The 57,671-nt window shown below is 44.6% G+C and carries 49 protein-coding genes, 1 tRNA gene and 1 pseudogene (1 of these 51 running past the window's edge); 23 read left to right on the forward strand and 28 right to left on the reverse strand.

Annotated features, from left to right (window positions below; genetic code table 11):
• A partial coding sequence (locus AB4209_RS06045) for an IS5 family transposase (protein ID WP_372055158.1) occupies window positions 1-648 on the forward strand: 648 nt, incomplete at its 5' end.
• A 289-nt stretch (window positions 649-937) separates the two neighbouring features.
• Window positions 938-1,028: transfer RNA gene (locus AB4209_RS06050), tRNA-Ser, on the forward strand.
• 75 nt (window positions 1,029-1,103) lie between these two features.
• Here the strand turns inward: AB4209_RS06050 and AB4209_RS06055 are convergent.
• Complete coding sequence (locus tag AB4209_RS06055) at window positions 1,104-3,230, reverse strand: methyl-accepting chemotaxis protein (RefSeq protein ID WP_017071092.1); 2,127 nt, start codon at window positions 3,228-3,230, stop codon at window positions 1,104-1,106.
• Between the two features lie 193 nt (window positions 3,231-3,423).
• Window positions 3,424-4,344 (reverse strand): histone deacetylase, encoded by a 921-nt coding sequence (locus AB4209_RS06060; protein ID WP_372055160.1) that lies wholly within the window; start codon window positions 4,342-4,344, stop codon window positions 3,424-3,426.
• Window positions 4,345-4,455: 111 nt separating this feature from the next.
• On the opposite strand from AB4209_RS06060, the gene AB4209_RS06065 reads away from it, so the two are divergent.
• From AB4209_RS06065 to AB4209_RS06075, 3 genes are read left to right on the forward strand one after another with little or no spacing between them, the layout of a single operon-like run.
• Window positions 4,456-4,581 (forward strand): hypothetical protein, encoded by a 126-nt coding sequence (locus AB4209_RS06065; protein WP_017063447.1) that lies wholly within the window; start codon window positions 4,456-4,458, stop codon window positions 4,579-4,581.
• Window positions 4,582-4,606: 25 nt separating this feature from the next.
• Entirely contained in the window at window positions 4,607-5,293 is a 687-nt protein-coding gene (locus AB4209_RS06070; RefSeq protein WP_372055162.1) for an SDR family oxidoreductase, read from the forward strand.
• The gene (locus AB4209_RS06075; RefSeq protein ID WP_372055164.1) at window positions 5,271-6,302 is read left to right on the forward strand and encodes a DUF3080 domain-containing protein; all 1,032 of its coding nucleotides are present in this window, start codon (window positions 5,271-5,273) and stop codon (window positions 6,300-6,302) included. The genes AB4209_RS06070 and AB4209_RS06075 overlap by 23 nt, the downstream gene beginning before the upstream one ends.
• 18 nt (window positions 6,303-6,320) lie before the next feature.
• Here the strand turns inward: AB4209_RS06075 and AB4209_RS06080 are convergent, their stop codons facing one another.
• The 3 genes from AB4209_RS06080 to AB4209_RS06090 form a co-directional block, all read right to left on the reverse strand.
• Window positions 6,321-8,315, reverse strand: coding sequence for a DNA topoisomerase III (locus AB4209_RS06080; RefSeq protein ID WP_372055166.1), 1,995 nt, complete (start codon window positions 8,313-8,315; stop codon window positions 6,321-6,323).
• 115 nt (window positions 8,316-8,430) lie between these two features.
• Window positions 8,431-8,979 (reverse strand): NAD(P)H nitroreductase, encoded by a 549-nt coding sequence (locus AB4209_RS06085; protein WP_372055168.1) that lies wholly within the window; start codon window positions 8,977-8,979, stop codon window positions 8,431-8,433.
• Window positions 8,980-9,186: 207 nt separating this feature from the next.
• Window positions 9,187-11,196, reverse strand: a complete 2,010-nt coding sequence (locus AB4209_RS06090) for an NADPH-dependent 2,4-dienoyl-CoA reductase (protein WP_017070327.1) — start codon at window positions 11,194-11,196, stop codon at window positions 9,187-9,189.
• 279 nt (window positions 11,197-11,475) lie between these two features.
• On the opposite strand from AB4209_RS06090, the gene sppA reads away from it, so the two are divergent.
• Together sppA and ansA are read left to right on the forward strand one after the other, a co-directional pair.
• Window positions 11,476-13,326, forward strand: a complete 1,851-nt coding sequence (gene sppA, locus AB4209_RS06095) for a signal peptide peptidase SppA (protein ID WP_102320043.1) — start codon at window positions 11,476-11,478, stop codon at window positions 13,324-13,326.
• 118 nt (window positions 13,327-13,444) lie between these two features.
• The gene (gene ansA, locus AB4209_RS06100) at window positions 13,445-14,461 is read left to right on the forward strand and encodes an asparaginase (protein ID WP_048611533.1); all 1,017 of its coding nucleotides are present in this window, start codon (window positions 13,445-13,447) and stop codon (window positions 14,459-14,461) included.
• A gap of 143 nt (window positions 14,462-14,604) precedes the next feature.
• On the opposite strand, the gene AB4209_RS06105 is transcribed toward ansA, so the two are convergent.
• Window positions 14,605-14,886, reverse strand: coding sequence for a YeaC family protein (locus AB4209_RS06105; protein WP_010437067.1), 282 nt, complete (start codon window positions 14,884-14,886; stop codon window positions 14,605-14,607).
• Between the two features lie 113 nt (window positions 14,887-14,999).
• Here AB4209_RS06105 and AB4209_RS06110 point away from each other — a divergent pair, with 113 nt between their 5' ends.
• The gene (locus AB4209_RS06110; RefSeq protein ID WP_017059380.1) at window positions 15,000-15,806 is read left to right on the forward strand and encodes a DUF2989 domain-containing protein; all 807 of its coding nucleotides are present in this window, start codon (window positions 15,000-15,002) and stop codon (window positions 15,804-15,806) included.
• A 175-nt stretch (window positions 15,807-15,981) separates the two neighbouring features.
• Here the strand turns inward: AB4209_RS06110 and msrB are convergent, their stop codons facing one another.
• Window positions 15,982-16,419, reverse strand: a complete 438-nt coding sequence (gene msrB / locus AB4209_RS06115; protein ID WP_080582205.1) for a peptide-methionine (R)-S-oxide reductase MsrB — start codon at window positions 16,417-16,419, stop codon at window positions 15,982-15,984.
• 319 nt (window positions 16,420-16,738) lie between these two features.
• Between msrB and gap the strand changes: the two genes are divergently transcribed.
• The 6 genes from gap to AB4209_RS06145 all read left to right on the forward strand — a co-directional run bounded on the left by gap (window position 16,739) and on the right by AB4209_RS06145 (window position 23,505).
• A complete protein-coding gene (gap, locus tag AB4209_RS06120; RefSeq protein WP_017059382.1) occupies window positions 16,739-17,734 on the forward strand; it encodes a type I glyceraldehyde-3-phosphate dehydrogenase in 996 nt (331 codons plus the stop codon).
• Window positions 17,735-17,976: 242 nt separating this feature from the next.
• Window positions 17,977-18,861, forward strand: a complete 885-nt coding sequence (locus AB4209_RS06125; RefSeq protein WP_372050834.1) for a D-hexose-6-phosphate mutarotase — start codon at window positions 17,977-17,979, stop codon at window positions 18,859-18,861.
• A 111-nt stretch (window positions 18,862-18,972) separates the two neighbouring features.
• Complete coding sequence (gene rlmA / locus AB4209_RS06130) at window positions 18,973-19,788, forward strand: 23S rRNA (guanine(745)-N(1))-methyltransferase (protein ID WP_372055171.1); 816 nt, start codon at window positions 18,973-18,975, stop codon at window positions 19,786-19,788.
• A 75-nt stretch (window positions 19,789-19,863) separates the two neighbouring features.
• The gene (locus AB4209_RS06135) at window positions 19,864-20,817 is read left to right on the forward strand and encodes a ChaN family lipoprotein (protein ID WP_372055173.1); all 954 of its coding nucleotides are present in this window, start codon (window positions 19,864-19,866) and stop codon (window positions 20,815-20,817) included.
• Between the two features lie 275 nt (window positions 20,818-21,092).
• Window positions 21,093-21,446: a hypothetical protein gene (locus AB4209_RS06140; protein WP_372055175.1), complete on the forward strand. Its 354-nt coding sequence runs from the start codon at window positions 21,093-21,095 to the stop codon at window positions 21,444-21,446.
• A 172-nt stretch (window positions 21,447-21,618) separates the two neighbouring features.
• Window positions 21,619-23,505 (forward strand): BCCT family transporter, encoded by a 1,887-nt coding sequence (locus tag AB4209_RS06145; protein WP_248366474.1) that lies wholly within the window; start codon window positions 21,619-21,621, stop codon window positions 23,503-23,505.
• A gap of 105 nt (window positions 23,506-23,610) precedes the next feature.
• On the opposite strand, the gene AB4209_RS06150 is transcribed toward AB4209_RS06145, so the two are convergent.
• Window positions 23,611-24,048 carry a YcgN family cysteine cluster protein gene (locus AB4209_RS06150; RefSeq protein WP_017059388.1) on the reverse strand — a complete coding sequence of 146 codons (438 nt, stop codon included), beginning with the start codon at window positions 24,046-24,048 and terminating at the stop codon, window positions 23,611-23,613.
• Between the two features lie 159 nt (window positions 24,049-24,207).
• On the opposite strand from AB4209_RS06150, the gene AB4209_RS06155 reads away from it, so the two are divergent.
• Window positions 24,208-24,456: a YkgJ family cysteine cluster protein gene (locus AB4209_RS06155; protein ID WP_017059389.1), complete on the forward strand. Its 249-nt coding sequence runs from the start codon at window positions 24,208-24,210 to the stop codon at window positions 24,454-24,456.
• A 20-nt stretch (window positions 24,457-24,476) separates the two neighbouring features.
• On the opposite strand, the pseudogene AB4209_RS06160 reads toward AB4209_RS06155, so the two are convergent.
• Window positions 24,477-24,818 (reverse strand): annotated as a pseudogene (locus tag AB4209_RS06160) (DDE-type integrase/transposase/recombinase); the annotation flags it as partial.
• Window positions 24,819-24,958: 140 nt separating this feature from the next.
• Here AB4209_RS06160 and AB4209_RS06165 point away from each other — a divergent pair.
• From AB4209_RS06165 to AB4209_RS06190, 6 genes are all read left to right on the forward strand, one after another.
• Window positions 24,959-25,924, forward strand: a complete 966-nt coding sequence (locus AB4209_RS06165) for a LacI family DNA-binding transcriptional regulator (protein WP_017070321.1) — start codon at window positions 24,959-24,961, stop codon at window positions 25,922-25,924.
• 68 nt (window positions 25,925-25,992) lie between these two features.
• Entirely contained in the window at window positions 25,993-27,726 is a 1,734-nt protein-coding gene (locus tag AB4209_RS06170; protein WP_372055177.1) for an alpha-glucosidase, read from the forward strand.
• A 59-nt stretch (window positions 27,727-27,785) separates the two neighbouring features.
• Window positions 27,786-29,414 (forward strand): PTS transporter subunit IIBC, encoded by a 1,629-nt coding sequence (locus AB4209_RS06175; protein ID WP_017070319.1) that lies wholly within the window; start codon window positions 27,786-27,788, stop codon window positions 29,412-29,414.
• A gap of 79 nt (window positions 29,415-29,493) precedes the next feature.
• Window positions 29,494-30,300 carry an endonuclease/exonuclease/phosphatase family protein gene (locus AB4209_RS06180; RefSeq protein ID WP_170962780.1) on the forward strand — a complete coding sequence of 269 codons (807 nt, stop codon included), beginning with the start codon at window positions 29,494-29,496 and terminating at the stop codon, window positions 30,298-30,300.
• Between the two features lie 242 nt (window positions 30,301-30,542).
• Window positions 30,543-31,232 carry an aquaporin Z gene (gene aqpZ, locus AB4209_RS06185; protein WP_372055179.1) on the forward strand — a complete coding sequence of 230 codons (690 nt, stop codon included), beginning with the start codon at window positions 30,543-30,545 and terminating at the stop codon, window positions 31,230-31,232.
• Between the two features lie 373 nt (window positions 31,233-31,605).
• Window positions 31,606-32,274 (forward strand): outer membrane beta-barrel protein, encoded by a 669-nt coding sequence (locus AB4209_RS06190; protein WP_372055181.1) that lies wholly within the window; start codon window positions 31,606-31,608, stop codon window positions 32,272-32,274.
• Between the two features lie 54 nt (window positions 32,275-32,328).
• Here AB4209_RS06190 and recR read toward each other — a convergent pair whose 3' ends face one another.
• The 7 genes from recR to AB4209_RS06225 form a co-directional block, all read right to left on the reverse strand.
• On the reverse strand, window positions 32,329-32,928 hold the full coding sequence (recR, locus tag AB4209_RS06195) for a recombination mediator RecR (protein ID WP_019823189.1): 600 nt from the start codon (window positions 32,926-32,928) through the stop codon (window positions 32,329-32,331).
• 78 nt (window positions 32,929-33,006) lie between these two features.
• Window positions 33,007-33,336 (reverse strand): YbaB/EbfC family nucleoid-associated protein, encoded by a 330-nt coding sequence (locus tag AB4209_RS06200; RefSeq protein WP_017062338.1) that lies wholly within the window; start codon window positions 33,334-33,336, stop codon window positions 33,007-33,009.
• Window positions 33,337-33,487: 151 nt separating this feature from the next.
• Entirely contained in the window at window positions 33,488-35,704 is a 2,217-nt protein-coding gene (gene dnaX / locus AB4209_RS06205; protein ID WP_372055183.1) for a DNA polymerase III subunit gamma/tau, read from the reverse strand.
• A gap of 18 nt (window positions 35,705-35,722) precedes the next feature.
• Complete coding sequence (gene apt, locus AB4209_RS06210; protein ID WP_017062340.1) at window positions 35,723-36,268, reverse strand: adenine phosphoribosyltransferase; 546 nt, start codon at window positions 36,266-36,268, stop codon at window positions 35,723-35,725.
• A gap of 161 nt (window positions 36,269-36,429) precedes the next feature.
• Entirely contained in the window at window positions 36,430-36,801 is a 372-nt protein-coding gene (locus AB4209_RS06215; protein WP_372055208.1) for a YbaN family protein, read from the reverse strand.
• Between the two features lie 74 nt (window positions 36,802-36,875).
• Window positions 36,876-37,013, reverse strand: coding sequence for a hypothetical protein (locus AB4209_RS06220; protein WP_017067606.1), 138 nt, complete (start codon window positions 37,011-37,013; stop codon window positions 36,876-36,878).
• Between the two features lie 148 nt (window positions 37,014-37,161).
• Window positions 37,162-38,265, reverse strand: a complete 1,104-nt coding sequence (locus AB4209_RS06225) for a response regulator (RefSeq protein ID WP_017062343.1) — start codon at window positions 38,263-38,265, stop codon at window positions 37,162-37,164.
• 228 nt (window positions 38,266-38,493) lie between these two features.
• On the opposite strand from AB4209_RS06225, the gene AB4209_RS06230 reads away from it, so the two are divergent.
• The gene (locus AB4209_RS06230) at window positions 38,494-39,369 is read left to right on the forward strand and encodes a LysR family transcriptional regulator (RefSeq protein WP_017062344.1); all 876 of its coding nucleotides are present in this window, start codon (window positions 38,494-38,496) and stop codon (window positions 39,367-39,369) included.
• Between the two features lie 100 nt (window positions 39,370-39,469).
• On the opposite strand, the gene purF is transcribed toward AB4209_RS06230, so the two are convergent.
• The 10 genes from purF to fabB form a co-directional block, all read right to left on the reverse strand.
• The gene (purF, locus tag AB4209_RS06235; RefSeq protein ID WP_017062345.1) at window positions 39,470-40,984 is read right to left on the reverse strand and encodes an amidophosphoribosyltransferase; all 1,515 of its coding nucleotides are present in this window, start codon (window positions 40,982-40,984) and stop codon (window positions 39,470-39,472) included.
• Between the two features lie 34 nt (window positions 40,985-41,018).
• Window positions 41,019-41,510, reverse strand: a complete 492-nt coding sequence (locus AB4209_RS06240) for a CvpA family protein (protein ID WP_009848678.1) — start codon at window positions 41,508-41,510, stop codon at window positions 41,019-41,021.
• Window positions 41,511-41,571: 61 nt separating this feature from the next.
• The gene (locus AB4209_RS06245) at window positions 41,572-42,147 is read right to left on the reverse strand and encodes an SPOR domain-containing protein (protein WP_017063432.1); all 576 of its coding nucleotides are present in this window, start codon (window positions 42,145-42,147) and stop codon (window positions 41,572-41,574) included.
• On the reverse strand, window positions 42,148-43,410 hold the full coding sequence (gene folC / locus AB4209_RS06250) for a bifunctional tetrahydrofolate synthase/dihydrofolate synthase (protein ID WP_372055185.1): 1,263 nt from the start codon (window positions 43,408-43,410) through the stop codon (window positions 42,148-42,150). It lies immediately after the preceding gene.
• Window positions 43,411-43,452: 42 nt separating this feature from the next.
• Entirely contained in the window at window positions 43,453-44,379 is a 927-nt protein-coding gene (accD, locus tag AB4209_RS06255) for an acetyl-CoA carboxylase, carboxyltransferase subunit beta (RefSeq protein WP_017062348.1), read from the reverse strand.
• Between the two features lie 176 nt (window positions 44,380-44,555).
• Window positions 44,556-45,350: a tRNA pseudouridine(38-40) synthase TruA gene (gene truA / locus AB4209_RS06260; RefSeq protein ID WP_004734161.1), complete on the reverse strand. Its 795-nt coding sequence runs from the start codon at window positions 45,348-45,350 to the stop codon at window positions 44,556-44,558.
• 194 nt (window positions 45,351-45,544) lie between these two features.
• Window positions 45,545-50,386: a FimV/HubP family polar landmark protein gene (locus AB4209_RS06265; RefSeq protein ID WP_372055187.1), complete on the reverse strand. Its 4,842-nt coding sequence runs from the start codon at window positions 50,384-50,386 to the stop codon at window positions 45,545-45,547.
• A gap of 207 nt (window positions 50,387-50,593) precedes the next feature.
• Entirely contained in the window at window positions 50,594-51,607 is a 1,014-nt protein-coding gene (locus AB4209_RS06270; protein ID WP_017062350.1) for an aspartate-semialdehyde dehydrogenase, read from the reverse strand.
• Window positions 51,608-51,619: 12 nt separating this feature from the next.
• Window positions 51,620-52,753, reverse strand: coding sequence for a 4-phosphoerythronate dehydrogenase (locus AB4209_RS06275; protein ID WP_017062351.1), 1,134 nt, complete (start codon window positions 52,751-52,753; stop codon window positions 51,620-51,622).
• A 485-nt stretch (window positions 52,754-53,238) separates the two neighbouring features.
• Window positions 53,239-54,450, reverse strand: a complete 1,212-nt coding sequence (gene fabB / locus AB4209_RS06280) for a beta-ketoacyl-ACP synthase I (RefSeq protein ID WP_017062353.1) — start codon at window positions 54,448-54,450, stop codon at window positions 53,239-53,241.
• Window positions 54,451-54,578: 128 nt separating this feature from the next.
• Here fabB and mnmC point away from each other — a divergent pair, with 128 nt between their 5' ends.
• The gene (gene mnmC, locus AB4209_RS06285; protein ID WP_206360671.1) at window positions 54,579-56,657 is read left to right on the forward strand and encodes a bifunctional tRNA (5-methylaminomethyl-2-thiouridine)(34)-methyltransferase MnmD/FAD-dependent 5-carboxymethylaminomethyl-2-thiouridine(34) oxidoreductase MnmC; all 2,079 of its coding nucleotides are present in this window, start codon (window positions 54,579-54,581) and stop codon (window positions 56,655-56,657) included.
• Between the two features lie 150 nt (window positions 56,658-56,807).
• Here mnmC and AB4209_RS06290 read toward each other — a convergent pair whose 3' ends face one another.
• Both AB4209_RS06290 and AB4209_RS06295 read right to left on the reverse strand, forming a co-directional pair.
• Window positions 56,808-57,329: an NADPH-dependent FMN reductase gene (locus AB4209_RS06290; RefSeq protein ID WP_372055189.1), complete on the reverse strand. Its 522-nt coding sequence runs from the start codon at window positions 57,327-57,329 to the stop codon at window positions 56,808-56,810.
• A gap of 176 nt (window positions 57,330-57,505) precedes the next feature.
• A protein-coding gene (locus AB4209_RS06295) for a YfcL family protein (RefSeq protein ID WP_017063425.1) crosses the window boundary here: on the reverse strand, window positions 57,506-57,671 show its 3' portion. The gene runs 98 nt beyond the window's last position; only the last 166 of its 264 coding nucleotides appear in the window; its start codon lies beyond the right edge, outside the window; it ends in the stop codon at window positions 57,506-57,508.

Below are 57,671 nucleotides of genomic sequence, written 5' to 3' on the forward strand. Positions count from 1 at the left end.
TACACCTGCATCAGTCGTAGGGCCAAGCAAGTTGAGGTCTCATTTAAGACTAAAACGAGAGGAGCGATACAACACCTAGCCATTGATGCAACTGGCCTTAAGGTTTATGGCGAAGGTGAATGGAAAGTCAAAAAACACGGTACGGATGGCAAGCGTAGAGTCTGGCGAAAGCTTCATATTGCCGTCGATACCAACACTCATGAGATCATTGCCGCCGAGCTAAGTTTATCGACGGTTACAGATGGCGAAGTACTCCCGAACTTACTGAAACAAACACGCCGAAGTATCCTTGAGGTGTCTGGTGATGGCGCTTACGACACGAGAGCGTGTCACGCTGCTATTAAGATGAAGGGAGCCATTGCGCTTATTCCCCCAAGAGAAGGGGCAGCCTTCTGGGAGCGTGGTCACCCTCGAAATCTCGCCGTGGGTTGCCAGAAATTATACGGCTCAAATAGGTATTGGAAAGAGCGGTATGGATACCACAAACGTTCATTGTCAGAAACAGCGATGTATCGAGTTAAACAGTTGCTAGGAGGACGATTGAGCTTAAGAAATTACAATGCACAGGTGGGTGAAACTTACGCGATGATAAAAGCGTTGAACAAGCTTACTGGGTTAGGTATGCCTGAAACTTGTCGTATTGATTAAGAAATACGCGAAACGGGGTTGTTCTATCTTTAAATTTAATTACGCAACAAAGCCAACTTTACCTGCAAGCCAATTAGATACTTTCTTTTTTAATAGCACAGAAACACTTCACGTATAACAAAAGTTGGGAATACTTGGCTTATTGAATATTAGATTTTGTCGGCTTCTTAATAAACCGAACAATAAATAATCATTCAGAACAAAAACACCAAAAAGCGTTCATAAAAAAAGCAGTCAGTTAATAAGGGTATTTACAAGCGAAAGCCACCCTTATATTATACGCGCCATTGGAGGGATGGCTGAGTGGTCGAAAGCACCGGTCTTGAAAACCGGCAACCGTTAATAGCGGTTCTAGGGTTCAAATCCCTATCCCTCCACCACTTTAAAGAAAGCCGCTGAGAAATCAGCGGCTTTTTTGTATCTGGCGTTTGCGTAAAGAACTTACGTATTTTCCACTACGCCACCTTTCGGCTCACTTCAAAACGCCCAATCAATTGGTCTAAACGGCTCAATGCATTGCCCATCAAGGACACTCGACGTGCGAGTTGCTTAGTAGACAGTTGTAAGTCAGATATTGAACGTTGGGCTTTATCTGCCGTTTGTCCATTTTTCTGACTGTTTTCATCTAAGTTAGACATCGTGGTAAAGAGGTCACTCACCGCTGATTGAATTTGCTCACTGCGAGCATTTGAGTCGACTGTTAAGTTTCCTTTACTCACATTCTCGACACCTCGCTCCATGGACTCAACAGCACTGCGAGACTTACTATGCAGCTCTTTCATTAGGTCACTAATATGGTTAGCAGCTTGTGAAGTTCGGTCAGCCAGAGTTCTTACTTCAGAAGCGACGACAGAGAACCCTCTCCCGTGTTCACCTGCTCTTGCCGACTCAATGGCCGCATTCAAGGCCAAAAGGTTAGTCTGCGCGGTAATGTCAGTAATGATATCTATAATGTCAGACACCTTAGTCATTTCATTATTCACCTCATTCACGCTATGCGCCGAGCTTTCTACGATATTGCGAACAATCTCCATGCCTTCGACGGACTGATTGTACTCCTTCTCTGCGCTCAGGACGGCTTGTTTCATCACCGTGTCCATTTGCGTTGCTGAGACACTCGCATGAGTAATTTCGCTCTGTTGATACTGACTCAACTGAAGCATATTGCTTAACGCTTGTGATGCATCATCACTGGTTTGCTTCATCACGACACTGCGACGAAACATCGATTCCGAAACCTCTCTAACTTCGTGACTCGCATGGATCAACTCACTCACCGTGTTATCTAAATTGTCGATAAAACTGTTAGTCCAGCGCCCTAAGTTGCCAAGTTCATTATGACTGAATGTGGTGGGATCAAGTCTCCGACTTAAGTTGCCATCACCTTCAGCTAAGGTCTGCATTACCCCGGTCATTTCATGAATCTTCTTCGCTAGTGGTTTGGCGCTAACTAAACGGAATAAGCCCAATGAAAGCAACGCGCAAGCGAACATAATGCCACTCTGCATAAAAGGTGTGAGTGTATAAAGGTTGGCAAACAGTAATGGAACAAATAGAGGCAGTAGCATGCAGCTAATAAAGTGCTTAGATAAGGTATAACTTAGACTTCGGTCTCTGTAGACCTCTTCTAAATCGGACTCACACATCATGCCAAAGGTATCTGGTGAACCATCCAATTGAAAAGTGATACCTTTGCCAATAACGGGTATGTGGCGATAGTCAGAATACCCCGGATAACCAATAAACAAGTTATTGCCATTTTTAATGGTTTCTCTTACGCCTGGGTGAAGCTGATTAGTGGCTGGGTCTGTAAAACGAATCTCAAATTCGGTGTGGTGCTGGATCTTAACCGTTCCCCAATCAGTATGAATCCCTTGCTTTAAGTTCTCGCCGTGTGAAAAGGTATTATCTTCAAAGCGAGAACGAGAGAGCGCAACACCCGGCTGAGTATGAGGATCATGAATGGAGTCGACCATAAAGATATAGTTATCACCCGACTCGCTATAAATATGCCCCGCTTCTCTTTGAATAATGTCACCAATAACATCATTTGGAACACGACCACATAGGAATTGCGGCGCCCCTTCATCCCGAGAAAAGGGGACATAAAACATCAGCGTTACTTGGTCATGAAACGATGAACTCGAAGCCCCTACGTTCAACGTGCGTGGATCCATATACGGCCCATGAAGATAACGCTTTGAAGCCCCTTCAACTAAAGCCTTCTTGTCTCCAAGAGTAACCCCTATATGTTCATGATAACTCGATGCTTGTGCGATCCCCTTGGCATCGACGATCGCCAACTCAGAAAAATCCGTACTGCGTTTAAGAAGGCTAGCTAACGTCCCCTGAGCTTGTTCTTCCGTTCGACTTGCTAAATAAACCGCAGAGTCTTCTAAAAAATCCCATTGATTCTTGACCCAATTATGCAGAAGTTGAACTCGCGTGTGAGCAATACTTTCAAAAGCTTGTTCAAGCTCTTCCGTCCTACTTCTATTGAGGAAACAAGCTCTGCGCATAGCCAGTTTTCCTGTTGCGCCAAACCAATTAAGCCAACTACGTTCCTTGTCCGTCAGGTTCATTTTTATCCCTTGTGTTTTTATAGACACATGGGTAAAGCAATTTACAGACCACAATTAATCACACAAATACGTAACTAATTAATAAAAAAGAACTTTAAATGATCCATAATGGTGCAGCTGTGTCTTTTATGGTGCAATATGCGCTTATTTCACACCATCATTTCAATGAGCTATCAGGCGCCAATTTGAGAGGCTAACTGTAAACATGATAAGCCGCTTTTAACAGTTGCATGTGAATCGGCACCAGATCTTGGTGTTGAGTGCGGTATCCGCCACCGACTACGCTGGCCATCGGAATAGACTCTGATCTCGCTAATTCAATCATGAAACAGTCGCGTTCAAATATCCCTTGTGTCGAGACATTCAAATAACCCAGTTCATCGTCTTGATGGATATCGATCCCCGCATCATAAATAATCAGATCAGGTTGATGGTGAGCAATCGCTAACTTAGTGACTTGTTCAAAACAACGTAAGAACTCTGCATCTTCTGTTTCACGACTTAACGGCACATCTAAATCGGATAATGGCTTTCGTGCAGGAAAGTTTTTGTCGCAGTGGAACGACAGAGTAATGATGCCGTCGTTCTCTTGGCAAAGAGTTGCTGTGCCATCACCATGATGAACGTCGCTATCAACGATCAGCACTTTATCGATATGTTCAAAGGTCAGCGCGTGTTTTGCCGCTAAGACCAAATCGTTCAACAAACAAAAACCACTGCCAAAATCATGATGCGCGTGATGATAACCACCACTCAAATGAATCGCTAAACCACTCTCTATTGCCATTTCAGCGGCCAAGCAGGTTCCACCACTTGAGTAGAGTGTTCTTTCGATAAGTTGCTCACTCCAAGGGAAACCGATGCGTCTCATCTTTGCTGCAGGCAAATTACCAGATACAAGCAAATCGACATATTCACTATCGTGTACCTGCTTTACTTGTTCTATCGAAACAGGCATTGGCTGGAACATTTCGAATGCATTACCCCATTGTGGATCGCTATCCATTAGCGCCTCAACAGCACTATGCAACAACTGATATTTGTTGATTGGATAACGATGACCTTCTGGTAAAGGTAACTGCGAATAGATTGGGTGGTAAATTAAAGGAATCATAATCAGGCTAATTGCGTATCTTTCTCAAAATCATAACAGTCTCAGACTTGGCGACAACCCTAATTAAGGATAATGATTATCGTTACTATCAATTGAAGAAAAGAGATAACAATGAAAAACGTAATACTCATCTTTGGGGTGATCTGCGGCTCAGCGGCAGCAGTAATGATTTTTGTAGGAATGCTAATGGCCAGTTGGTGGAGCGTTGATTTTCTCGTGTTAAGCCATCAAACTTAACTAATTGAACTGAAAAGGAATCACCATGAGCGTTATTTTTATTACTGGAGCGAACCGCGGCATTGGCTTAAGCCTGACTCGACAATACTTGGAAAGTAATCACAAGGTGTACGCGACTTATCGTGATGACAATTCAGCAAAAGAACTGCTCTCACTCGCAGACCACAACACCAACCTTACCTGTATTCAATTAGAGATAACCGATTACCAAGCAGTAAGCCAACTCCCTTCGCAAATAGAGTCGATTGATATCTTGATCAACAACGCTGGCTACTATGGCCCTAAAGGCTACGGGCTGGGTAATACCGATGTTGAAGAGTGGCGTCGTGTATTCGAAGTCAACACGATTGCTCCACTGAAGCTTGTCGAAACATTATTGCCTCTACTAGCAGGCAGCAATATCAAAAAGGTCGCTTGTTTATCCTCTAGAGTCGGCAGTATGACTGAGAACACCTCAGGCGGCGGTTATATCTATCGCTCCTCTAAAGCCGCTCTAAACTCCGTGGTGAAGAGCCTAAGCAACGACTTAACCGATGATGGCTTTACGGTGTTAGCACTGCATCCAGGTTGGGTGCAGACTGAAATGGGTGGCCCTAATGCTCTGATCGACACCGACACTTCAGCTTCCGGCCTGATTGAAGTCATCGAGTCAGCGAATACCGAAGTGAGTGGTCACTTCTTCAATTTCGATGGCAGCGAAATTGACTGGTAATCCACAGATGAATGCAGGGCATCTCTCAAACCTAGTTAAGCACTCAACGCTGTTTTGTCTAACAGTGATGCTAGCTGGCTGTTTCAGTGATGGCCCCGGCGACTTGTTCGACGACTATCAAACAAAGATAGCCAGAGTACAAGATGCTGACGAGATAATAGAGGAATGGGAATTTGAAAGCCTACCGAGAAAACGAGAACTGCTGCTTGACGTGCCCTCACTCTCTATCGGCCTCATCGACAGCTACCAGCTTCGTCAGTGTGGATTGTTCAATCTGATTGCAGAAAGAAATTCGGTTCTGGGCAAGGTCGCGGATGAGTTTCGTAATTACGATTATCAAGTCGCGCTACTTGAAGGCGTGGGCAAATGTTTATCCAGTAATGAATTAGACCCAGAGATCGTAGAATTACTAAGAGAAATTGAGCAACAGAAACTCGCACAGTTTCCACTGCATCAATGGAATCTCATCTATGCCAGCGATGCTATGCAGTCGCAAATGCGTGGTAGCCAGTGGTTGCGTGCTGATATCGGAGAACAAGTTCGACAAACAGGTGACGCACTAGAGCATATCAATCTAGCGTTAAACACACCGCTCGCTTCCGGTAAAACCACCGCAGTTCAAGAAAGATTAGAGAAGAGTTCGACGCTTGGGGATTTGTACTACTCGCTCGCTCGGGCGTCAGTTGAGCTTGATACCATCACCAAACAGCTGACAACTTTTGATGACAAGATCATCTGTGGTAAACAACGAGACACCACTAAGTTTCGCTATCTCAACAATGTGTTCGAACAACAGTATATTGACAAGGTTCAGCCTTACATGGCGCAACTGGATGGCTACTATCAGCACATAGCCCCGCAACTAGGAATGTTTGACGCGCAACCTGAACTGCACAGTTATTACTTTCCCATCCAAGATGCACATCAAGCCTTTCGATCATCCACTCGTCGCCATGTTGACTATTGGCAGCAACTGTTTAAACGTTGTGGCCGTAAAGTCGGTCGCTAATCCTAACCTCAATAAGTCTTAGCTTTTAGTGCTCTTTTTAGCGGAAGTACCTTTCTTAGCATACGTACCTGTCTTGGCGTAAGACTTCTTCGCCCCACCGCCTTTACGGCGTTTGAAGGCAGGTCTCTCGACTTTAGGAAGGTGGCGGAGTGATTCAGGAACTTCTCCCGTTTTTACTTTACCCATTAAACCATCAATCTTGCTTTCTAACGCTTGCATGAAAGGCTGATACGCTTGATTTCGTTCTGCCATGCCTTGCAGCTGGTGCTCCCAATGTGCCGTCATGTCTGGGAAGGTAGAATCCTCAGGTAAGGCATGAATCAAGCCTCTGCCCGCAGGGCTACTGTGAATACTCTTACCTTGGCGCGTTAGCAGCTGCCTTTTGAATAGAGTATCTAGAATACCCGCACGGGTTGCTTCTGTGCCAAGGCCATCGGTTTCTTTCAAAATGCCTTTGAGATCTTTGTTCGCAACAAAACGCGCGATACCTGTCATCGCTTGAAGCAATGTCGCTTCCGTGAAGTGTTTTGGTGGCTCAGTTTTCTTATCACCAATCACGCCTTCACGGCACGTCAACACCGTACCTTTATCCAATGGAGGAACCGTATCCGTGCCATCCCCTTTTTCTTCGGTATCCGTTTTACCCATCAACACCTTCCAACCCGGGTTGATAAGCTGACGCCCTTTTGCGATGAACACGCCACCAGCGATATCAAAGACCAGCTTAGCATCAGCAAAAACCGCAGGTGGGTAAAACTGCATTAGATACTGACGAGCGATTTGCTGATAGATTTTCATCTCGTTGGCAGACAGGCCGTTCACCGATGACTTCTTCGGAGTAGGAATAATCGCGTGGTGAGCATCGACCTTACTGTCGTTCCATGCTTTTGATTTAAGAGAAAGGTCCGCACCTTGAGCGCCACTTTGCAGCTCTTTGGCATTGTTAGCGATAGCGTCTACGATCGACTCTCGCTGTGAGTAGTGCTCTTTAGGCAAATAGCGGCTATCAGAACGTGGGTAAGTGATGAGTTTGTGTTTCTCGTACAATGACTGACACGTGTCTAACACCTGCTGAGCACTCATACCAAAACGCTTAGACGCATCAATCTGCAAAGCTGACAGCGAGTAAGGCAGTGGCGCAGCTTGTTTACTTTGCTTTTGCTCTGATTCCGTCACCGTCGCGGGTTGATTCGCAATTCGGTTAGCCACATTCTCAACCAGCTTTCGATTGAGCACGCGCCCTTCTTCATCTTGCCATGGTTTACATGCTTCGCTTGGCTTCCAACGTGCGCGAATATCAAAGCTCTGGCCGTTATTTTGATAAGGGATCAAAGCGTGCAGCGTGAAGTAATCTTTGGGAATGAAATTTTCGATCTCTTCATCGCGCCTTACGACCAAACCAAGTACAGGCGTTTGTACCCGTCCGACCGACAACACACCTTGGTAGCCGGCCTTTTGACCGAGTAAGGTATAAGCACGAGTCATGTTCATGCCATACAGCCAATCGGCTCTAGAGCGCGCTAATGCGGAAATAGAAAGCGGAATAAAGTCACGGTTGCTGCGCATTTGAGAAAGTGCACGTTTTACGGCAGGTAAGTTCAAGTCGCTGATCAGTAGCCTGTCCATCGACTCTTTCTTAGCCTTAGAGACTTTGCAGTAATCAATCACTTCATCAACCAGCAACTGCCCTTCTCTATCCGGGTCTCCGGCGTGAACAATTTGAGTGGCGTCCTTCAATAGCTTTCGGATCACCGTGAGCTGTTTGCTTGAAGTCTTACGCGGTCTTAGCTGCCATTGCTCCGGCACGATAGGAAGATCGGCTAAATTCCACTTCTTATAACGGTCGTCATAAGCATCCGGCTCAACCTGCTCCAATAAGTGTCCAATACACCAAGTCACCACATCCCCATTGCCACATTTGATAAACCCTTGGTCTTTCTTTTGTGGATTAGGTAGTGCAGCGGCGATCGCGCGGCCGAGGCTTGGTTTTTCAGCAATAATAAGGCGAGACATGTTTTTCCAGATGCTACAAACAATTAGAGCCACATTATCTAATGTGGCTCTAATAAATCAAGAAAAACTGGTTGTTTATACAGTTAGCATTCCACTATTCAAGCTTCTGCTTTCTTTATAAGAACTCAACAAACTTAGAGAAGTCGCGCTCTGGCACTTTCATTGGTGTACAGCCAGGAGTGCCTAGGTATAGGAAACCAACAATTTCATCGTCGCCTTCTAGGCCAAATGCTTGGTGTACTTCTGGGTGGAACATCCATTTACCTGAGCGCCAAAAGCCTTGGAAACCTTGTGCGACTGCAGCCATTTGCATCGCCTGTACAGCACACCCCGCAGACAGATGTTGTTCGATAGCAGGCACTTTCTCGTGCTCGGTGACTTTTGCAATCACGGTGATCACCATTGGAGCTCGGAACGGCGCTTTTTTTACTTTCTCGATAACCGCTTCTTCGCTGTCATCCGCTTCAGCGGCGCGCACCAAGATGTCTGAAAGCTTTTGTAGGCCTGAACCTTGCGCGATAACAAAGCGCCATGGTGTTAGTGCACCGTGGTCTGGAGCACGCAGCCCTGCTTTGATGATGTTTTCTAACGCCACACCTTCAGGTGCCGGATCAGAGAGTTTTGCGATTGAGCGTCTGTTGAGCAATAGATCCAAAGCATCCATTTGAAGTCCTTACTATTTCTTTATTATTTGTATACTTGAACTTTAGCACAGAATACAAACGATAATAAATCTCAACGGCTGTCCATTTAGGCTAGATTAGAAACAATAAAGGCTCCTAAATCTATGACTTAGGAGCCTTGTTCAAAATCTAACTCAGCAAATTAAGTAACAATATCTACTGATAAGATTACAGTTTGATAGCTGATTCTATAACTTAATCGCTAGCTCAACACCTTGACGAATTGCGCGTACTGCATCCAATTCACCCGCGTAATCGGCGCCGCCTATCACATGCAGTTTGCCACCAAACTCTTGCCACATGTCTTCGAATGGACGAACTGACACCTGACCTGCACATACGATAACCGAGTCAGCATCCAGCACCTGCTCTTTCTTACCAACGCTGATATGCAGACCTTGGTCATCAATCTTGTTGTAGCTCACGCCACCCAGTAGATTAACACCGCGTTTTTCTAGTGTGCGTTTGTGAATCCAGCCTGTAGTTTTGCCCGGACCTTTACCAACACGACCCGCTTTACGCTGCATCACCCACACCGTTTTATCGCTGAATGAATCAGGGTAAGGGTAAAGTCCGCCTGGGTGTTCCATATTCTTATCGATGCCCCACTCATGCAGCCAATCGTCTAGGCTGTGTGAAGTCGGTTCTGTCAGCATGGTTGCCACATCGACACCGATACCACCAGCACCAACAATCGCGACCTTTTCGCCTACTGGTGTCTTTTCGCGAATCAAGGTTTGGTAATCGACCACGTTTTCTTGGTCAATGCCCTCAATATCGAGCTTTCTTGGCTCTACGCCAGCAGCCATCACCACTTCATCGTACTTCAACAACATCTCAAACGTTGCTTCCGTATCCAGTTTCAGATTCACGCCGGATGCATCGATTTGGTTAGCAAAATAACGAATCGTTTCTCTGAACTCTTCTTTGCCCGGTATCTGCATTGCTAATCTAAACTGGCCGCCGATACGGTCATTTTTCTCAATCAAGTCAACCTTGTGTCCACGCTGGGCTAGTGTCGTCGCACAAGCTAAACCGGCTGGGCCTGCGCCAACAACCGCAATGGTCTTAGTCGCTTGCGCTGGCTGAACAACAATTTCAGTCTCGTAACAAGCGCGTGGGTTCACCAAACAGCTCGCACGTTTACCTTTAAACACGTTATCAAGGCAAGCTTGGTTACAACCGATACAGGTATTGATGAACTGAGCTTGGTCTTGAGCTGCTTTATTAACAAAATCCGGGTCTGCCAAGAATGGACGCGCCATAGACACCATATCAGCCTGCCCAGAGCTAAGAATACGTTCGGCCTCTTCTGGCGTATTAATTCGGTTACATGTCACCACTGGGATCGACACGTATGGTTTCACTTTTTCCGTCACCCAAGAGAATGCACCACGTGGTACTTGTGTCGCGATAGTCGGAACACGCGCTTCATGCCAACCGATGCCGGTATTGATAATAGTCACGCCTGCTTCTTCCAGCTTTTGAGCCAATAGAACAACATCTTCAAAGGTGCTGCCTTGCTCAACCAAATCCAGCATCGACAGTCGGAAAATAATAATGAAGTCGTCACCCACTGCTTCGCGAATCGATTTAACAATCTCCAGCGGGAAACGCATGCGCTTCTCATAAGAACCGCCCCATTCGTCGTAACGCATATTGGTACGTTTACAGATGAATTGGTTAATCAAGTAACCTTCAGATCCCATAATCTCAATGCCGTCGTAACCCGCGACTTGGGCGAGTTCGGCACTGTTGGCAAAGGCACCAATGGTCTTTTTAATCTGACGAGGGCTCATCTCACTTGGAGCGAACTTAGCGATAGGCGCTTTAATGCCAGACGCACTTTGCGCAAATGGGTGCATCGCATAACGACCTGCATGCAACAATTGAAGCGCAATTTTACCGCCGTGCTTGTGGACGGCTTCGGTAACAACTTGGTGCGCTTTAGCGTGCTTTACTTTACTGAATTCAGCACTGAATGGGGTTAATCTGCCACGTAAATTAGGAGAGAAACCACCAGTAACAATAAGGCCAACGCCTCCTTTTGCTCGCTCTTCATAAAACGCGGCGAGTTTGTGGAGACCTTCTTTATTTTCTTCTAAACCTGTATGCATTGATCCCATCAATACACGGTTACGTAACTGGGTAAATCCAAGATCGAGTGGTTCAAGTAAATGTGGGTACATGGCAGACATCACTTCTATTATTTTATCCTTGTGGTCTGACCACAGTATAGTTCAATTACCAAAAGTTCAAACAACCGTTTACATTTTTGTAACACCGATCATAATGCTGCACGTATTAATCGTTCAGAAGCCCTTAATTTGACTACACTTAATGAGAATATATATCGATTAACAATTCTTGGTGTAGTTTGAGCTTGGGAATTATCGTAGGATACTAAGCAGTTCATATTATTGAGATTAATGGTACTACGGCTTGTTAAAGCGACGTGATCTCACTGCGGAGACAGAATGAAAAAAATATTCAAATTTATAGGCATGTTCTTTAAAGGGATTTGGAAGCTCATTACGTTTGTACGTCTTGCGCTGGTTAACCTAGTCTTTTTACTCAGTATCGCCATCATCTACTTTGTGTACTTCCATTCAGATACGGCTCAACCGACGGTTCCTCAGGATTCGGCTTTAGTGCTTAATTTGTCTGGCCCTATTGTGGAACAAAGCCGCTATATCAATCCGATGGATTCGGTCACAGGTTCACTACTTGGCAAAGACCTTCCAAAAGAGAACATCCTGTTTGATATCGTTGAAACGATTCGCTACGCAAAAGACGATGACAAGGTTACTGGTATCGTTTTAGCTCTCAAAGAGCTGCCAGAAACCAACCTGACCAAGCTACGCTACATTGCTAAAGCATTGAATGAGTTCAAAGCAACAGGCAAACCGATTTATGCGGTGGGTGACTTTTACAACCAAAGCCAATACTACCTAGCCAGCTACGCAACTAAGGTCTTCCTATCACCAGATGGTGGGGTTCTTCTTAAAGGCTATAGCGCTTACTCGCTTTACTACAAAACGTTGTTAGAGAAACTAGACGTAAACACGCACGTGTTCCGTGTGGGCACTTATAAGTCAGCTATTGAGCCTTTCATTCGTGATGACATGTCAGACGCAGCGAAAGAGTCCGCTTCTCGTTGGTTAAGCCAACTATGGGGTGCGTACGTTGATGACGTCAGCAACAACCGTCAAATAGACGCTAAGACACTGAACCCAAGCATGGACACCTTCTTGAAAGAACTTGAGTCTGTGGACGGTGACATTGCAAAACTGGCCGAGAAACTTGGCTTAGTGGATGAGCTAGCGACACGCCAGCAAGTTCGACTAGAGCTTGCCGATGTTTTCGGCAGTGACGGCCAAGACAGCTACAACGCGTTTGGTTACTACGAATACCGTACAACCATGCTTCCAAACATGACTAGTGAATCACACGACGTTGCCGTGATTGTAGCGAGCGGCGCAATTATGGATGGCAAGCAACCACGTGGCACCGTTGGCGGCGATACCACAGCAGCCCTACTGCGCCAAGCACGTAACGACGATAAAGTGAAAGCGGTTGTACTTCGTGTCGATAGCCCAGGTGGCAGTGCCTTTGCTTCTGAAGTTATCCGTAATGAAATAGAAGCGATCAAGCAAGCGGGTAAACCGGTTGTTGTGTCGATGTCGAGCCTTGCTGCTTCGGGTGGTTACTGGATCTCGATGGGTGCGGATAAGATCCTAGCTCAGCCAACCACACTAACGGGTTCAATTGGTATCTTCAGTGTTATCACCACCTTCGAAAAAGGGTTGAACGATATTGGTGTTTACACGGATGGCGTTGGCACCTCACCTTTCTCAGGTCTTGGTATCACAACTGGGCTTAGCGATGGCGCGAAAGACGCGTTCCAAATGGGCATTGAAAACGGATACCGCCGATTCATCAGCCTAGTTGGAGAAAATCGCGGCCTAGAAGTCGATGCTGTCGACAAGATTGCTCAAGGTCGAGTTTGGACAGGTCAAGATGCGATTCAGAAAGGCTTAGTCGATGAGATTGGTGATTTCGATGATGCGGTTGCAGCTGCGGCTTCACTTGCAGAGCTTGAAAGCTACAACATCTACTGGGTAGAAGAGCCACTTTCGGCCACTGAACAATTTATTCAAGAATTTATGAACCAAGTTCAGATGTCGATAGGCCTAGATATTCAATCGATGATACCAAGCAGTTTACAGCCTGTTACTCAGCAGTTAGCTCAAGATAGCCAGCTGTTAGGCAACTTTAACGACCCACAAGGCCGATACGCTTTCTGCTTAAATTGCCAAGTTCAATAAGTTGAGCCAATAACTCAATAACTAAGGGGTGCCTCTGTGTGAGGTGCCTCTTTTTATTGCATGATAATTCGCTATAATCGCCCCCCTGTTCCCTACATCACACTAAGTATTAATCGCCATGGAAAGAAAACACATCTATATCGCGTACACCGGCGGCACAATTGGCATGCAGAAGTCTATTGACCACGGCTATGTTCCTGTCGCAGGTTTCATGGATAAGCAGCTAGCTGGCATGCCTGAATTCCATCGCCCAGAGATGCCTGAGTACACCATTCACGAATACTCTCCATTAATGGACTCTTCAGATATGACGCCACTTGATTGGCAGACTATCGCTGATGACATTCGCGCGAACTACGATAAGTACGATGGTTTCGTTATCCTGCATGGTACAGACACTATGGCTTACACTGCCTCTGCACTGTCTTTCATGCTTGAAAACCTCGGCAAACCTGTGATTGTTACCGGCTCTCAGATCCCACTAGCAGAGCTTCGTTCAGACGGACAAGCAAACCTGCTGAATGCGCTACACATTGCTGCAAACTACCCTATCAATGAAGTGACACTGTTCTTCAACAACAAGTTGATGCGTGGTAACCGCAGCACAAAATCACACGCAGATGGCTTCAATGCGTTTACGTCTCCAAACCTGAATCCATTGCTAGAGGCGGGTATCAATATCCAACTTAGCAATAACGTCAAGGTAAACGAACAACCTGAAGGTGCTTTCAAGGTTCATAACATTACTCCACAACCTATCGGCGTAATCACAATGTACCCAGGCATCTCACACGAAGTGATCCGTAACACGCTATTACAACCTGTTAACGCGATGATTCTGCTTACTTTTGGTGTGGGTAACGCACCACAAAACCCAGAACTGCTTCAACACCTTAAAGATGCCTCAGAGCGCGGTGTGATTGTGGTGAACCTAACTCAATGTTTGGCTGGCAAAGTCAACATGGGTGGTTACGCGACGGGTTGTGCACTAGCAGAAGCGGGCGTTGTCAGTGGTTACGATATGACACCAGAAGCGGCACTGGCGAAGTTGCATTATCTATTAAGCCAAAACCTAGGCTACGAAGAAGTGAAGACTCAGATGCAACAAGTGTTGCGCGGTGAGATGAGCTTATAACCTGTTCAAGGATTCACGTTAAACCCAATTATTCTATGAAAGTAACGGCGGTTTAACGTGAACTAAATCGTTTTATTGCTTATAAATAAACGAGTTAAACTAAAAGGGGTGGCACATTGCCACCCCTTTGTTGTAATTTAAGCTTAATGATTCGGGTTAACCCTAACAATGTCTTCTTGATCTGACTTAAACTGTTTCTTTAGTTCAGACTTAGATTTAAAGCTAATCTCACCACCAGCTGCAATCGTCATATGTTGAGCTTCAGAGTTATGTTTAGATTGGTATAACATAACCGCTTGCATACACGAGTCGCGCTGTTCTTTTGAGAGCGCCGTACCTTCTGGCCATTTACCCGTTTCAACTGCGTAGGTTAAACGTTCGTAGACCTCGGGTGTCATTGCGCTAAGAAGTTGTTCTGCATCCATGGTAAAGCCTTAGTTTTAACAATTTTCACCAGAAAATAACCCGTAACAGAATTGAGTCAAGAACCTGACCGATAATAAGTGCATCTGATCACAAGTGAAGGAATATGGAAATTATGAAATGGTTGGCGATTAGCCTATTGCCTTTCACTCTGGTTGGGTGTCTTGAAGGGAACAAAAATACCGATCAACTGTGCCAAAGCAATCCGGGTCTTCAGTGTGAACAATTGAACATGAACGATGGGCAATGTCGTGTCGCACGTACCGACCTCATCTGGCATCGATTTGAAGTTCAGAAGCAACCCACCGAAATCAACAAAATTAAAGAATTCGAATTAGTCACTGCCTACAAAAAGTGCCTAGAGCTCGCGGCACAGATCGAAACGATCGATCAATCTAAGCTGCAAGAGCGTCGCTTTACCTCTTTAATGCACAGTATCGAAGAGTCTGAGCGCATTGTTGATGAGCTATCGAAATCTGATACACCGGAAACGCTTTACTTCTTGTGGTCGCAAACTGGGGACACCAATGCCAGACGCAGTTTCCTACAACTAGAAGGCTCTGAAGCGTTAAACACAGCTGAGATGCAATATGCCTTGGCAACCTTCTATACCACCCGCAATCATATAAAGACACTTAAGCTACTCAATAATGCGCTAACGCTTTCTAATGGCTCGGTAGCCAACACTGAAATCTTCAAGTCGATGGCCAGTATCAACCACAGCCTGGGACATATGGAAAAAGCGTACGTTTGGGCAATGGTTGCCAAAGACTTTGACGTGCCGATTGCTTCTGAAGCCGAGCTCACGGTGTTGTACCATTTCGACAAGGCAACCTATAAGAAGCTAAATAAAGACGCAGATAACATCGTCGAAGCGATTGAGGATGGAATTTACAGCCCTTCAATCGTCCCGAGTTACTGATCGCTTCATTTATAGTGTTCTTACTTAAGCTTGTTATTCACCTGCTTTCAAATAAAAACAGCTACCTTTTTAGTAGCTGTTTTTATTTGTACTAGAGTTAAATCTGAAACCTTGGGCGTTTCAGCCTTCCTAAATCGACAAATGCGACCTGTAAGGATTAGACAATAGTTACAAGTTATTTCGTACTTTCGTCATTTTTGTTGAAAATTAACGACACTGAATTAACACAGAACCGTTCACCTGTGGTCTTCGGGCCATCTGGAAAAACGTGACCTAAATGGCTATCACAGGCGGTACAACGGATCTCTACACGCTTCATTCCGTGACTTAGATCTTCTATATAGCGTACTGCTTCATCATTCACTGGGGCATCAAAGCTTGGCCAACCACACCCAGAGTCATATTTGTTATCCGACAGAAACAAAGGGCTTTCACAGCATGTGCAGCTATAGACGCCAGTCTTATGGTTGTGCAGTAACTTGCCGCTATATGGGGCTTCAGTACCACGCTCACGACACACTGAAAATTCATCGTCCGTTAGGCGCTCACGCCAGTATTCATCAGGCTTTATCATATTTCCTCCCTTTTGAATCACGTTAATATCTCTCCACATTCTCAGTTATTATATTTACTTTTTTCTATAAAGGCTTGCATATGAGTCGTTTTGTAGCACATACTTTCTCACCAGGAAACATTGTACATATACACTCATAAGTGAATCATCATTTAGGGGTATTTTACCCAACTGGAAGGGTACAGAGCCACTTGCAATGGTCAATTTTCAATCACTTACACCCAATTGTTAAGAAAAGCGTCGCTTTTTTTTGACATTAAACAAGTTAAGTCGGATTATCTATTGCAGATGTATACTGGATTCTGTAATTTTACTACCAGTTATCTTTAATCAGAAATTAAGTTGTGGAGCAACTACAATGACTATCAAAGTAGGTATTAACGGTTTTGGCCGTATCGGCCGTTTCGTATTCCGCGCAGCTCAAGAGCGTGCAGACATCGAAGTAGTAGGTATTAACGATCTAATCGACGTAGAGTACATGGCATACATGCTTAAGTACGACTCAACTCACGGCCGTTTCAACGGTACTGTTGAAGTTGAAGGCGGTAACCTAATCGTTAACGGTAAAACTGTACGTGTTACAGCTGAGCGTAACCCAGAAGACCTTAAGTGGGATGCTATCGACGTAGACGTAGTTGCTGAAGCAACTGGTCTTTTCCTAACTGACGAGACTGCACGTAAGCACATCACTGCTGGCGCTAAGAAAGTAGTTCTTACTGGTCCTTCTAAAGATGCAACTCCAATGTTCGTAATGGGCGTTAACCAAGCATCTTACGCTGGTCAAGACATCGTTTCTAACGCTTCTTGTACTACTAACTGTCTTGCACCTATCGCTAAAGTACTTAACGATAAGTGGGGCATTGAGTCTGGTCTTATGACTACAGTTCACGCTACTACAGCAACTCAAAAAACTGTAGATGGCCCTTCTGCTAAAGACTGGCGCGGTGGCCGTGGTGCTTCTCAAAACATCATCCCATCTTCAACTGGTGCTGCTAAAGCTGTAGGCGTTGTTCTTCCAGAACTAAACGGCCTTCTAACTGGTATGGCTTTCCGTGTACCAACTGCTAACGTATCTGTAGTTGACCTAACAGTTAACCTAAAAGAAGCTGCATCTTACGAAGAAATTTGTGCTGCAATGAAAGAAGCTTCTGAAGGCGAAATGGCTGGCGTTCTTGGTTACACTGAAGACCAAGTAGTATCACAAGATTTCATCGGTGAAGTTCAAACTTCAGTATTCGATGCTAAAGCTGGTGTTGCTCTAACTGACAAATTCGTTAAAGTTGTATCTTGGTACGACAACGAAATCGGTTACTCAAACAAAGTTCTAGACCTAATCGCTCACATCTCTAAGTAATTTCTTTTTAGAAATCGCTTTAGATAAGCATTAGCGAAGACTGTTTTGATCAGACTTTGAAAAAGGCGACCTTAGTGTCGCCTTTTTAATGCCTGCTATCTTTTAAACCGCGTCTGTCTAAGCTCATCAAGATAGCCCAAACGCAAAATTCAATTCTAATACTGACTCTGCTTGTTACTCATGAAAACGAAAGCATCACTCTAGTCAGCATTTGAATTCAATTTCCTTAGAAGGATCATGTAATGGATTTATCTACTCTACCTGCACTGGCGGTACTTTCTGACAACGTCACTATCGTTGAACACGAAGGTGTAAAACTGGTTCGCGTTATCCACGATAAAGCAAACGCAGCGATTTCACTGTTTGGCGGCCATGTGGTGTCATTCCAACCGCAAGGTCAAGAAGACCTAATTTGGATGAGCCAACAAGCTAAGTTCGATGGTAAAACGGCTCTGCGTGGTGGTATTCCAGTATGTTGGCCTTGGTTTGGTCGCATTGCAGCACCAGCACATGGTTTTGCCCGTTCAAGTGAATGGCAATTGGTTGAACACCGTGAAAGCGAAGCTGGCGTGATTGTTAGCTTAGGTCTGAAGCCAAGCGAAGAGACGCTAGCAGTATGGCCTCATCAGTTTGATGCTCGCTTGAATGTTGAGATCGGCGAACAACTAAAAGTAACGCTGGACGTGAAGAACACTGATTCTCAGCCATGGACTTTCTCTGGTGCACTACACACTTACCTAAACGTTGGCGATATCCACAACACAACCACCACTGGTATGGGTGCTGAGTACATTGATAGCCTGCAAGGTGGCAAGATCTGCCAAGGTGGATCTGAACTGGTACTGACCGACACTATTGATCGCGTTTACACTCAGCCAGAATCACAAATCTGTGTTGCTGACAAAAAATTTGATCGCACACTGACCGTTGAAAATCACGGTCACAATTCAGCAGTACTGTGGAACCCTTGGGCTGAAGGGGCTGCGGGTATGGGTGACATGCAAGACGACGGTTACCTAACCATGTTGTGTGTTGAATCAACACTGCACGCACCAAGCCTAGAAGCCGGTAAAACACTCCGGCCGGGTGAAAACCACCAACTGATCACTGTGATTAGTGCCCAATAACCGTATAAATACAGTTATAAAAAACGATTTTTGAGCGGCTTTATGTCGCTCTTTTACTTTTTGGTTTTAGCTCGTTACACTTGCGCTGTCTATTCTCCTTTAGAGGTCTCCATGACTTACCAATGCCCTTTGTGTCACCAACCTTTATCTCAAAACGATCGTACGTTTAAGTGTGAAAAGAACCATCAGTTCGACCTAGCGAAAGAAGGCTACGTCAATTTGATGCCTGCGCACCACAAACGCTCAAAAGATCCAGGTGACAACAAAGAGATGATGCAGGCACGTCGTCGCTTCCTTGAAGGTAACCACTATGACCCAATGCGCCAAGCGGTGGTGACGTTGTGTTCTCGCTATCTACCAGAAGAGACGCCTAGCCTATTGGATATTGGTTGTGGCGAAGGTTATTACACCAACGAAATTGCTGTGAATCTTCAAGAAAAGAAAGGGGCTACTTTTGGCCTAGACATTTCTAAGATTGCTATCAAATACGCCGCTAAACGCTACCCTGCTGTCGACTTCTCAGTTGCATCAAGCCATCGCCTACCCTTTGCTGAAAACAGCTTAGACGGAATTCTACGCATTTACGCGCCTTGCAAGGCTGAAGAGTTACAACGCACCATCAAAGATAATGGTGTGGTGATCACCGTGACACCAGCTAGCCGACACCTGTATCAACTGCGTGATGCAATTTATGATGGCGTTCGCTTGCACGACGAAGATCCAGAAGTGATCGAAGGTTTTACGCTTGAGCATCAAGAGCAACTAAACTATATGATGGAACTATCGGGGTCAGATGCATTCGACCTGCTACAGATGACGCCGTTTGCTTGGAAGGCGAGTGAAGAGTTTAAACTACAACTCACCGAGGCAGAGCAATTCAACTGTGAAGCTGACTTTATGCTGCGAGTGTACCGCAAACAAACTTAATTGATATTGATTATCGTTTGCATTGAAATCTTATCTTGCCTCCTTTAGTATGCGTGTTCTTCAAGGAGGCATTTCATGCAACGTATTATTCTTATCGGATTAGCTACTCTTCTCACGGCTTGTGCTAGTCAACCTGCAAAAGACACTTCTCAAAAAGTGGCTCAAACGGAATCCGTTTCCACATTCTATGACTACCAGTTCGCTTCTCCACAAGGCGAAACACTTTCTCTCGATGCATTACCCGAGCAGCTGATTGACGCTGATGTGGTTCTAATTGGCGAATGGCACACGCATTCTGCCATTCACCGCTTCCAAACCGACTTCTTAAAAGCGCGCCGCAACGCAACATCAAACATTGCGCTTTCAATGGAACAGTTCACTCGAGAGCACCAAGCCACACTTGACCAATACTTAAACGGCGAAATTGGCGAACAAATTCTCATGTCTCAAGCGGCAGCTTGGCCGAACTATGAAAGTGATTACCGCGCATTAGTTGAGTTCGCAAAAACCAACGACGTCGATGTTATTGCAGCAAACGCACCAAAACCATTTGTGCAGTGTATTGGCCGTAAAGGATTGCCTTACCTAGACCAATTATCGACCGAGCAACGCCAATGGATTGCCGCCGAAGTGGATACTGGCGATAGCCCTTACAAAGAAAAGTTCATGGCTTCTATGCACCACGGTACGCCAGAGCAAACAGAAAAGCAGTTTGCCGCTCAGGTTACCTGGGACGAAACCATGGCTGAGTCGATTGTGGATTACCTAGCATCGAACCCAAATAAACAAGTGATTCACGTGGCTGGCAAGTTCCACACTGAGGGTGGTTTAGGGACAGCAGCATCAATTCTACGTCGTAACCCTGATTTAAAAATCGCCATCATCAGCCCAGTTGAAGCGATCTCAGCGGATAGCGGTGATTATCAGCTTGAAGTGCTTTCGCCACCGGCTCGCTTTGTTAAGAAAGAGAACCGCATGAAGGCATACAAGCATCTGTCAAAACGCAGCGCTAGCCTAGAGTGTGAGTAGGATCTGTTGATCCACTCTTCTAAGCGAAAGAATCGATGGGCTAATCCTAGATAATTAGCCCATCGTCACAATTTGATCACGTTCCCATCATTCATCCTAACTCTATCTAAAATCAAACATTCTTATCGGCACAAGACTTGCTTAGTAAATAGGCGATTTAACCAAGCAGACGAAAATGTAATGTGCGAATAAAAAACATCACTATCGATGATTAATTGCACAAGTTTTTCACACCTCTGCCGATACTATATTTAAGGATAGGTAAGGAGAGCGATATGACGCCAATAGGAACGAGTAATACTCAGCTGTATTCACCTTCGCAAATGAATGCACAAGCTAAAAGCACTGAAGCTGAAAAGCCTGCGCCGCTTAAGGTTGAGCAAAATACCGTGAAACTTTCTGATGAAGGCAAAGCCCTATTATCTGCCCTTAAAGAGATCGATAAAGAAGCTAAGAAAGTCGAAGCTGAAAACGCGACCGTTACCGATAAGGTTGAGTCATTTGCTCATGGCGCTCTAGGTATGGATCATCCAGATAAGATTGAACAAGAGGACGATGGTTCTTATTCAGCAGGGCAATACTTATCCGCAGCGGCAACCGTTGGTGGCATCTTGCTCGCTCTGATATAACGTTGCCCTCACTCTACACTATTCCTTCCACTGCCCTCTTTTGCATTGGCACCTCATGCCTTGCCTATTACTCTTTGCCAAAAGCAATTTGTCGTCACGACAACAGACCCGATTTGGTCTAAAAAACGAGTTCATTCCATAATTCCGCTCTCATTTTAATGGAATAATACTCGTGAAAAACACTTTTGAGCTTATTGATAAGCCGACCTTCTTTGGTGCTATTGCACTCCTACTCACGATAGTTTTCCCGCTCATTTTGTTCCCAGCACAGGGTGCAGACTGGATTGCGGTTGCGAAAACATTCATGACGGACCAACTTGGATTTCTATATCTTGCTCTAGGCCTCGCGGCTTGTGCATTTATGGTTTACGTTGTGTTCAGTGATATGGGACAAATTAAACTGGGCGAAGCCGATGAAGAGCCTGAGTTTAAAACTGCATCATGGGCTGCCATGCTATTTTGTGGCGGTATCGGTGCAAGTATCTTGTATTGGGGCTGTATTGAGTGGGCTTACTACTACCAATCACCGCCTTTCCAACTAGAACCTGGCAGCGAAGAAGCGGTTCGTTGGGCGGCAACTTACGGTTTGTTCCACTGGGGACCAATCGCATGGTCTATCTACCTAATCCCGGCAATTCCTATCGCTTACTTCTTCTACGTACGTAAACAACCTGTTCTAAAGATTTCAAGCGCATTAATGCCTGTTCTTGGTGAACACCGTAGTAAAGGCGTACCAGGAAAGATCGTTGATATCCTATTCATTTTCGGTCTATTAGGCGGCGCTGCAACAACATTAGGTTTAGCCGCTCCTCTGATCACTGAAGGTCTAAATCACCTATTTGGTCTACCTAAAAATAACCTAACGCAAGTGATGGTGCTTTTAGTGTGTACTGCGATTTTTGCTTACTCATCTTATGCTGGATTGGAAAAAGGCATCAAGATCCTAAGTAACATCAACTTCTGGGGTGCGATGGGTCTACTGGCTTTCGTTCTGATCGCGGGTCCAACAATCTTCATGTTAGAAACGGGGTTAGACTCAATTGGTCGTCTACTGTCTAACTTCTTCGTGATGGCAACGTGGGCTGAACCATTTGGTGGCTACGGTACATTCGAAAACACTCACTTCCCACAAGACTGGACGATTTTCTACTGGGCATGGTGGCTAGTATTTGCACCGAGTATGGGTCTGTTTGTTGCGCGTATCTCTCGCGGCAGAACCATCAAACAAATGGTGTCAGGTTCTATCTTCTTCGGTTCTCTAGGTTGTTTCTTATTCTTCATGATTCTAGGTAACTACGGCTTATCACTTCAGCTTTCTGGTGAGCTAGATGTGGTTGCCATCCTGAATGCAGAAGGCGCAACCAAAGCTATCTTCTCGATGCTTGCACAACTGCCAATGAGCACGCTAGTTATCGCAGTATTCACTTTGCTTTGTATCATCTTTACAGCAACGACGTTTGACTCTATCTCATACATCCTAGCGTCTGTTGTACAAAATAACGTGACCGAAGAGCCAATGCGCTGGAACCGTATGTTCTGGGCATTTACTCTGTCGTTCTTACCAACGATTCTAATGTTCTTAGGCGGTCTAAGTACGCTACAAACGGCGGCGATTGTTGGTGGCTTACCACTGCTTGCTATCTCTGTGATGCTGATGATTTCAGCGGTTCGTGCGACTAACCTCGACCTACGCCATCAAGATGCGTATATCGAGCCAACGATCAACATCGAAGAACTGCCAGACATGGACCCTTGGTCTGCTGAAGGTATGGCGTTGGCTCAGTTTGAGAAAGAAAGAGATGCAGCACAAGAAGCCGCAGAACTTGAGCGTGTTGCTTACACAGAACTTGCCGCAGTGAAGAAAGAAATTCGCGCTTATGTGTTAGAACAAGGTTCACAAATGGAAACTCACGAGTTACCAGAGAACCTACAACAAGCACTTGAGCAGGCCGAGAGTAATCTTAGTGCCGCACAAGCGAAAAAGATCGAGTTATCTGAGCAAGCTCAGAATGCTCGTATCACGTTCAATCAGGTGGTTGCAGACTTACCGCTTGCTTGACATTAGCCATGACACAGTCCATTGATTTGGACCCTCCTAAATACGACAAAGGCTCACAGAAATGTGAGCCTTTTTTTATTCGGGTGATTGACTAGTCTTCGTTAACTAGCGGTTCGGGTGGTTCAAGATGTGATCTTCCCAATCGACAACATCGATTTCGTATACCACTTTGTTACGAACGCTTTCACCTGCTGCATGCATCTCTGTTTTTGATCCGGTGATCAACGGGTGCCATTCAGGAATCGGCTTAGATTCTGATAAAAGGCGGTAAGCACAAGTGTCTGGTAGCCAGTGAAACTCATCGATCTTGTCACGAGTCAGCTTCAAACACTCTTCACCTGAAGTGAAGCGGTTCGGGTAATCTTTACACGAACATGTTTTGTCGTTTAACCAGCTACACGCCACATTGGTGTAGTAAACTTCATCGCTATCTTCATCCATTAGTTTATGTAGGCAGCACTTACCACAACCGTCGCAAAGTGATTCCCACTCATTCTCGGTCATCTGTTCTAGTGTCTTTTCTTGCCAAAATGGATTCGTCATAGGATTACTTCTTACTCTTTTACTGGGGTGCGTGTTATACCGCTAGCCCATAAAAAGTTCAAGGATAATAATTGTTCATTCTTTGATTCAATCAACAGCTGTCACTCTCATCATTTTTTGCTACTATCGCGCACCCTGTTATTTAGTGAGTTTAATTTGATGGAATGTCGCCTAGGTTGTGGAGCATGCTGTATCGCTCCAAGTATTACATCTGCTATTCCTGGAATGCCTAATGGTAAGCCTGCTGGGGTACGCTGCATCCAATTAAATGAGCAAGATCTCTGCAAATTATTTGGTCAACCTTCACGCCCGAAGGTATGTCACCAATTCAAAGCTTGCCCTGTCATTTGTGGTAAAACCGACCAAGAAGCCCTTGATAACCTGATCGAGTTAGAAGCTATTACCTAAGCGTATTAGCCCTTTTCTATATCCCAGCAATTTCTTTTCCTACTCATACTTTGCTTTAGGTTATAGGTGCTTATGAGGCCTCAATAGTCTTTCAAACAATACTGACTACCTCGCTATGAGTAATAACCGTTTCAGGAAACTCTCGGCGAAATAAAGCCATCGATAAGACATCACAGATCAATGAGGCCTTTATTCTCGTACCCATAAACCAACCAATAACTTGCCTTGAATAAAGGTCAATAATGGCAACTAATTATAGCCAATATTTGTTTGTAGCTACGTCGGTGATATCTCCTGCCCATTTTTAAATTAGCAGTCGTTGCACTGAAGACCTGAGCGAGCAAGGCCGTAACTACGGGTATTCAGTTCAGGTCAAGAAGTGGACAATATCTTATAAACTTGAAGTACTATGTGTATATCATCAGGTAGCGTTTTTATTTACTTTGTTGTCAGCCAATATATTGGATAATATGGCAATAATACATTATGGAAGGAAAATGTGATGAGTAAAAAAATGACCATGGCGGAGATTTCAAGACAGCTTGGAATTTCAACAATGACCGTGTCACGTTACTTTAATGACGGTTATGTCTCGGCTGAAAATCGCCTTAAAATTGATGCTATCGTCAAAGAAAATCATTATACCCCTAATATATTTGCTCGTTCCATTCGTAGCCAATCTAATATTATTGGTTTCGTTGCTCCTCGCATTGAGTCATATACAACTAGTTTAGTAATTAAAGGGGCACTGGCGGCTGCCAATGAATCACAAGTACGAATGCTTTTTCATGCCTCAGGGTTTAACCATGAGTCAGAATGCCAAGCTGTGAGAGAGTTTAATGGCTTAAATGCATTGGGCACTATTATTATTGCTTCAAAGCACAGTGTCGAAGAGACGTTTTATCAAACCTTAGACAATGTGTTATTTATTGGTAAAAACACCCCCCACCATTGCTGTTTATATTACCCCGACCATGCTGCAATTAAAGCACTCGTTTCCCAAACCATCACTCAGTTAAAACAACAGCAGGCACCGCTGGCAGCCGTACATTATATTTATGATGAACGTATGCTTTCCAGCCGTACTAAGTTGATGCAAGCCACCATTACTGACACCGTCCCTGAGTTGAATTTTTCACTACAAGCTCTCGCCAACTCGGAGGACAAAGCCGGCTACCAGGCAATTCAATTACAGCCTAATCATGTCTACTTTTGTGCCACCGATAATATTGCTATTCGTTTATATCGTCGCGCCAAAGAACAGCAACTCAAGATTGGTCATAACTTATGGATTGTAGGCATGGGTGACTATGACTACAGCGATTTGTTAGTCCCAAGCCTGACTACTGTCGCTTTTAACTACTATCAAGTGGGCTACCAAGCTGTCAAAAAATTGCTCAAGCGCGATTTCAGTTCCGTTGAAGGCACATTCGACATAAGAATGAGAGAAAGTTCACAGTTTCTCTGAAATTGTATTGAGTCCAAATAGGTTCCATTTAACACTATGTGTTAACGATAACACACATAGTATAACCGATGACACTCGCTAATAATCTACACTCAAAACCACTCGCGTGGTGGAAGAAAGCAACTGCCTACCAAATTTATCCCCGTAGTTTTTATGATACAAACCAGGACGGTATTGGTGACGTCAATGGGATCATTGCTAAGCTAGATTATCTTGCTGATTTGGGCATTGATTTAATATGGATCTGCCCATTCTACGCATCACCGAATGATGATAACGGTTACGATATCAGTGACTATCAAGCGATTCATCCTGACTTTGGAACCCTTGAGGATGTGGATAAATTAATCACTGCTGCTCATGAACGTGGCATTCGCATTATTATGGATTTAGTGATAAACCACACTAGCGATGAGCATCCATGGTTCATCGAATCGCGAGATAACAAAGATAGCCCTAAGCGTGATTGGTATATTTGGCGTGATGGTTGTGAGCCTACAGCTGAAAAGCCGACTTGCGAACCAAATAACTGGGAAAGTATTTTTCATGGTAGTGCATGGGAATATGATGACAAAACTGCACAATATTATTTGCACCTATTTTCTAAAAAACAGCCAGATCTTAATTGGGAAAACCCTGAAGTTAAACAAGCACTATTTAAAATGATTCATTGGTGGTTGGAACGAGGTATTGATGGTTTCCGTGTCGATGCAATTAGCCATATTCAAAAACAAGCTGGTTTACCCTCTTTACCCAATCCAAAGGGTGAAAACTATGTCTCTTCATTCGATTATCATATGAATGTGGCAGGGATTGAAAAACATCTGTATGAGTTAAAAGAGCAGGCGTTTTCGCCTTTTGATATCGTGACCGTTGGTGAGGCCAATGGGGTGACGGCCGACAACGCATTGCCTTGGGTTGCTGAAGCGACCGAGCACGATCAAGGTGGTGTTTTTAACATGATTTTTCAGTTTGAACACATGAAGCTATGGTCGGAAGAACAAAGCAACGAGAATTTCGATCTCGTGGCGTTCAAACGCATTTTATCGCGTTGGCAAGATGCCTTAGAAGGTAAAGGCTGGAATGCGCTTTATTTAGAAAACCACGATCAAGCTCGTAGTATTGATACTTTTGCCGATCCTAACTCTAGGTATGCCAGTGCTACCGCGTTAGCGAGTTGTTATTTCTTGATGAAAGGGACTCCATTTATTTATCAGGGCCAAGAGATTGGTATGGTAAATCATCAGTTTACTTCTCTTGACGAATTTAACGATGTGTCTGCGAGAAATTTAATTCAAAAGCTATCGCAACAAGGTCAGAGCGATGCCGATATCTTAGCCTTGTTAAATCAAGTATCCCGCGACCACAGTCGCTTGCCAATGCAATGGAATGACCAGGATTTTTCCGGTTTTTCTGAGGTGCAACCTTGGTTCTCGGTGAATCAACAGTATGCAGATATCAATGTTGAGCAACAACAGCAAGATCCAAATTCGATCTTAGGTTTCTATAAGCAGTTGATTGCTTTGCGTAAGTCACATGAAAGCTTAGTGGTTGGCCGTTATCAATTACTGCTAGCTAACGATCCTAATATCTATGTTTATCAACGTGTTGCTCAAGATATGACATGGACCATTATTACCAATTTAAGTCCACAAGAGAGCGTTGTTGATATCGACTGCACCCAATTAGGCGAGTTAATGCTTGATAATCAGAATATTAACAATGAACACGTTCGCTCAGATTTTATAACAAAGCAAATAGCCCCCGCTTATGCCGCGTATATATTTGCAAGAAAGCACTAAATTATATTTATGGCTAGGCGCTGATAACGTTAGCCTGTATTTAAATCAAGGAACTATTTATGAGTAAGTTACTATCGTTTGATTTTTGGCAACGATTTGGGAAGTCCCTTATCGTTGTTATCGCGGTGATGCCTGCCGCTGGTATCATGATATCACTAGGTAAAGTGGTCGCAATGTATGCGGGTGGGTTTGGTGCCATTGAAACACTAGGCGCTATAATGGAAAACATAGGTTGGGGGATCATTGTTAACCTTCACCTATTATTTGCGGTCGCGATTGGTGGCTCGTGGGCAAAAGAGCGTGCAGGTGGCGCATTTGCCGCGCTAATTGCCTTCATCTTAATCAACCGTATCACTGGGGTTATATTGGGCGTGGATAACGCTATGCTCAGTGACCCAGAAGCGGTTGTGATGAGCCTATTTGGTTCTGAGTTACCTGTCTCTCAATTCTTCACGAATATTTTGGGTGCTCCTGCCTTAAATATGGGTGTGTTTATCGGTATTATGTCTGGCTATTTAGGTGCCAACTTATTTAACCGCTATCATGACTTCGCTCGCTTACCTCAGGCATTAGCATTTTTCAACGGTAAGCGTTTTGTACCTTTTGTTGTTATTTTCTATTCGCTGATTATTGCGTTTGGTTTATCTGTAATATGGCCTTTAATTCAAGGTGCGCTTAATGATTTTGGTCAATGGATTGCTACCTCTAAAGACACTGCGCCGATCACTGCTCCTTTCTTGTATGGTACGTTAGAGCGTTTATTACTGCCATTTGGTTTACACCACACTTTAACTATTCCAATGAATTACACCGAGTTGGGTGGTACTTATGAGCTTTTGACTGGGATGAATGCGGGCTCAAGTGTTTATGGTCAAGATCCATTATGGCTTGCTTGGGTCAGCGATTTAAATAATCTTAAATTAAGCGATCCGACAACTTACCAACACCTGTTAGATACGGTGCACCCAGCACGCTTTAAAGCAGGCCAAGTTATTATCGCAGCCTCTTCATTGATTGGTATTGGACTTGCGATGTATCACTGTGTTGATAGTGATAAGCGCGCACAATATAAGCCAATGTTCTTATCTGCCTGTCTTGCTGTGTTATTAACCGGTGTGACTGAGCCTATTGAGTTCATGTTTATGTTTATCGCTCCCGTTTTGTATGTTGCACATGCTGTGTTAACAGGAGTTGCATTTGCGTTGGTCGATGTGATGGACCTACGTGTACATGCCTTTGGTTTGATTGAGTTACTCACTCGTATACCTATGATGGTTTCAGCGGGCATCGGTGGTGATCTGGTTCGCTTTGCATTAGTTTCTATTGTTTTCTTTGTGGTTAACTATGGATTGTTCCGCTTCCTAATCGTGAAATTGAAGTTACCAACACCGGGTCGTATGGGTAACTACCTGGATGAAAGCTCAGAATCGATGTCAGAAGATGAGAAGATGAACATTATTATTCAGAATTTAGGTGGCCGTGCCAATATTGCTGAGATTGATGCTTGTATGACTCGCTTGCGTATTACAGTTAATGATCCGAAGTTGGTTGCTGAATATGCGTCATGGAAGCCGACAGGGGCTCTTGGTGCTGTGATTAAAGAACAGGGTGTACAAGTTATTTATGGCCCTGGGGTGGATGTTATTAAATCTAAGTTAATAGAGAAATATTCAGCACAACCTGCGTAATTCTTTTTAGATCAAATAACCTCGAGAAACGCAGCCTTGCGCTGCGTTTTATCTCACTAGAATAAATAAGTGAATAATAATGAAGTTAATGACACTAAATACCCACAGTTGGCAAGAAGAAAAACAGCTAGAAAAGTTAGATGTGGTCGCGCAAGCCATTATCGAGCAAGGGTGCGATGTGGTTGCATTACAGGAAGTGAATCAACATCAAGATAGCCCGGCCGTTGATGCCAATATATTAACCAATCACACTGTGTTGGCGAATAACTATGGTTATTTATTACAGAAAAAACTCATGGAATACGGTCATCACTACCAACTTACGTGGGATTTCGTTCATCAAAGTTATGAAGTATATCAAGAGGGGCTCTCATTTTTAACGCGACTACCGATTGTCGAACATGAGGTCATTGATTTAAGTGATAGCTATGATGTGAGCTTTTGGAAACATCGGCGAGCAGTGCGTATTAAAGTGACCTCTCAACAGGGTGATTTTAATCTTTACAATTGTCATTGTGGCTGGTGGAATGACTCAGAGAACTCATTTGAGGATCAGTTCGACCGAATCAAGGCAACTTTACCAACAGAGTTGAGCTTTCTATTAGGCGATTTCAACAACCCAAGCCATATACGTAATGAAGGCTATGATTACGTATTACAACGCGGTTTGATGGATTGTTATGAAGTTGCTGAAATCAAAGATGATGGAACCACTGTCATTAAAAACATTGATGGTTGGGAGCAAAATAGCCAAGCGTTACGCATTGATTTAGTACTTAGTAATCAGCCTGTAGTGGTAAAGCAGCATAAGGTGATTTTTAATCACGATTTTTATCCGGTTGTATCAGATCACTTTGGGGTGTTGGTAGAAGTAGAACTTACTTAATTTTTATCAACTCATCGTAGTTTAAATAAAAAGAATACTGACACAAATACGGCTAATTATCAGGTCACTCTTACTTGCTAAAATAGCGATAGAATACGACTGACCTTAACGATCTTTAGTGCGAGTTCGAAGTGATTACATAAGATTCTCTGTTCTTTCTTTGAACTATATACACAAGATTTCACACTTCTGCGAAATCTAAACTATCTTGTTGATACTGGTACAGATTAATAAGGATAGTTATGAATAAGTATATCGCAGAAATGTTCGGTACGTTTTGGTTGGTGTTAGGGGGTTGTGGTAGTGCCGTCTTGGCCGCTGCTTTTCCCGATGTAGGTATCGGCTTACTCGGGGTTTCCCTCGCGTTTGGTTTAACCGTACTCACCATGGCTTTTGCTATTGGCCATATATCCGGCTGTCATCTCAACCCTGCTGTTACAATAGGTCTTTGGAGCGGTGGTCGCTTTGATGCCAAAGACGTCGCACCTTATATTATTGCCCAGGTCATTGGCGGTATTATCGCGGGTGGTGTGTTATTCGTGATTGCTTCAGGCCAAGCAGGCTTTGACGCTGCGGCATCTGGCTTTGCTTCAAATGGTTACGGTGAACACTCACCGGGCGGCTATTCACTTACCGCTGCACTGGTCTGTGAAGTGGTCATGACCATGGTGTTCCTGTTCGTGATCATGGGCGCGACTGATTCGAAAGCCCCTGCTGGGTTTGCACCGATCGCAATTGGTCTCTGTTTGACCTTGATTCACCTTATCAGTATTCCCGTAACCAATACTTCTGTGAACCCTGCTCGAAGTACCGGCGTGGCTGTATTTGTCGGTGACTGGGCCGTTTCGCAATTATGGCTATTCTGGGTTGCACCGATTATTGGTGCCGTGATTGGCGCGATGATATACAAAGCGGTGAGAGGTTCAGATTAGTGTACAACTAACTTATTGTAATCAGTTAAGTTTAATCTATTGAAGCAGCTTAACTGATTACATATTCCTAAAGAATCAACCACCTCTATCCGGCAACTCAATATTATCATCGCTACACAAGTGGATAACAAAAGCCATTAGATACAAAGCTCTAACTTCACACTAATGAAATAGAATTATTGTTCTAAATCACAAACTTTAAAACACACCTACAAACCATGCTCAATGTTGTATATATTTCTTTAGTATTCAAATACACATGAAATGACTCATTACAATAACAAAACCAAAAAAGCTAATAAAAACAAAATATTACCAGTATTATTCCGCTCGACCGCAGTGGTCGATATAACTAAAATTATCGGAATATACAGTGAAAAAAACAATTATAGCGCTAAGCACTTTGGCATTAGCTTCAACTTCAGTTTCTGCACTTGACCTTAACCCTGAGTTTTTTGTTGGTGGCGGTGTTGGTTATCACCATGCAAAGTTTGAAAGTAAATACTCTAGTGTTTACGAGGGTGATAGCTGGTCAGATAAAGAGTCAAATACAGCAAAAGGTGCAGCTTTCAGTATTCGTACTGGTGCTTACTTAACACCAAACCATCGTGTAACGTTGACTGCAAATTTTACAGGTGACAATGAGCTTTACTCTGATAGTGATGAGTATGGTAAATATACTGAAAACCTAAAGCAGTCAGAGTACCTTGCGTCGTATGACTATTTACATTATCTGACTTCTGAATTTGCACTATTTGCAGGTGCTACAGCTGGCGTTGTACAAAATACTCTTACTTTTGAAGACAAATACAACGGAGAAACTTCTAAAGATAAATACAAAGAAACCGACTTCACATATGGTCTACAGGTAGGTGCTCAATATAAGATCAATTCAAATTGGTCTGCAGATCTTCAATACCGTCATATGTTTGAGTCAACTTCGGTTTCTCAATCAGAGTCTTGGGACAATGGTCACTACAAAGATACACACACTGTGAAAAACCACGGCGAGTTGACACTGAGCGTAGATTACCGTTTCTAATTTTCGCTAGCAATTCCCCCAAAAATACAAAAAGCCGCTCAATGAGCGGCTTTTTTAGATCTTATGACGACCGAGTAAGGAGTGCGAAAGCGTGGTGCCATCCACCAGCTCTAGCTCACCACCAACGGGAACACCATGAGCGATACGGCTAGCGTTCACTTCATGGGCATTACATAGCTCAGCAATGTAGTGCGCTGTCGCTTCCCCTTCAACTGTTGGGTTAGTCGCTAGGATTACTTCCGAGATATCACCACGACGCAGGCGGTAGTCCAAAACATCGAGACCGATGTCACTTGGACCAATACCATCAAGTGGTGAAAGATGACCCATCAATACAAAGTAACGACCTGAATATTGGCCAGTTGCTTCGATAGCTGCAATGTCTGCAGGGCTCTCTACTACACAGATTTGACCATTTTCCTGACGTTTAGGATTGGTACAAATGTGGCAAGTATCTTCTTCAGTAAAAGTACGGCACTCATTACAGTGACCAATTTCGGTCATTGCTTGGCTAAGAGCTTCAGCCAACTGTAGGCCGCCTTTTCTATCGCGCTGTAACAAATGAAAGGCCATACGCTGCGCCGACTTGGGGCCAACCCCAGGTAGACAACGTAAGGCCTCCATCAAATGCTCCAGCATATGACTGGTACGCATATTTAACCGTTCTAATGTTCAAGTAATAGCCTGTTCAACACAAACCACCACCTGAATTAACCTTTAAGAATAAGTTACTTAGAAAGGCATCTTCATACCTGGTGGAAGTTGCATTCCGCCAGTTACGCTAGCCATTTTCTCTTTTTGAGTTTCTTCAACGCGACGAGCCGCATCGTTGAAAGCAGCAGCGATAAGATCTTCAAGCATCTCTTTATCGTCTTCCATTAGGCTTTCATCGATATCAACACGGCGAACGCTGTGGCTACCAGTGATCGTTACTTTTACAAGGCCAGCACCTGACTCACCTGTAACTTCCATATTCGCGATTTCTTCTTGAAGCTTTTGCATGCGCTCTTGCATTTGCTGGGCTTGCTTCATCATGTTGCCCATACCGCCTTTACCAAACATGTTAATACTCTCTGGTCTAATTGGTTTATTAAAATTTATTAAGCTTTGGTGCTTAAATGGGGGTTAAACCACAGTGATTCAACCCCTTGAGGTTCAGTTCTCAGATTTGCTTATCTGGGATGATACGCAGGTCACTAAACGTGAAAAAGCTCTATATAGGGCGAACACTGTCTCTGTCGAGCTCGGCAGCAAAACGCCTCTCAATAAACTGTACATTGGCATCGTTTTCCAAAGCGGTAAACGCGTCTTTCAACTTACCTTGGTACAATCTTTCTCTTAATTCGAGAGGTGTTTCTCCACCGTCACCGATTTCCACACTCAAATGACACTCTTCTCCGAGCACGGTATTGAGAGACTGTAACAACTCACTCTGTGCTCGATCCGTATTCAGGTGAGCTTGGCTCGATCTTAACGTTAAGGTGATTGATGTGTCGTTTTTAGCAAACACTGAGTTCAATGCTAACTGTTCAACAAGCTTGGCTGTGTCTAGCTTTTGAATCGTGGCTGACCATTCATCTTGAGCAATCGACTCTTGAAGCAATTTATCGACCATTTCTGGTGTCTTAATATGCTCCAACGCACGTTTGATCTGAGTAGGTGTAAGCTCTTTGCTCACCTCTTTCACTACAGGTTTAGACGGTTTCCAGCGATAAGGTTCATTATCGTTGGTCACATTTTCTGTCGAAGAGGCTGATAAAGAAGCTGGCGACACCCGCTCAGAACCACCGTGTTGCTGAGCAACTCGATCAAGAACTGAAGTTTTAGCTGGTGTCGCTTTAGCCTTTTTTGGCGCCGAGCCTTTGTTTTCTGTTGCCGAACTGCCTCTACGTTGAGAACGTAATTGGTGGCGTAAACCACTCACAGGCGAAGTTGCACGCGCTGGCTGCTCTTGCGGAGCAGAAGGTGCAACGCTTGGCTGTTGAACCGGACTCTGGTTTTGATAATTCGTTTGTTGCTGCTGAGGCTGCTCTGCACCGTAGCTTGGACGCTCATCATAAGCAGGAGGCGCGTCATACTGGCTATGCGGGTAATCCTGCTCAGGATAACCTTGGTTGCCTGAATGTTCAGCGTAACCTTGCGAATCTGAATACTGTGCTGGAGTCTGTTGCACGGGTGGCTGCTGCATAGCTTGCTGTTGAGGCGCCTGTTGTTGCATCTGAGGCTGTCTCGGAGCTGCCATTGGCGCAGGTTGACTCACTGACTGAGCAACGTTCTGAGCTTGAGCTGCTGGAACTGGCGCTGGGCTTGCCGACTGAGTCGAGATTGCCGTAGCAACCGCTTGTTCAGCTGGTCTAAATGCCAACATGCGTAAAACCACCATCTCAATACCAACGCGAGCGGTTGGCGACAATGGTAAGTCTTCACGACCTTTCAACACGATCTGGTAGTAGAGTTGAATGTCTTGTGGGCTAAGCGCTTTGCTCAGTAGTTCAAGCTTCTCAGCGTCAGGCTGTGCCTTATCTAGTGTAGATGGCAAAGCTTGGAACATCGCAAGACGATGCAGTTGAGTCGCAAGCTGATTCAGCAAACCATCCCACTCGACACCGTTCTCAGCAAGGCTTTGGATACACGCCATCGCTTGCTGTGGCTGCTTACTGCTAATCGCTTCAAGCAAGTGGATAGCTTGGTCGGTATCCAGTGTTCCTAGCATGTGAGCAACAGTATCTGTTACGACATTGCCGTTACCTAATGCGATAGCTTGGTCTGTAAGGCTTAGTGCATCACGCATACTGCCATCAGCAGCATGAGCAATCATTCCAAGCGCACGAGACTCAGACGTCACATCTTCTTGTTCAAGAATATGATCGAGCTGCTCGTGAATATTATCAACGCTGATCGGCTTAAGGTGGAACTGCAAACAACGCGACAAGATAGTCACTGGAAGCTTCTGTGGATCCGTTGTTGCGAGCAAGAATTTCACATACTCAGGCGGCTCTTCTAAGGTCTTTAGAAGCGCATTAAAGCTGTGCCTAGAAAGCATGTGTACTTCATCGATTAGGTAAACCTTGAAGCGACCACGTGCAGGCTTGTACTGAACATTGTCCAGAAGCTCGCGGGTATCTTCTACCTTAGTACGTGATGCCGCATCAATCTCAAGTAGGTCAACAAAACGACCTTCATCGATTTCTTTACAGGTTGCACATTCACCACAAGGTGTTGAGGTAATGCCTGTTTCACAGTTGAGCCCTTTAGCAAACAAACGGCCGATGGTCGTTTTACCGACACCTCGTGTACCGCTGAACAGGTATGCATGGTGCAACCTGTTCTGGCTAAGGGCATTCTCTAATGCTGTTAAAACATGGGCTTGACCAACCACTTCTTTGAATTTGGTTGGTCGCCATTTTCGCGCTAACGCAAGATAGCTCATGAATAATTCCGAAAAGGATTAGTGACCGTCGAATTCGCAGATGCTAAACACTTCTAGACCTAAGCCTTGTAAGCGCTTGTCACCACCGATTTCTGGAAGGTTAATAACAAATGCAGCGTGTTCTACCACACCACCAAGCTGACGAATCAACTTTGTTGTTGCTTCAATCGTACCGCCCGTTGCTAGCAAATCATCAACCATCAACACTTTATCGCCTTCAACGATAGCATCAGTATGGATTTCTAGAGTGTCGGTGCCGTACTCAAGCTCATAAGATTGTGCCACAGTTTGACGAGGCAGCTTGCCCGGCTTACGAACAGGAATGAAGCCAACACCTAGCTCAAGTGCCAAAGGCGCACCAAATAGGAAACCACGAGCTTCAGTACCAACGATCTTAGTAAAGCCCATGTCCTTGTATGTTTCCGCTAGCAGGTCGATAGTCGCTTTGTAAGCTACTGGATCTTCCATCAAGCTTGTTACGTCACGGAACAAAATACCCGCTTTAGGGTAATCAGGAATGCTTTTGATGCTTGCTTTGATCAGAGAGATTTTTTCTGTGTTCATAATCTTATGCACTTCATTAGGCCGCTTTCCAAACTCTCGTTAACGAATCAAACATCAACGCTCGGAATTAAGGAAAGGTACGATTGGTATTCATTGCAACGAGAGTCATAACTCTGATTGCTGAAATAATAAACGCCCGCTATACAAGCAGGCACACTGGCTTAATGGTAGTGATTTTCTTTGCTGTCAGCAACCAACTCATGGGTTGGAAGTCGCATAAACCATGTGAGAAGAATAACAAGTACACAAATTAGGAAAGCCTTGACCCAAATGATAGGGGCAAAGTAGATGGATAACGCAAAACTCAACAAGATAAAGAATACGCCACGCGTTTTAACTTGTTTGGTGACGGCACCGTGTTGATACCAATTGTTCAGCAAAGGACCCAGCGTTTTGTGCTCATGCATCCATTGATGAACTTTCGGATTGCTTCGCATGAAGCATGCGCTGGCAAGAAGGAGAAAAGGAGTGGTTGGCAGAACGGGCAAAACTATCCCTAGAACTGCGAGAAATATACAAAGGCCACCAGCAATATTGAGGCTTAAAACTCGAACGCTAATTGTGGCCTCCTTGAGTTAGCTATCACCAATCGGCGACGACAGCTTAACTAGAATGTTGCGTAACCATTGAATACACGGATCAACGTAAGTGTTGCTGGTAGCAATGGAATCATTAAAAATGCGGCTAAAAATCCTAAAAAGTAGAATACATTAAACGGGTCTTGAAAGTCTTTGTTATCTGCCATGATTGCTTCTTGTTTTTGTTAGTGAAGGTAAGTATCAGGCGAACCAAACCCGCTTTGCTAAATCGACATTTAACAAAAAAGGCATAGCCACACCATTTGCGCAACTATACCTTAATCAATTATTCACAAAAACCGAGGAAATATAGGGTTAATCAGTAGACCCTTGGTGTATGTCTAAACTAAAACTTGCCGCTCCAATTAGGCTCAACGACAGTTGGCAGCCCTGTTCGATCGGAAGGTCCCGCGTAATAAAGTTCTTCTTGCAGTTCTCACCCAAGCGCTCACCTGCTGCAATATATTGATTCAATTCACCATTCGACCATTGCCCGTCTAGACCCGCAGGCAAAATGGAGATGGTTCCCTCGGCAAGGTCAGCAACACCAAACAAGGCATTCACTGGGGTGGAGCATTTAGAGCAACGAATCCCCTTCTCTAAGATTTCAGCAATATCTTTGAGATCAACATTAAAATCTTTTCTGTTTCTTATGTAATCGTGGAACAGCGCTCTCACTAACAATGTTGTCGCGGAGCCGCCATTATCAGACGACGATGAATCGACGAGGTAAAAAGCAAACTGCCCGTTCATCATCCACGCATAGTCAAACACAAGTGGCATCATCTCTGTTGATTGCAGTAACCGGTAACTGCAACGCCATGAGCCTTGTCGCGTATCTTTCTCGGGAAGCAGCGCATGCAGTAAGTCTTTTGCTGCGCTTGGGTTATCTTGAAGGTAATTCAGGTGCCAATGCAGTTCTTGGTCTTCAGGGATCTCTCCCCCATCATCCACACAGAACCATTGGCTCGAAAAATCTCGTTGGTCTGAAATGTTATCGAACGAATCTGTCAATGTATTCGCAATCGCACTTCCTAGGTGACGGTGATCCTCTAACGGCTTCGCCAAGAAGTCTTTAATACCAAATCGCAAGGCTTTCGCCACGTCAGACATATCATCAGTGCCAGACACAACGATCATAGGCAGTGACGGGTACTCTAAACTGAGCTCTTCCACAAGCTCTATGCCATCAAGTATTGGCATTGATAAGTCACACACAATTAAATCTGGCGCTGAGTCTCTAAGTTTCTGCAAAGCGTCCAGTCCATTTTCAGCCTCAACCACTTTATAACCGACCTTGTCTAGGTACGCGCTGGTTATACGGCGAAAAATAGGATCATCATCAACCAACATCACGCATTTTTGGTTAATTACTTCCTGAGCCGAGGTCATTACTGGCTGACTGTGAGTTTTGTACATAATCTATAACCTCACAAAACTAAGTCGAATTATTATTGTTATCTGTTCTAAGAACTAATATAAAACTTAGTAATAAAATGCTAAATACACAAATTTGCACTCTTTACTGGTAATTCGTGACGAGGGTTGGAATACTTGTAAATAGTGCAACGAGTTGACGTAACGCAAACATTGATCTCACTGTTACGTATAAATTAGATGAGATTGTAAACAAATGTGTCTGGATTTATGAAATTAGATGATTTAAACCTCTTTCGACTCGTCGTTGAAAATGGGAGCTACACCGCAACATCGCGCAAGACTATGATTCCGGTTGCGACCATCACACGACGCATCCAAGCCTTAGAAGATTCTTTGAACCTTAGGCTTCTCAATAGACACGCGCGTAAACTTTCTTTAACAGAGGCAGGCGAACGTTTCTTCAATGAATGCTCTCCGCTGTTGCAACGTCTCTCTTCTACTGCAGAAGAGTTAACTGACGTGTGCAAAGGCGCTTCCGGTAAGATTCGTATTACGGCACCCTCAAACCTGACCAAGCGCATGATGATGCCAATGTTCAGTGAATTCATGATTCAATACCCTGATATCAATATTGAGCTGATGATGAACAACCAAGCGGATCAGCTGGATCCAACGGAGTGGGACGTAATTTTCCGAGTCGGCCCTCAGCGTGATTCAAGCCTAATCGCTCGAAAAATCAGTGAAGTCAAAGATATTCTTATCGCGAGCCCTGAGTACTTAGCGAAGAACCCAGCTCCAAGCCATGCTGAAGAGCTAGCGAACCATTCGCTACTCAAAGGCTACCCGCTGATTAAGTGGCAGCTGAGTAATTCGAATGAAGAGACGGTGGTGAATAGCGAGAAAGGCCGTTTCAACGCCAATGCGCTTAATGTCGTGAGACAAGCGTGCTCAGAAGGCCTAGGTATCACCCTGATGCCTGACGTGATGATTCGTGAATACATTGAAGATGGCAGCTTAGTGCAAGTCTTAGAAGACTGGAGCGCTAACCCTCGTGATATTTACATGCTTTATAACCACAAAGACCATCTACCAGAGAAAGTGAGATTGTTTATTGATTTTGTGATCGCATACCACATTCATTAAGGTCAATCCCCTTCTCTATAAACAAAAAACCAGAGCCGATGCTCTGGTTTTTTATTTTCTCTATCGCTAGCGAAACTCTGTATGACTAACGAAACGCTAGTTAAGCGCCTTCGTTGTGTAACTCTAAGTTAGCAAGATCTTGTTGAATCTCACGCTGAACCTTTGAGTCGTCATTACGCAAAGAGTCTAGGAAATCTAGGTACACTTGGTCGATATCGCCCGTTACATACTCGCCGTTAAATACAGAAGTATCAAAACGAGAGATGTCTTGATTGCCCATGCCCACTGCAGAAATCAGATCTGGTAGCGTTTGGAAAATCAAGGCGTCTGCGCCAATCTGCTTACAAATCGTTTCGTTATCACGACCATGAGCAATCAACTCTGTCGCGCTCGGCATATCAATGCCGTAAACGTTAGGGAAGCGAACCTCTGGAGCAGCTGAAACCATGAAGACCTTATTTGCGCCAGAATCACGAGCCATCTCAATGATCTGCTCTGATGTTGTGCCGCGAACGATAGAATCGTCAACCAGAAGAACGTTCTTACCTTTAAACTCAGAGCGAATTGCGTTGAGCTTACGGCGAACCGACTTCTTACGTTGTTGCTGACCTGGCATGATGAATGTGCGGCCAACATAGCGGTTTTTCACGAAACCTTGACGGTATGGCTTATTGATCGCTTGAGCGATTCGTAGCGCAATATCGTTTGATGTTTCAGGGATTGGAATAACTACATCAATGTCTAAGTCTGCGTACTCTTCTTTAATACGCATACCAAGCATCTCACCCATCTCAACGCGTGCGCTGTAAACCGAGATTTTGTCGATGAATGAATCTGGGCGTGCAAAGTATACAAACTCAAAGATACATGGGTTTAGTTGTGGGTTGTCTGCACATTGCTTAGTGAAAAGCTCACCGTCAAACGTTGCGTAGATAGCTTCACCTGGTGCTACGTCGCGCATGAAGTCGAAACCAACAGCATCGAGTGCTACCGATTCAGACGCAACCATGTACTCTGTTTTACCTTGAACTTCACGCTTACCAAGACACAATGGACGAATACCATGTGGGTCACGGAATGCGATCATACCGTGGCCGATGATCATCGCCGTTACGGCGTAAGCACCACGAATTGTACGATGCACATTTGCCACAGCGCGGAAAACGTCATCTGAAGTTACGTTACCTTTAACAGTATCGATCTCATGAGCTAATACGTTCAGTAGAACTTCAGAGTCAGAGGTTGTGTTTACATGACGACGGTCTTTTTCGAACAACTTCTCACGAACTTCGTTTGCGTTCGTCAGGTTACCGTTGTGCGCCAACGTAATGCCAAAAGGAGAGTTTACGTAGAAAGGCTGAGCTTCAGACGCACTTGAACTACCCGCAGTAGGATAACGAACATGGCCAATACCAACTTCACCTTGTAGGCGCTGCATGTGTTTTGCTTCAAAAACATCTTTTACTAAACCGTTCGCCTTACGCAGACGGAAACGATTGCTTTCTATGGTACAAATACCAGCGGCATCTTGGCCACGATGCTGCAATACCGTTAAAGCGTCATAAATAGACTGGTTTACAGGTGTTGAACCCACGATTCCAACAATACCACACATGTCCTAATCCTCGATTTTTCGACATTAACTGGCGCTAGAGCGCGCCAGATAAGAAACTAGATGTTGCTTGTAAATGCTCGAAGAACGGCGCAATGATTCGACTAAATTCTGGAACCAATTGCGAATTCTTCCACCACTCAGAACTTGGGAATGCAGTAAACGCATCCATGAAAAACAACACTGCAGAAACAATCAAAACACCACGTAAGCCACCAAAGACGACACCGAGGATTCTGTCTGTACCTGACAGGCCTGTTTTCTGAACTAGTTGACCGATGACATAGTTAACTAAGGCACCCACAACTAACGTTGCAACAAACAATGCTGCTATCGCAGTTCCGTTTCGAAACATCTCATCTTCGATATTGGTGAAGTACATCGCTAATTTAGCGTAGTACTGGCTAGCAATAAAAAATGCTCCAAACCAAATAACGAGTGACAAGGCTTCTTTAGCGAAACCACGAACTAAACTGATCACGGCAGAGAAGCCGATCACGCCTAAAATGACAAAATCTAACCAATTCATGAATTCTTCATCTTAAGTTGGCGCGCATTTTAACAGAAAAAATGCTGACGCAAACGTTTTCTTATGGATTTAACGGTTTAAATTTGAGCAACTGGCCTTTTGAACCCGTAATTTTTTCTAATTCCTTAATTTGTCGCTCAAGTTTGGATTTAGAGACATCCGGGCCAATAATTACTCGCGTAAAAGTTTTTTCTTGCTTGGTGTGAGCCTGATAACCGCGCTTTTGCAGATCCTTAACAACGTTTTTTGCGTTGTCAGCATTCTTCAAAGCCATCAATTGAATAATCCAAGCACTGTCTTGGTATTCATTTTTTTCAGGTACCGGCTTAACCACAACTGCCACTTTGTCTGCTTCTTTATCATTAGAAGAAGACGCGGTTTGCGTGTTTGAATTATCAGTACGACCACTTTCAACCACTTGCTCAACCGGAGAATCCGGTAGCGCTATCTGATCTTCAACGGGATCGAGTACTTCAAACACTTCAACATTACTATCAAGCTCAGGCTTAATTGGAATGCTTGCAAACTCTTCTTTGTAGTGGAGCTTCTTACCATCTAGTACATCGGGCAATACAATCACGCCAATGGCCACTAAAATGATGGTGCCGACTAACCGGCTTTGGAATTTACTTGCCATTTAGTTTCCTTTTTTCTGCCAATGCTCCAACACTTCACCCACTGTATGGAAAGAACCGACAACCAACACAACATCGTCACCTTTAACAGAAGCTAAAGCCGCTTCAAACGCTACAACAGGGTTTGAATACCGCTCTACACCTTCAGATAAGCTTTGACACAATTCAGCGGCTGTTGCGGCTCGTGGGCCGTTCAGCGAAGCTGGGTACCAATGTGTTGTTATTGGCGCTAATACTTCCAATGTCGCGGGGATATCTTTGTCATGAAGCATGGCGACTACAACGTGTAAATTTTTGCCTGCATACTTCTTCGCGACTTGCTGCGCAAAGTACTCAGCAGAATGCGGGTTGTGTGCTACATCAAGCACAATCACCGGTTGTTCGCTAATTTGCTGCATACGCCCAGGAAGCTGCGCATTCTTCATGCCGTTAACCACGTTCACGTCGCTAATACTAAGCTCTGATGTGCCCAATGCCATCAACGCTGTTGCAGCGTTAGGTAACGGCAGGCTTGGAATAGGTAGCGATTCTAGTTGGAATGCACCACTGCGCCAGTTCCACGTATCACCGTCAACATCATAAGTGTATTGAATACCGACTTGGTAGAACTCAGCCTTAATGTCATCAGCGTGCGCTGCAACCGTAGCCGGTGGCTTGGGTTGACCACAGATAGCGGGTTTACCGCTACGATAAATGCCCGCTTTCTCAAAACCAATCACATTGATGTCATCACCTAGCCAGTCAACATGGTCGACAGCCAAACTAGTAATCACAGAAACATCATGCTCAACGATATTGGTCGCGTCTAAACGCCCGCCTAAACCCACTTCTAAAAGCACAACATCAACCGCTTCAGTTTGAAATGCACGTAACGCCGCTAAAGTGCCATATTCGAAAAAACTCAGGCTGATTTCGCCACGCTCTTTCTCAATGAAATCGAAAGACTGAACCATCTTTTCATCAGATAGATCTTGGCCGTTGATACGAACACGTTCGTTATAGCGAATTAAGTGAGGAGAGCTGTAGACACCAACTGAGTAACCAGCGTCCAATAGAATCGCTTCCATCAGTGCACATGTTGAGCCTTTGCCATTGGTTCCGGCAACAGTAATAACATGTTGAGCAGGTTTGGTGAGGTTTGCCTTAGAGGCGACGGCCTGAACTCGGTCTAATCCAAGATCAATAGCGCTTGTGTGGATGTTTGATAAATAATCAAGCCACATCTCCAAAGAGGATGTGGCTTGAGGAATAGGTTGTTGACTCATCTAACTCATAACCATAATTAAGTTGGTTTGTTAGAAGGTACTTTACCCTTTTTCTGGCGCTTCTGGTACTTCATAAGTAGCTTCATTCGGTGAATCGTTCACAGAAACTACTAATGGTGAAGGCTGGTTGGTCATTTTAGCAACAAGGCTTGCAACGCGCTGACGCATCTCACGACGGTCAACAATCATGTCGATAGCACCGTGGTCTAGTAGGAACTCACTGCGTTGGAAACCTTCAGGAAGGTCTTCACGTACCGTTTGTTCGATTACACGACGTCCAGCAAAACCGATCAGTGCTTTTGGTTCACCAATATTGATATCGCCAAGCATTGCCAAACTTGCAGAAACACCACCCATTGTTGGATCAGTCATAACTGAAACAAACGGTAGGCCTTTCGCAGATAAACGCTCAAGCGCAGCACTGGTTTTCGCCATTTGCATTAGAGACATCAATGCCTCTTGCATACGAGCACCACCACTTGCAGAGAAACACACTAAACCACAGTTGTTCTCGATAGCAGCATCTACCGCTTTCACGAAACGAGCACCAACAACAGAACCCATTGAGCCGCCCATGAATGAGAATTCAAAAGCACACGCTACGATAGGTAAACCCAATAGTTCGCCTTTCATTGCAACTAATGCGTCTGTTTCACCACTGTTCTTTTGAGCAGCAGAGATACGTTCTTTGTAACGCTTAGAGTCTTTAAACTTCAGCTTGTCTTGTGGCTCAAGATCAGCACCTAGTTCAACACGCTCACCTTTGTCTAGGAATGTATCCAGACGACGACGTGCTTTCATGCGCATGTGATGGTCACATTTTGGACATACTTCTAGGTTACGCTCTAGTTCAGCATGGTACAGAACCTGCTCACAAGAAGTACATTTCGTCCAAACACCCTCAGGGATAGACGCTTTACGAGATGTTACGATGTTGCTTTTTTCTAAAATCTTTTCAAGCCAACTCATGGAAGACCTTTTTGTTTCGATTCTTCCGCTTGATTGCGAAAGAAATAAATTTGGGAATTATGCGTGGGAATTAAAGCACATAAAACAGCGACTGTAGATAAAAAACTGGTTGTACCTATTTCCTGGGACTATCTTACGCACTAAACCGTAATAATTTTTGAACCTAAGTCTCACATTTAGTTCAAATTATCCGGTAAAAATAGAGGACCAATTGGCTCTCGTGGTAGCTCAAAATGTTCAGGATAATCAACATCCACCAGATACAAACCTTCCGCTTTTGCAGTTGCGCCGGCTACTTTTCGATCTTTAGCTTCTAAAAGCCACTGGATCCACTCTGGTTTCTGCTCACCTTTACCTACGGCAATAAGGCTACCCGTAATATTCCTCACCATGTGGTGAACAAACGCATTCGCTTTAATATCGATCACAATGTAGTGTCCATGACGAGTCACGTTCAAGTGAATCATGTTTCTCCATGGGCTACGAGATTGACAGTGTGTTGCCCTGAACGAAGTGAAGTCATTCTCACCAAGTAAGTACTGACCCGCTTCATGCATTTTTTTCTCATCAAGATGACCATGATAATGGCTCACACCTGAATTCAAAATGCCTGGGCGTAGTGCATGGTTAAAGATAATGTAGCGATAACGGCGGGCAGTAGCCGAGAAACGAGCATGGAAATCCTCATTCACTTCTGTCGCCCAACGAACCGCAATATCTTTTGGCATGTTGGCATTCGCGCCCATTGTCCATGCCACCATTTTACGATCGACATTAGTTTCAAAGTGAACGACTTGTCCCGTACCGTGAACACCGGCATCTGTACGACCTGCGCACATAACTTCTACAGGGTGATTCGCGACAACTGAAAGAGCCTTTTCCAATTCTTCTTGGACACTTTTCACGTCTCGTTGGCGCTGCCAACCAAAGTAGTGGGTACCGTTATATTCAATACCTAAAGCAATTTTCATGTTCTTGTTCTCTTTGAAAATGGGCGAGAATTATATACGGAAATCAGTGCTAGCCCAAATAGGATGGGGCTAAAACTTCAATAAACAATCAGCATCGACCGAGACGATGCTGTTGAAAAACCAAATGAAACGATAGCGCTCTGTATCGCCTTAAAATAAAGGGTAGCCAACGCTACCCTTTCTGATTTGTAAATTTATCGACCGTTTAACGTATCGATAAGATTTTTTGCCTCTCGACGAATATCATCGCTGCCGTCAACGATTGCCTCTTCTAGAAGCTTAATTGCCCCTTGCGAGTCACTCATCTCGATGTAGATTTTGGCCAAATCAAGCTTACCCGCAGCTTCTGCATTGCTGTCGACATCATAATTGCCAATATCACCGATAACATCAGGGAATTCGTTAAGACCCACATCCAGTTTAAGCTCTTCATCGTCTGGATTAATGACTTCTTCACCTTCTTGCTCGACTTGAGCCATTAGCTCATCAATCGTCATGTACTGCTTATCACGACTGTTGCCTGATTCGGTTAGATTGTCTTGTTCAGCCCAATTCTCTTCTTTGATTTTCGGTTCAGCTTGCTGTTCAGCCGATGCCCAAATCTCTTGTTGGTCATCAGGCACATCATTATGCATGCTCGATTGTTGTTCTGGCGCTAGGTTAAAGCCTTTCCAGTCTTCGCCGCCGACTTCAAGCATGGCGTCAATATCTAACCCTGCGCTATCAATCGAAGTTGCGTCCAATGGCTTATCGAACATGTTGTCGACAGAGTCTTGAACATCTTCAGAAAGCAACTCAGCTAATGCTGTCTCATCAAAGTCATCAAAGCCTTCTAGTGGCTCGTCTTGAACCGCTGCAGGCGTTGAGTTTGGCTCTGAAGCCGCGCTCAGTGATTGTTCTGGCTGTGCAAAACCAGCCGGTTCAGAGTCTTCAGCATTCGAGAAATCATCAGCCTGACTATAGCTCTGCGGATTTGAGAACAGATCATGCAACGCATCTTGCTCTTCGCCTTGTGGGCTGAAAGAAGTCAGTGGTGTTGGCTTCTCAGCAAACGCATCAGAGATAGCTTCATCTTCACCATATTCCGGTAAATCAAACTCATCGAACTCTACGCCTTGGGCTTCCGCCACCGGCTCGGCATTGCTTTGCTCAATATCATCTAAAACAGAGTCTGCTTTTGCGCTTTCTTCATCGTACTCCGGAAGATCAAGGTCATCGAACTCGAACTTCTCTGTGTCAGGCGCTAAGTCTTGCTCTAACTGTGCTTCATCTGGTTCACTCACCACTTCCGCTAACGCATCGCCTTCACCAAACTCTGGTAGTTCGAAGTCATCAAGCGAGAATTCTTCTTCGCTTTCTGGTTTCGCAGTTTCAACTTGTGGTGCAGCATCTAACTGAGGCTCAGCGGTAGGTTGCGATTCAACACTTGATTGAGAGTATATAGCAGGCGTTGCTGGCTCTGTTGTTGATTCAGCATCAGCTTCCGCTAGTGCGTCTTCTTCACTAAACTCTGGTAAGTCGAAATCATCAAACGAAAACTCTTCGTCGTCTTGCGCCTGAGCTATAACTTGGGCTTCAGTTTGAGGCTCAACACTTGGTTGAGCATCAATAGCTGGCGTTACTGGTTCTGGTGTTGATTCAGCATCAGCTTCCGCTAGTGCATCTTCTTCATTAAACTCTGGCAATTCGAAGTCATCAAACGAGAATTCTTCTTCGCCTTCTTGTCCTAGAACTTCAGCTTGTTCTGCTACTTCCGCTTGTGGTGTAGCTTCAACTTTCGGTTCAGCGACAGGTGTCACTAGCTCTGGTGTTACGTCAGTTTCCGCTAATGCTTCTGGTTCAGACGCCTCATCTTCAATCAGCCAATCATCGTCTTCTGGCACACCAAATTCATTTGGAATGATCTCTGGCATGTTTGCAGCACGAACTGGCTCTGGCTCTGGCTCTGGCTCTGGCAAGGATTCAACGACATCTTCAAGCTGATCGCTACCTTGGATTTTCGGTTCAAAGTCAAAATCAGAGGTAACGTTAGCTGGCGACTCTACATCGTCGATAGCCTCAGCTAGCCAGTCTTCAACCGTCTCTTCATCATCTTCAGAGATATCATTTAAAGAGGATAGCGAAGCTTGCTCTTCAGAGCTAGCAGCAATGTCTTCACGCTGTTCTTGGACGTCGGTTCCTTTCGGCTCAGATTCTTGTTGTGCGCTTTCTTCTTGAACTCGCTCTTCAAAATCTGGTTTATCAAAATCAGAATTCTCAGATAACAGCGAGTCGATATCCAATTTATCATCCTCCACCGATGATGCGGTTTCTTGCGCTGATACTTCGTCGCTGTCTAAAAGAGACGCTTGCTCTGGTTCAACCGTATTGTCAATTGATGGTTCAACAGGCTCTTCTATTGCTGACAACAAATCATTGTCATCAGAAGTCATTAACTCACCAATCAACGCTTCGTCTGTTGTTTCTAGCGAGTCATCAAGCAAAGCATCCGTTGCTGGTGCAACACCGAACAAATCATCGATAAAACCATCACGATTAAAGGCTTCATCATTTTCTGGCTTAACGTCAGCGCTGTCTTGAATCAGTTCCGAATCTAACGATTCATCAGTAACGACTTCAGGTTGTAGTGTTTCACTAATGTCCGGATCTTGCTCAGGCTCACCTTCAGAGGTTAACGGAGTAAGCTCAACGTCTGAGTCCTTTTCAGGCTCCTCATTGGCGTTGTCCAAACCAAAGGCTGCGTCTAACTCTTTATCAAACGTCTTATCTTCAGATTCAAGCTCGTCTTCAATGCCACTTGTCAGTAAGTCATCAAATGGGTCTAGAGATTCTGATTTTGATGCATCCGCTAAAAGCTCATCATCTGACAATTCACTATCAAGGAAATCATCCAATAAGTCGGTACTTTCGGCGTCGAGTTCGAAATCATCGTCGTCAGAGTCACCTATTAATTCATCCAAGGTTTCCGTGCTGTCTTCTGCGATGTTGAGGTCATCATCGGTCGATAAACCAGAAAGCTCTTCAAGCTCAGACAGAGAATCAAAGCCAAGAGGTTCGCTTTCAGACTCATCATCCGAATCGTCCCCTAGCATCTCATCAAGAAGGTCTGTCGAGTTACTTAGGTCTACGTCATCGCCTGCCAGTTGCTCATCAAGCAGATCAACGCTGTCTTGAGGTTCTTCATTTACGATGGGCTTATCGAACTGAGACAGAATGTTTTCGATATCATCATCAGACGCCAAACCACTGTTTAGGTTAGTGGCAATCTCATCGTCGCTATCGAGGTTGAAAGGGTCATTCGCTTGATCGTTCTGAGCAGCAACTTGGGCAAAGATGTCATCAATATCATCATTCGCTGTCGGTGAAGCTGGCTCAGGGGACTGTTGTTCAGAGATTAGAGCATCAATATCAAAATCGTCATTGCTCAAATCAACAGGCTTAGTCTCACTTTGTTGCTCAGAGATAAGCGCATCGATGTCAAAATCATCGCTTGCTGGTGTTTCAGTGCTAGAAGGCGAATCACTTTGCTCTTCCGAAATCAGAGCATCAATATCGAAGCTGTCGTCATCTTCGTCATCAAGAGCAAACAGATCATCTAATAAAGATTGGTCTAGCTCGTTGGAACCGAGATCTTCAGTTTCAGACTCTTGAGATAGTAAAGCTTCAATGTCATCAGCAGACATTGCGTTATCATCAGAAAGATCAAAGTCGACATCATCAGTATCGACGGCGCTTTCCGCTGTTTTGTCTAGCGCACGTTCCATCTCTTCAAGGCCAAGCGCTTTCTCTTCGCCATTAACACTAATGCCGTTGCTGCTGTCTAAATCTAGATCGTCGAAGTTGGTGTCTAAATCACCGTTTTCGCCAATGCTAGCAAATGGGTCATCGTCTTCACCATCTAGATTGAAATCGAGATCAGATTCATCTAAACCAGCAAAGACATCATCCTCTTCGGCTAGCGCTTGATCGTCAAACAGCTTGTTGGCGTCATCTTCCGTACCAAACAAGTCATCATCTAAAGACAGCTCGTTAAGGTCGTCCATCTCGTCGCCCAATGTAATAGGTGCAACGGTACTTGGTTCTGGCTGGAGCGGTTGTTCTTGAGTCGTCTGCTGTTGCTCAGCATTTTTAGAACGACGGCCTAACAGCATCACAACGATCAAACCAATGAGCAGACCTGGAATAATCGCAAGAGCCGCCACTAACCAACCATTCGATAACAGTTCGTCCATGACACTTGGTGCCATCTTTTCAATTTCGGCGTTCTTTCTGCGCTCTTCATCAAGCAGCTTTTCCACTTCGCTACGAATGCGGTCTTCATCACTGAGCTCTGTTTTTAGCTCATCCACTTCCGATTGAACATTCGATAACATCAAACGAAGTTGGTGATTTTTCTCTTCAAGTGACAGCAGTTCAGTTTCTGAAAGCTCTAGCTGCTTCTCTAACTTGTTCATCTCTTGGGTTGGTGCAGATTGAGCTAGAGATGATTGAGTTGGAGACAATGGCTTTTTAGCAGTTTCAGTAGTGCTTACTTGCTTAGCAGGAGTAACATTTTTTGCATCAGAACTCGGCGCTTTGGGTTTTGAAGCGACAGGCTTACTTGCAGGAGCATCAAGCTTAGCAAGATGTGAGTTCATGATGTTGATAGCTTGCTGCGTCGAGCTTGCACGTGCTTGCTCTAAAGAAGGCACGCGTAGATTGCTCGCAGGCAGCAGGCTATGGATATTCTGGTTTTCAAACGCTTGTGGGTTTAAGCGATAAATAGCCAACAGAGTTTGTTGGACTGAAACGGAGTTATCAGGGCGTAACTTTGAGGCAATAGACCACAATGTTTCTGAGCCGCGAGTTGGACCATAGAAACGTGAAGGCTCAGCGCTATTTGATTGCGCTCTTTGAAGTGGTTCTGAAAACGTAGGCGCTGATTGTATCTGGCCATTAGGCCCTACAACTCGAATGGAATCTGCACGAACAACGGAAATCTGAGTCGCAATGATAAAGGCAAAAGGCATTAACCACGGCTTGAAAATTTGAAACATAAAAGGCTCAGCTAGGTGCTTAAATTCGGAAAAGTGATGATCTATTAAATATATCGGATAAATGACGTAAAACTATAGAGATGAAAACAAAAAATGTGTTGCAGCAACAATATTCGCAGCAATTTCACACAATTTGACTAACAATATTTTTAATCGATTAAAAAAGCCCCACTAAAGAGTGAGGCTTTTTTATCAAAGCAATAAAGCTTAGAAGTAATCGCGAATCAGAACTTCAGCGATTTGAACTGCGTTTGTTGCTGCGCCTTTACGAACGTTATCAGCGACAACCCACATGTTTACGCCACTGTGATGGCTGATGTCGTTACGAATACGACCAACCATTACGTGGTCTTTACCACCTGCATCACGAACTTGAGTTGGGAAGTCTAGCGCTTGGAATACTTCAACACCTTCTGTGTTCTCTAGAAGCTGAACCACTTGCTCTGCACCGATTGGTGCGCGAGTTTCAATGTGTAGAGATTCTGCGTGACCGTAAAATACTGGTACGCGGACACAAGTCGGGTTCACTGTGATTGAAGAGTCAGCAAAGATTTTTTGAGTTTCCCAAACCATCTTCATCTCTTCACGCGTGTAGCCGTTCTCTGTAAATTCATCGATTTGAGGAATACAGTTGAAAGCGATTTGTTGTGAGAACGCTGAGTTTTCAGCTGGCATACCGTTAAGAAGCTTAGCCGTTTGACCCGCTAGCTCATCGATACCTGGCTTACCTGCACCAGACACAGATTGGTAAGTTGAAACGTTAATACGCTCAAGGCCCACTTCATCGTGAATTGGTTTTAGCGCTACTACCATTTGGATAGTCGAGCAGTTAGGGTTCGCGATGATGTTACGGTTACGGAACTCAGCAATCGCTTCAGGGTTCACTTCAGGTACAACCAGAGGAACATCGTATTCGTAACGGAAGCGTGATGTGTTATCGATGACAACCACACCTTCATCAGCCGCAATTGGAGCCCAACGCTCTGAAAGCTCGCTACCTGCAGAGAAAAACGCAATATGTACTTGAGACCAATCGAAGTCTTCTACGTTTTGTACTTGTATTGTTTTGCCGTTAAAACGGGAAGTTTTGCCTTCACTACGTTCACTTGCTAGTAAGTGCATTTCACCGACAGGGAATTTACGCTCTTTAAGTACTTCAAGAATGGTTTCACCAACCGCACCAGTCGCACCTAAAATAGCAATATTAAATTCTTGGCTCATTGTTTCTCTCTTTTATAAAGTTGGCTTTACCATAAAACCTAGTTTAGATAACGGCGTTAAATTACAAGATTCGTCGCCCGTTAACTCGACTGCACTGTACTCTCTGCGGTCCCAATATTCTTTACGCATCTTGTCAAAAGAACCCGGCGTAACGATATTGCGACGGAATAAGGCGTCGTCTTTGCGCACATCATAGATCAACTGAGTCAAATTGTGCAGTGTTGCTTCATCCCAAGCTCTATCTAATTTCATTTGAGGTACAGGCGCTGTCGGCAATAAGTCGCTTGCATACGCACGCTGTTCAGTACCTAAAAATTCACAATAACTGTTGAAGATCATCGTGGTACCACGCGCTTTACCTTCTAAACCGTAGCCCGCTACGTGAGGCGTTGCAAAAGCGAGTAACGGAAGAAGCTCAAAGTCGACTTCAGGTTCAAACTCAAACACATCAAGCACTGCAGTGAAACCATCGGCTTTTTGCAGGCGAGCTTTTAGCGCTTGGTTATCAACCACAGGACCGCGAGCTGCATTAATCAGGATTTGATCAGCACGTAAGTTGTTCAGCACTTGCTCACTGATCAAGTGATGCGTTGGATACTCACCCGTCTTAGTGATTGGCGTGTGTAATGTAATAACGTCTGATTGTTCAAGCAAAGTCTCTAACTCAGTAAATTCGCGAGTATCACCCTCTTGCTGTTTTAGAGGGTCGTTCAGCAGAACTTTGATACCAATACCTTCAAGGCACTTCGCTAAGTAACTGCCCACTTGACCACAGCCGATAATACCAACCGTTTTATCAAAAACAGAAAAGCCTTGTTGCTGCGCAAGCACCATCATCGCACTGAACGCGTACTCAGCAACACCCACCTTGTTACAACCAGGTGCCGCAGTAAAGAAAATACCACGCTCTTTCATCAACTCTTGGTCAACGTGATCCATGCCAGCCGTCGCAGTACCAACAAACTTCAGCTTATTGGCTTTGCTGATCAATGACTCGTTTACCTTGGTAACAGAGCGAATCATCAATGCGTCTACGTCAACTAGGTCGTCAGCTGTTAATGTGCGACCAGACTTCATTGTCACTTCCCCTAGCTGGCTAAAAAGCGCTTCAGCGTAAGGCATATTTTCGTCGATTAAGATTTTCATTTGGCGAGTACTTTTGTTGGGGTCTATCGACCTAAATGTGAATTGAAATGATTGTGCAAAATTCCACACACGGTGTCGAGTAGCAATTGGAATACATTATAAATAAAGGGCTGAATCACCTAACCTTGGCAGACAAGAACCGAAACCAGAGTGAACACCCGAGATCAAACGGCTAAAACGAAAAATGCCCGATTGAATAAACAATCGGGCAAACATCCAGAACAAAAGGATCCTATCTCGCTCTCCAGGAGACAGAGTCTTGCGTCTGTTCAACCAGTACTAACCAAAGTCAGTACTGGTCAAGCTCTGGAAACCTTTCAATCTCTAAACCCAGATTTAAAAACTATGTTCAAAAAACACGTTTACCAACCTGCGTCTAAAAACTTTGTTCTGATGGTCATTATTACTGGGTGACCTGTGCGTGTTGAATCGGCACTAGCGCAACCCTTTAACGATTAACCTTGTCTCTGTAACTCAAGCTTAAGTTAAGCTTGGTACTTTTTGATTACTAGCGTTGCGTTCGTACCGCCGAAACCAAAACTGTTAGACATAACTGTAGTTAGCTCTTGATCACGAGCTTCAGTTACGATGTCTAGGCCAGCAGCAGCTTCGTCTAGGTTCGAAACGTTAATGCTAGGTGCGATAAAGCCGTTATCTAGCATTAGCGTTGAGTAAATAGCTTCGTGTACGCCAGCAGCACCTAGAGCGTGACCTGTCATCGCTTTAGTTGCAGAAATTGCTGGGCTGTTGCCACCAAATACTTCTTGGATAGCGCCTAGCTCTTTAACGTCGCCAACTGGAGTTGAAGTACCGTGAGTGTTCACGTAATCAACGCCATCAACGTTTTGCATCGCCATCTTCATACAACGAACCGCACCTTCACCAGAAGGAGCAACCATGTCGTAGCCATCTGAAGTTGCGCCGTAGCCTACGATTTCACCGTAGATTTTTGCGCCACGAGCAACAGCGTGCTCAAGCTCTTCGATAACTAACATGCCGCCGCCACCAGAGATAACGAAACCATCACGGTCTGCATCGTAGGTACGAGAAGCCAGCTCTGGCGTATCGTTGTACTTAGTAGAAAGTGCGCCCATTGCGTCGAACATCATAGTCAGAGACCAATCCAGTTCTTCACCGCCACCAGCGAATACAACGTCTTGCTTACCAAGTTGGATAAGCTCCATTGCGTGACCAATACAGTGTGCAGATGTCGCACATGCAGAGCTCATAGAGTAGTTCACACCACGGATTTTGAAAGGCGTTGCTAGACAAGCAGAAACCGTAGAAGCCATTGTACGTGGAACCATGTATGGACCAACGCGCTTCACGCCTTTCTCACGGATGATGTCTACCGCGTTTACTTGGTTTAGAGATGAAGCACCACCTGAACCCGCAACGATACCCGTGCGGTCATTAGATACTTGATCTTCAGTTAAGCCAGAATCAGCAATTGCTTGCTCCATTGAAAGATAAGCGAATGCCGCTGCATCACCCATAAAGCGCATTTTTTTGCGATCGATATGGTCAGCAGGGTTCATTTTTAGGTTACCCCATACTTGAGAGCGCAAGCCATTTTCCTTGAACTGCTCTGAAGCGGTAATACCAGATTTACCCTCTTTCAGTGATGCTAAAACTTCTTCGACGTTGTTACCGATACTTGAAACAATACCCATACCGGTGATTACGACTCGTTTCATGTGACATTCCTATAATTCTAAATTCAGCTAGATGATAACTAAGAAGCCTAACAAAAGTGGTCAGCTTTCCTAGAAATTCGTACAATCCCTACCAACATATCGCTTCAAATCACAAAATGATAGATTTTATGACTTCAATTACTAATGCAGAACTGGAATGGAATGAGTCTGGCACGCCAGTTTCAGACCAATTTGACGACGTTTACTTCTCCAATGTTAACGGTTTAGAAGAAACTCGCTACGTCTTTTTAAAGCAAAACCACCTTCCAGAGCGTTGGCTTGAACATGAACAACGCCGCTTTGTGATTGCTGAAACCGGCTTTGGCACAGGTTTGAACTTTCTTGCAGTTTGGCAATGGTTCGATGCTTTTCTTAAAGATAACCCACAAGCGATGACCAAAGAGTTACATTTCATCAGTTTTGAAAAATATCCTTTAAATAAAGAGGATCTGATCAAAGCACACCAATCGTGGCCAGAATTAGCCGAGTATGCGACGCAACTCCAAGAACACTACCCTATTGCTCTACCTGAATGTCACCGCATTGTGCTGGGCGACGGTGCAATCACGCTTGATTTGTGGTTTGGCGATATTAAAGATTGCATGCCCAACGTACCAACCCCGCGTGAAGGTTTGGTTGATGCTTGGTTCTTAGACGGTTTTGCTCCGAGCAAGAACCCAGAGATGTGGAATCAAAACCTATTCAACGGCATGGCTAAGCTCGCTAAGCAAGATTGTAGCTGCGCCACCTTCACCGCTGCTGGCTTTGTTCGCCGTGGCTTAATTGAAGCTGGCTTTGAAATGAAAAAGGTCAAAGGCTTTGGTACTAAGCGAGAAATGATCGCCGGCCGACTTGGCGAAAAGCACGCTCACACCAACATCAAACCTTGGTATGGCCTCGCTCAACACACTGAATCCCAAGACATTGCGATCATTGGTGGTGGTGTCGCCAGTGCTGCATTAGCCAAAACGCTAAGCCGTCGTGGTAAAAACATCACCCTTTATTGTGAACATCCACAAGCTGCGGGCAATGCCTCAGGTAACAACCAAGGTGCGATTTACCCGCTATTAAGCGAAGCGACCTCGAACGTGTCTCGCGTGTTTGGCCCGGGATTACTGTTTGCTCGTCAATTTATTAATCAAGCGGCTCAGTCTATTCAATTTGATCACAGTTGGTGTGGCGTGAACATCTTGATGTGGGATCAAGGCTCCACTAAAAAGCTCAACCGCATGTTGGAAGGCAACTTCCACACCGACCTGATTCAGCGTTTATCGCCAGAGCAAGCCAACGAAAAGATTGGCTTACCCGTCGATAAAGAGAGTGTTTACTTTCCGCTGGGTGGTTGGCTAAGCCCTCTGCAACTGACTCAAGGCTTGATTAGCAAGTTAGAAGAGAACAACCAAGTAAGCGCGCACTATCAACATCAAGTAACGCAACTTGAGTGGCTCGAAGCTGAACAACAATGGATACTGACGATGGATACACCTCAAGGTGAGATTCAAACCAAGCACGACCAAGTAGTTGTCGCAAACGGACACAAGTTCACTCAGTTTGAACAAACTCAGCCAGTACCACTGACTCCGGTTAAAGGCCAAGTGAGCCATATTCCGACCACGGAAAATCTCAGCCAGCTAAAAACCGTGTTGTGCTTTGATGGCTATTTGACGCCACAGAACCCCAACAATGGTCATCACTGTATTGGTGCGAACTACGACAAAACCAATATCGACCAAGAATTTGATATTGAGGTTCAGCAGCACAATGGCGAGCGCCTACATGGGTCACTACCAGACCAAGCATGGACAAAAGATGTCGATACCAGTGACAACTTAGCGCGCCAAGGTATCCGAAGCGTAAGCCGTGACCACCTTCCGTTTGTCGGAAACGTTGGTGACTTTGAAGCCATTAAGGAGCAGTACCAAGATCTCCACAACTTCAACCCGCAGCGTGACTCGGTTGAGGATGTAGAAACGGTAACAAGCTTCCCTAACCTTTATTGCTTTATCGGACTGGGTTCACGTGGTTTGAGCTCTGCACCATTATTAGCTGAAGTATTAGCATCACAGATCTGTGGCGATCCGCTGCCCTTGCCTGTTGATGTGCTTGAGGCGATTCACCCAAGTCGAATGTGGGTACGCAGACTGCGTAAAGGTAAGGCATTAACGGCTGGATGGGTTGCTGACAAGCATTCTAAATCAAAGCCGTAGTTTCTAGTTCAGCTATTTTGAACATCTGAAATTTCTGAATATCTGAAACTAATAAGTTAAAAGCTAAAAAGCCCTACGTGACTAAGTTAAGTCGCTCGGGCTTTTTGTTATTCGTGTTGATCTAAACTGATGTTCTAAATGGAGCAGTATTTACAGCTTAGCAACCGCGTCTTTAATCTGTAGAGCAATCTCTTCGTTGCTGATAGAGCCCGACTCAAAATCAAAGTTATCGTAGAAGCTTGGTACTGAAACTGACGCTTGCACGTTGCCACCGAAGTAAGGTGCAGAACCTGTCGCTGCACCAAGTACCGTTTGTGCGCCACCAGGGCCCGGTGAAGTCGCTAGGTAAACCGCCGGCTTCTCGCCAAACACTGAACGCTCAATACGTGTCGCCCAGTCAAATAGGTTTTTATACGCTGCTGGGTAGTGACCATTGTGTTCTGCGAACGAGATAACAAACGCATCAGCTTCAGCTAGGTCGCATAGGAATGCTTGAGCACCTTCCGCTTGGCCAATCTCTTTTTCAGTGTCTTCACTGAACATAGGAACATTGTAATCGTTGATGTCTAGGACTTTTACTTCAGCACCTTCAATCAAGTTTGCTGCGTAAGTTGCTAGTGTTTTGTTGATTGAGGTAGAACTTGTGCTTGCGCCAAATGCGATAACTTTCATGATGTGACCTTTCTGTAATTCCGTTAAGTGGGATTAGAATAACGTAGTAAGAAAATGTAACCATCACAAGAAATGAACGGACTCATTCAAAAATTTCGAACGAGTCTCAAATAAACCAGTTCGCTCAGCAAAATGGGAAAGGAAGGGACTGAGCGGATAGTATTAATACATCGAGATTAAGCTTGGTTTTGTAGCTCAACCCAAAGGTCATTAACGATAGTGCGGTCTGCTGGTGTTAGTTCAGAGCGAGCGTCGTCTAGGCTCTGTTCAATACGAGCTTTTACTTCAGCCACATCTTCAATGCCTTCTTCTTCACATGAAGCCACTGAAAGAGAAATATGA

Origin of the sequence: Vibrio sp. 10N.286.48.C11, from assembly GCF_041469805.1 — a bacterium.
Lineage (GTDB): Bacteria > Pseudomonadota > Gammaproteobacteria > Enterobacterales > Vibrionaceae > Vibrio > Vibrio crassostreae_C.

What these genes read in the sequence shown, in the direction of transcription:
- gap (WP_017059382.1), top strand. Translation starts at nt 16,739, where the DNA reads ATGACTATCAAAGTAGGTATTAACGGTTTTGGCCGTATCGGCCGTTTC.
- AB4209_RS06150 (WP_017059388.1), bottom strand. Translation starts at nt 24,048, where the DNA reads ATGACGAATCCATTTTGGCAAGAAAAGACACTAGAACAGATGACCGAG.
- purF (WP_017062345.1), bottom strand. Translation starts at nt 40,984, where the DNA reads ATGTGTGGTATTGTTGGAATCGTGGGTTCAACACCTGTAAACCAGTCT.
- fabB (WP_017062353.1), bottom strand. Translation starts at nt 54,450, where the DNA reads ATGAAACGAGTCGTAATCACCGGTATGGGTATTGTTTCAAGTATCGGT.
- mnmC (WP_206360671.1), top strand. Translation starts at nt 54,579, where the DNA reads ATGACTTCAATTACTAATGCAGAACTGGAATGGAATGAGTCTGGCACG.
- AB4209_RS06165 (WP_017070321.1), top strand. Translation starts at nt 24,959, where the DNA reads ATGAGTAAAAAAATGACCATGGCGGAGATTTCAAGACAGCTTGGAATT.
- AB4209_RS06175 (WP_017070319.1), top strand. Translation starts at nt 27,786, where the DNA reads ATGAGTAAGTTACTATCGTTTGATTTTTGGCAACGATTTGGGAAGTCC.
- dnaX (WP_372055183.1), bottom strand. Translation starts at nt 35,704, where the DNA reads ATGAGCTATCTTGCGTTAGCGCGAAAATGGCGACCAACCAAATTCAAA.
- AB4209_RS06080 (WP_372055166.1), bottom strand. Translation starts at nt 8,315, where the DNA reads ATGTCTCGCCTTATTATTGCTGAAAAACCAAGCCTCGGCCGCGCGATC.
- apt (WP_017062340.1), bottom strand. Translation starts at nt 36,268, where the DNA reads ATGAACACAGAAAAAATCTCTCTGATCAAAGCAAGCATCAAAAGCATT.
- msrB (WP_080582205.1), bottom strand. Translation starts at nt 16,419, where the DNA reads ATGTGGAGAGATATTAACGTGATTCAAAAGGGAGGAAATATGATAAAG.
- aqpZ (WP_372055179.1), top strand. Translation starts at nt 30,543, where the DNA reads ATGAATAAGTATATCGCAGAAATGTTCGGTACGTTTTGGTTGGTGTTA.
- AB4209_RS06240 (WP_009848678.1), bottom strand. Translation starts at nt 41,510, where the DNA reads ATGAATTGGTTAGATTTTGTCATTTTAGGCGTGATCGGCTTCTCTGCC.
- AB4209_RS06090 (WP_017070327.1), bottom strand. Translation starts at nt 11,196, where the DNA reads ATGTCTGCCATGTACCCACATTTACTTGAACCACTCGATCTTGGATTT.
- AB4209_RS06170 (WP_372055177.1), top strand. Translation starts at nt 25,993, where the DNA reads ATGACACTCGCTAATAATCTACACTCAAAACCACTCGCGTGGTGGAAG.
- AB4209_RS06070 (WP_372055162.1), top strand. Translation starts at nt 4,607, where the DNA reads ATGAGCGTTATTTTTATTACTGGAGCGAACCGCGGCATTGGCTTAAGC.
- AB4209_RS06105 (WP_010437067.1), bottom strand. Translation starts at nt 14,886, where the DNA reads ATGGATGCAGAACAACTTCTTAGCGCAATGACACCCGAGGTCTACGAA.
- AB4209_RS06220 (WP_017067606.1), bottom strand. Translation starts at nt 37,013, where the DNA reads ATGGCAGATAACAAAGACTTTCAAGACCCGTTTAATGTATTCTACTTT.
- AB4209_RS06180 (WP_170962780.1), top strand. Translation starts at nt 29,494, where the DNA reads ATGAAGTTAATGACACTAAATACCCACAGTTGGCAAGAAGAAAAACAG.
- AB4209_RS06125 (WP_372050834.1), top strand. Translation starts at nt 17,977, where the DNA reads ATGGATTTATCTACTCTACCTGCACTGGCGGTACTTTCTGACAACGTC.
- AB4209_RS06085 (WP_372055168.1), bottom strand. Translation starts at nt 8,979, where the DNA reads ATGGATGCTTTGGATCTATTGCTCAACAGACGCTCAATCGCAAAACTC.
- AB4209_RS06075 (WP_372055164.1), top strand. Translation starts at nt 5,271, where the DNA reads ATGGCAGCGAAATTGACTGGTAATCCACAGATGAATGCAGGGCATCTC.
- AB4209_RS06265 (WP_372055187.1), bottom strand. Translation starts at nt 50,386, where the DNA reads ATGTTTCAAATTTTCAAGCCGTGGTTAATGCCTTTTGCCTTTATCATT.
- AB4209_RS06245 (WP_017063432.1), bottom strand. Translation starts at nt 42,147, where the DNA reads ATGGCAAGTAAATTCCAAAGCCGGTTAGTCGGCACCATCATTTTAGTG.
- rlmA (WP_372055171.1), top strand. Translation starts at nt 18,973, where the DNA reads ATGACTTACCAATGCCCTTTGTGTCACCAACCTTTATCTCAAAACGAT.
- ansA (WP_048611533.1), top strand. Translation starts at nt 13,445, where the DNA reads ATGGAAAGAAAACACATCTATATCGCGTACACCGGCGGCACAATTGGC.
- AB4209_RS06135 (WP_372055173.1), top strand. Translation starts at nt 19,864, where the DNA reads ATGCAACGTATTATTCTTATCGGATTAGCTACTCTTCTCACGGCTTGT.
- AB4209_RS06065 (WP_017063447.1), top strand. Translation starts at nt 4,456, where the DNA reads ATGAAAAACGTAATACTCATCTTTGGGGTGATCTGCGGCTCAGCGGCA.
- AB4209_RS06230 (WP_017062344.1), top strand. Translation starts at nt 38,494, where the DNA reads ATGAAATTAGATGATTTAAACCTCTTTCGACTCGTCGTTGAAAATGGG.
- AB4209_RS06200 (WP_017062338.1), bottom strand. Translation starts at nt 33,336, where the DNA reads ATGTTTGGTAAAGGCGGTATGGGCAACATGATGAAGCAAGCCCAGCAA.
- AB4209_RS06140 (WP_372055175.1), top strand. Translation starts at nt 21,093, where the DNA reads ATGACGCCAATAGGAACGAGTAATACTCAGCTGTATTCACCTTCGCAA.
- AB4209_RS06055 (WP_017071092.1), bottom strand. Translation starts at nt 3,230, where the DNA reads ATGAACCTGACGGACAAGGAACGTAGTTGGCTTAATTGGTTTGGCGCA.
- recR (WP_019823189.1), bottom strand. Translation starts at nt 32,928, where the DNA reads ATGCGTACCAGTCATATGCTGGAGCATTTGATGGAGGCCTTACGTTGT.
- AB4209_RS06225 (WP_017062343.1), bottom strand. Translation starts at nt 38,265, where the DNA reads ATGTACAAAACTCACAGTCAGCCAGTAATGACCTCGGCTCAGGAAGTA.
- AB4209_RS06155 (WP_017059389.1), top strand. Translation starts at nt 24,208, where the DNA reads ATGGAATGTCGCCTAGGTTGTGGAGCATGCTGTATCGCTCCAAGTATT.
- AB4209_RS06110 (WP_017059380.1), top strand. Translation starts at nt 15,000, where the DNA reads ATGAAATGGTTGGCGATTAGCCTATTGCCTTTCACTCTGGTTGGGTGT.
- sppA (WP_102320043.1), top strand. Translation starts at nt 11,476, where the DNA reads ATGAAAAAAATATTCAAATTTATAGGCATGTTCTTTAAAGGGATTTGG.
- AB4209_RS06290 (WP_372055189.1), bottom strand. Translation starts at nt 57,329, where the DNA reads ATGAAAGTTATCGCATTTGGCGCAAGCACAAGTTCTACCTCAATCAAC.
- folC (WP_372055185.1), bottom strand. Translation starts at nt 43,410, where the DNA reads ATGAGTCAACAACCTATTCCTCAAGCCACATCCTCTTTGGAGATGTGG.
- AB4209_RS06275 (WP_017062351.1), bottom strand. Translation starts at nt 52,753, where the DNA reads ATGAAAATCTTAATCGACGAAAATATGCCTTACGCTGAAGCGCTTTTT.
- AB4209_RS06270 (WP_017062350.1), bottom strand. Translation starts at nt 51,607, where the DNA reads ATGAGCCAAGAATTTAATATTGCTATTTTAGGTGCGACTGGTGCGGTT.
- truA (WP_004734161.1), bottom strand. Translation starts at nt 45,350, where the DNA reads ATGAAAATTGCTTTAGGTATTGAATATAACGGTACCCACTACTTTGGT.
- AB4209_RS06060 (WP_372055160.1), bottom strand. Translation starts at nt 4,344, where the DNA reads ATGATTCCTTTAATTTACCACCCAATCTATTCGCAGTTACCTTTACCA.
- accD (WP_017062348.1), bottom strand. Translation starts at nt 44,379, where the DNA reads ATGAGTTGGCTTGAAAAGATTTTAGAAAAAAGCAACATCGTAACATCT.